The organism is Planctomycetota bacterium (assembly GCA_021414025.1).
In the GTDB taxonomy this organism is placed as follows: Bacteria; Planctomycetota; Phycisphaerae; order Phycisphaerales; family SM1A02; genus SYAC01.
Genome location: JAIOPG010000005.1, coordinates 112,053 through 169,233, shown reverse-complemented (window position 1 = coordinate 169,233; position 57,181 = coordinate 112,053). Strand labels below are relative to the sequence as shown.

Here is a 57,181-nt window from a genome sequence, read left to right as displayed (position 1 = left end):
GCCGCAATCAACGTTGATGCACTGACCCGTGATGGCTCCGGCGGCCGCAGAAGCCAGAAACACGCAGGTTGCGGCGACCTGGTCGGCGGTCGGCAGCACACCAAGTGCGGTCTGCGTGGCCGCGAAATTGGCGAGATAGGCCTTCATGTCCTGGCCGTTGGTCGGCGTATTGGGCTTGTCGAGGGCCTCCGCAAGTCCATCGGTGACGACATAGACCGGGCAGACCGCGTTGACGCGGATGCCGGCGGGGCCGAGCTCCTTCGCCAGCGACTGCGTGACGGCGTTCACTCCGAACTTGGTGGCGCAGTAGACCGAGTTGTTGCTGCTGCCGCGCTTGCCGGCCAGACTGGAAATGTTGATGATCGACGCGCCGCGCTTCAGGTGCGAAAGCGCGGCCTGCGATGCGAAGAGGACGCTCTTGAGGTTGGTGTCCACCATGTCCTGCCAGAAATTTTCATCGATCTCGGCCAGGGGCCGCCACGCGGAGAGTCCCGCATTGTTCACCAGCGTGTCGAGGCGGCCGGACCAGTCGATGGTGCGCTTGACCAGCTCCGCGAGCGATTTCGGCTTGCGCACATCGGTCTCGACGAATCGAGCGCGCTCGCCGAGTTTCTTGGCCAGGCCGGTGTCATTGCGGCCCGCGATGACGACGCGATGACCCGCCGCATGAAAGGCCGCCGAGATGTTGGCGCCCATTCCCTTGGATCCGCCGGTGACGATGACTGCGTGTTCGGACATTGGTTTGGATTGCTCAGGAGTTCGATGCGTGGAGAGTTTCCGTGTTTCAGTCGATCAAATCGTCATGGCGGAGAAGCCGCCGTCGACGGCGACCTCGCTTCCGGTGACGAAGCTCGCTTCATCGGAAAGCAGCCAGGCCACCGCACCGACCAGCTCGGAGGGTTTTCCGTAACGCGCCATCGGCGTGTGTCCAAGGATGGCCTTCTCGCGCGCGGGCGTGATGAAATTCTGCTTGGACCATTCGGTGGGAAAGAAGCCGGGGCGAAGGGCGTTCACGCGCACGCCCTGCGTGGCCCATTCGCGGGCGAGATTCTGGGTCAGGTTCTTGACGCCGGCCTTGGCCACGGAATAGGTGAAGGCCTTGGAGAGCGGCGGGCCCGCCGAAGCGGAGGAGATGGTCACGATCGAGCCCCGTCCCTGCTTGAGCATCTGCTGGCCGAAGACCTGGCAGCCCAGCATTGTGCCGGTGAGCTGCACGGCAAGAATCTTGTTCCACTCCTCCACGGTGATGTCCATGAAGGGAGTCGGCGCGTTGAACCCGGCGCCGAAGACCGTGCCATCCAGTCGCCCCCATTTGCCAAGGATGGTCTTGAGAGCGCTCTCGTATTGGTCCTTGTGGCAGACATCCAGTTGGATCGCCAGCGCCTCGCCATTCTGCTTGCGGATGGAATCGGCGACGCGCTCGGCGTTCTCAAGGTTCGTGTCCAGCAGCGCCACCTTCCAGCCCTTGGCGGAGAGGCCCTTGCCCATTTCCGAGACGAGAAAACCTCCGGCACCGGTGAGGGCGACGACGTTGTGCTCGCGGCTGGGGGAGAAGGTGGTGGGATGGCTCATGGTTCGATCTTACTTATCCGAGCTCTTTGATTTTCTTCGCCGGATTTCCGGCGTAGAGGCAGCCGGGGTCGACGTCGCCGATCACCACGCTGCCCGCGGCGATGATCGACCCGCGCCCCACCGTGACGCCCTTGAGAATAATGCAGTTCATTCCGATCCACACATCGGGCTCGATGACGATCGGCGCGGCCGCGCCGGGTGTGGTCCAGCGTTCCCGCGGCGGCCAGGCCTGGTGCCCGTCGTGATCGATGATCATGGTGTTGGGGCCAATCATGGTGTAGTCGCCGATGGTCACCTTGCTGCGGGCCGCGATGACATTCCCGTTCAAGCCCACATGCTCGCCGATCTCGATCCGGCCTTCGCCGATGATCGTCAGGTGGCAGGGGGTGAAGAGCGTGAAGACCGAGCGATTCCGCGCCGAGACCGCGTGAAAGTCCTTCCCGATGGTGATCGTGCCGGGACCCATCAGCAGGAATCGGATCTTGCCCCAGACGCGGTAGGGCTTTTGAATCTTGAGCCGGCCGCCGTAAAAAAGTTTGCTGACGGCCGTCGACCATTTGCCCCGCAGAAGCGACCATCGCTCGTAGAGATGGAATCGAATGTCCCCCTTCGCGATCACGGAGCCGAGCTTGGCGGGGGTGATGGCCATGGCTCTGCGCTACTGCTTGGTCGCCAATGCGCGCAGCCACCACGCGGGCTTCTGCGACTCGCGGTGGGCGCGGTAGGGGGCGAGAACGGCGCGTTCCAGGGGATCGGAAAGACATTCCAAGCCCGGTCGCATGCCTCCGAACGGCGCGACGATTCCCATGGCGATGATCCGGGAGCGAATCGCCATCGCCATCGCGGTGAGCCCGGAAGCCCCGCGCAGGCTGTCGATCTCCTGCCCGTGATAGCTCGTCTGGATGTCGGTGAAACTCAATTTGCCCAGCAGGTGCTTCATGGGTGCCTTGTCGAAAAATAGCAGGTGCGGCTCGTCCAGGGATTTGTGCTCCCAATCCCGGCAGGGCACTTCGATGAAGAGCACGCCGCCGCTGCGCAGGTTCCGGGTGGACTCCGAGAGGAACGCGACGGGATCGGAGACATGCTCCAGCACGTGGGACATGACGACCAGATCGACGGGCTTGCCGACGCCGGGGGCAGAGGCGCTCTCGAGGATGTGCACGCCGATCTTTTTCAGAGAGGCATGGCAGGAGCTGTCGGTTTCGACGGCCAGGTACTGAGTCGCGGGATGCTTCTCCATCCAGTCGCGCGCGAAGAAGCCGGGGCCGGGACCGAGTTCGAGCACGCGCGACACGGGCTTCGAGGACTTGGACACGTAGCGATCGAGATGCGCCGCGCGCAGCCGTGCGATCCCCGCGAAAAACGCGGTGGAGACGGGACTGTGCGGCTTGCCTCCATGCGCCGACGAAAAGTAGCTGGCGTTAAACTGCTCCAGCGCCTGCTCTCCGGGCATGGGAGTGGCGAAGACCATTTCGCAATCGAGGCAGCGGGCTCGCTTCAAGCCAAGGAAGGCGGGATGCACTCCGCGATAGTCGCCCTGCAACTCGGTGTTGGCGCTTCCGCAGACCGGGCAGGAGTCGCTCATGCCGTCGCCATCTTCTCGCCGCGGTAGCGCAGCACCTTCGCCGGCACTCCCGCGGCGATGGCATTGGAGGGAACATCCTTGGTGACCACCGCACCCGCGCCGATGATGGCGCCATCGCCGATGCTCGTCCCGCCGAGGATGACCGCGTTGGCCCCGATCCAGACGTCGTCGCCGATTCGGATGTCGGCGGGTTCATGGCCGCTCTCCTGGATCAGCTTGGTCGCGTCGTCGAAGCGGTGGTTCGCGGTCCGCATCACCACATTGGGACCGATGGCGCAGTGCTTGCCGATGACGATCGAGCCGCCGACCGAGGCGTTGATGTGGGCGTTGTTGTTGAACGCGGTGTGGTGGCCGACGCGAATCGATCCGCCCTCGGCGGTGAAGAAGGAATTTCGCGAGATCCAGACGGTGCCCTCAAAGCTCATGGTTTCGGGGGAGAGGAACTCGCACCCGGTGGCACAGGAGAATCTCCCGCTCGATCGAAAGCGCCGCCCGATCCAGAGTCGCCGCAGCGCCACGCCGGAGCGGCCGGGGAAGCAGGCAAAGGGCGCGTCGATCAGGGCGAGGAGTTCGCGTCCCAGGGAGCGCAGCAGCGAAGTGGTTGGTGTTCCGGATGGGTTCATGGGGCCGCGTCGGCGGATGTTGGTTCAGCGCATTTCATGGCCAGAAGCTCCCGCAACTCGTCCACGCCGGAGATGACGGGTATGCCCCGCGCCGACCGGTCATCCTTCTGAACGATGCGCGACGGATCATAGTAGTAGGAGGGCTTTCCCAGCGAGCGGGCGATCAGCGCGGTCGAGGTGAAGGGGATGGAGATGACCAGCGAGCTCGCCTCGATCAGGCGGAACGCCGAGGTCGCCGGATCGATTGAAATGAGATGGTCGGACGCCGCCAGCCGCTCACCCGCGGCCTCGTAGGAGCGGCTCACTGCGATTCGCGGATTCCGGGCCATCGAGCGCTTGCGCTTCCATGCCACGAGCCATCCACGCTGCCGGGCGGCTTCGTGCACGTCCAGCAGGAATCGGTTGCAGATTTCCGGCACGTAGTACTCCGTCTCGATCCCGAGCGTGACCATGAAGGAAGTGCGCCGAGGCTGAATGTCGAAGAGCGCGATGGTGTTGGGTGGAAGCTTCGGCACCTCGACCGCCGAGGCGCTAAACCAAATTGGTCCGACGATCTCGACGCTCGCTGCTTCGCCGACGGCGCGGCGGACGAAATTCGCCTGCTCCTGGTCCCACACCAGGTAGCGGCTCCAATTCATCGCCTGCCAGAGGTACTGAGTCGGCCGGTAGCCCTCGCGCGCCTTGAATTGATCGCAATTGGTGGAATAGAAGTAGAAGGTGACGCGCGAGCCCTTGCGCTCCGCCTCGTAGGTCCAGAGCGGACGGTGGGAGGCGGTCGAATTTGGAAAGAGATATTCGCGGGCGAGATCGGCGGAATTCTGAAGACGGACCCTGCACGCGCGGGCGCCGTCGTAGAGCATGAGCGCGTTCCACCAGCGGCCACGCAACAGATCCACGGCGGCGATGAGGACCGCGGCCGCGCCCCAGGCGAGGAAGCGAAGCCACTGGGCGAAACTTGAAAATGGTGGATCGCGGTCGATGGCCATGACCGCGACTTCACCCACATTGCATGTTGGCGCACCGGCAACGCTGTGACAGGCGCTCTCCAGATTCGGGGCACGGCCCGGCCAGTGCAGGTACCAAGTCACCAAGTCATGGCTTCGGCCATCGGCGCCGGGCTGGGGCAGCTCGCTTCGCGTGATGCCGTGGAAATAGATGAATCGACCGGGACGATTTCTCTTGCCTTGGAACAGCGATTTCACACCGGCGGCAAGACCGCGGGCAATCTGCGCTGCGCCATAGCCAATGGCCAGAATCAGATAGCCCTGCCACGCCACCGCGCAGCGAAACTTCGCCACCGAAAAGCCACTCCGCTGGAGCGAGTCGCGCCACTGCGGGGGAAGGGGATGGACCAGCGAAGCTCCCGGCTTGCCGAGGGAGCGAAGCAGATTGGCATTGAGATTGAACGACGCCAGCCGCAGCAGCAGGAATTGCCGCGTTGCGATTTCCGCGTTGGCGCTTCCCGCTCCAAAAATGATTTTCGAAACCTTCGAAACCGGAGTGTCCAGGACCAGATTCGTCAGGGCGATCTTGGCGTTCATGATGCGCGGAAGGTCGCCCGCCCTCTTGAGCGCGCGGTAGCCACGCATGACTTGCCGCAGGCGGCCTCGGCCGCTCATAGGCTTCGCACCATGGTCAGGGCGTTTCCAGCCGGATTGGGAATGTGCGGCGTGACGGCGATCTTGAATCCCGCCTTTTCATAGGCGCGGATCGCAGCGACATTATCCTTCTGCACGCCCAGCACGATCTGCCGGATCCCGCGGTGCAACCGAAGCCAGGCGGCGCTCGCCTCGAGCACCTCACCCGCGACGCCGCTTCCGCGAGAGCCCGCGTCGCCGATGAGCAATCCCATGATCGCGTACCCCTTTGCGGAGTCCACCGGCTCGTACTTGATGTTGCCGATGTGCAGGCCGGTGGTGCGATCGAAGATGCCCAGAAAAAGAACATCGTCGCGACCGCAGCGTTCGCGCACGAAATGGCGCAGCGTCTCGAGTGTGTTGGTGCCCGACGCGGCGGTGATGAAGCGGCGGGCGTTTTCGTCCGCCAGCCATTGCAGATAGCGATCGGTCGCGTCCGCCTCGGTCAGCGGGCGCAGCAGGAATCGCTGCGTCTCGATGGCGATGGGCTCGGCGGTCCGCGCCACGCTCTTCCGCGCCTCGCTCATTTGGAAATGAATTCCCAGCTCAGCGCCGTCCCGCGCTTCACGGGGCTCTTGACCTTCATGCCCAGCACTTGGTCCAGGTGCTTCGGCGGCAGGCCCAGTCCCGGCCGGATGGCCCGGACGTTGGCGCGCGTCAGCACATCGCCGGCCTTCAGGTCCTGCACCACATAGAGCGAGCGCCGATACTGAAGAGACTTCTTCTCAGCCTCGGTCGGACCGTAGCTCACCGTGCCCAGCGCCTGCCAGGCGCGATGGCTTTCCACCACCAGCTGCGTCATTTCCTCGGGCTCCATGGAGAAGGCGCTGTCCACGCCGCCGTCGGCGCGGCTGAGCGTGAAGTGCTTCTCGATGACCGTGGCGCCCAGGGCGACGCTGGCCACCGAGACGCCCACGCCCATCGTGTGATCGGAAATTCCGGCTTCGCAGGCGAACCTTTTCCGCAGATCCGGAATGGTCAGCATGTTGGTGTTTTCCGCCGTCGCCGGATAGGTGCTGGTGCATTTCAGCAGCACAAGATCCTTGCAGCCCGCCTGTCGCGCAGCGGTCACGGTCTCCTCCAGTTCCGTTTCGGAGGCCATGCCGGTCGAAATGATCACCGGCTTGCCGGTCGCGGAGACTCGGCGGATCAGTGGGATGTCGGTGTTCTCGAACGACGCGATCTTGTAGCAGGGGACATCGAGGCTCTCGAGAAAATCCACTGCCGTGTCGTCGAAGGGAGTGCTGAAGGCGATGATTCCCAATTTGTGTGCGTGATCGAAGATGGGCTTGTGCCACTCCCACGGCGTGAAGGCCTGGCCATAGAGCTTGTAGAGCGAAGTGCCCGACCAGAGACTCTTGGGATCGCTGATGTGGAACTCGCGCTCGTCCAGATCGATCGTCATCGTGTCCGGCGTGTAGGTCTGGATTTTGAGGGCGTGTGCCCCGGTCTTGGCCGCCGCCTCCACGATGGCAAGCGCGCGCTCCAGCGACTGGTTGTGGTTGCCGGACATCTCCGCGATGACGAAGGGCGGGTGCTGCGTTCCAATTTTGAGCTGTGTGCCGTGGGATTTCATGCGCAGGAGCCTTGCTTCCCGTTTCCCAGGACCGCCGCGTCCTGGACCCGGACGCCGGTGGTTCCGACGGGCGGATGATAAAACGAAACCTTCTCGCCGAGGGCTTCCTGCATCGACCAGAGGCCGTCGCGGAATCCCATCTTGTGCCGCAGCAGCAGCGTCGAGGAAAATCGCGGATTGATTTCGAAGATCCGCGGCCCTCGGTCGGTCAGGCGCAGCTGGGCGTTGATGCCGCCGGAAAGGTCCAGGGCTTCGGCGATCTGGACGCACTGCTTCGACACCTCGGGATTGTCGATGACCCGCGCCCAGCCTGTGAAGCCGCCGACCAGCGTGCGCAGCAACTGCAGCACGGCGGTGCGTCCATCCTTGGTGCGGTAGATGGCGCAGGTCACTTCCTGCTCGGCCGGCAGCAGGAGTTCCTGAACCACGGAGTTGGGATGGCGCTCCCGGTAGAAGGCGATCTCCGCAAAAGTCTTGCAGATGAAAACCGATTTGGATCCCGCGCTGCAGCGCGGCTTGAACACGCAGGGCAGCGGCACCGTGGCGTCGGCGTCGGCCGCAGCAAGGGTCCAGGGACCCGGGCATCCGATGGACGTGAGGAATTGCGCGGTCGACAACTTGTCGCATCCAACCAGAACGGATTTTGCGTTGGGCATGACCAGCGGAACATCCGCGACCGCGGCGAGTCCTTGCCTGGCGAGGAACACCAGCTCCGCTTCGGAGGTTGGAATGCAGTGATTCACTTTCTCTCTGCGCATGAGATCCGAAAGCCAAGCGAGATAGTTTGGATCCGCTACCGGCGGGGCTTTGTGGAGCGCGTCCACGGAGAGCTGCCCGCCGTGGCGCTCGTGAATGTCCATGCCCACCAGTCGAAACTGGGGATAGGCCTCGCGAAGAATTGTCGCCAGTCCCTGGGCGATGTCTCCGCCAATGGCTGTAATGAGCACGGTCGTCATCGTCGTTCCAGAACCTCCCAAAGATAGGAGAGTTGGGGATTGGCCGTCCGCGTCTCGCCAACCACGCTCGCGATGTCGTAGGGCTCCACAAAGTGCCGGACCTCGAGGGATTCGCTGTCCAGCAGCGCCCACGAAGCGCCGGGCCGGCGATTGCGCGGCTGGCCCACGGAGCCCGGATTGACGATGTGGCATCGGCCGATCTGTCTGTGGAGCGGATGGTGCGTGTGCCCCAGCACCACGACGTCGAAGTCCGGGCTGGCGCATCGCTCCAGAAGTTTCGGATCCGCATCCGGATAGATGTATTGATCGATGTCCCATGGCGAGCCATGGCAAATCTGGATGCGGCGACCGCCGATCTCGATTTCCAGGGGATGAGGCAGCGCGCAGAGTTGGTCGAGCTGCTGCGCGGAGAGCTGTTCCAGGGCGCGGCGCAGGCCAATGCCGAATTTCGAATCGACTCCGGCGAGGAAGACCGCGTCCGATCGCGCCTTGATCAGCATCTCCTCGTGGTTGCCGCGCACCATGTCGCGCTTCCACGGCTCAAGCATCGCCAGGACTTCCTTCGGCCGGCCGTAGTAGCCCACCAGATCTCCGGTGATCAGCAACCGTTCGGCTCCCAGCGTTTTCGCGGAGTCCAGCGCCGCCTGCAGGGCGAGGTGGTTGCCATGGATGTCCCCAAGCAACGCGACCTTCATGCTTCCTGCTCCATCGGATCGAGGCTCGCGGAGTTCATCGATCCCACGAGGCGCACCTAGCCGGCGTTCTTTGCGAAGGCGATGCAACTGCGGGATGTGGCGCCCGCCGCCAATCCCTCCGCCCAGCGGACATAATTCTCGACGCCGCGGCTGCGCACATGGTTGACGGTGCGGACCCGGCAAAGATGCGCTTCGGGGCCGCGGCTCTTGTCCAGGTCGTAGTTGGAATGCTTGTTGAGCAGATAGAGCTCGATCGGAAAATCGCCCAGCAGGCGGAGGGTCGCATAGCCGCGGGAGGCCAGCACTCCCGGGAGGCAGTCGAAATTGAAATAGGAGAGATGGTCCGGCGGGTGGATCCACGGACGGCCCGTGCAGCCCAGGGATTCCAGCATCGCCTGGAATTCCGAGCCGTCGTTGGGCACCACCACGCGTAGCAGTCCGTCGGCGCGCATCAGGGGGCGCACCGCATCGAGCAGTTGCAGCGGATCCAGCACGTGTTCAAGGATGTTTCCCAGGTTGACCAGGCCGAAGGTCCGTCCGGATTTTCGAAATTGCTCGATGACCTCAAGCGCGGGGCCGAAGGTCATCTCGCCCTTGAGCTCCGGGTTGTGATTGGAGATTCCCTCGGAGGAGTAGTCCGTTCCCGCGACGCTCCAGCCGAGCGATTTCATTCCTTTAAGGAAGAATCCCTCGCCGCATCCGATGTCAAAGACGCTGCGGGTTCCGCCCGGCCGCTCGATCCTGTAGAGATGGTCGGAGACCTCGCAGGCCACCTGGTGGAGCACCAGCTCCTCCTGCGAATACTTCCTTGAATAGGTTTTCACCGTCGGCGCCTGGAAATACTGGTCGCGGTAGTACTTCTCCAACTCCTCGCCGGACGGCAGGGGCGAGACTTGGAGAAATCCCAGGGGGTGCCGCGAAAGTTGGGGTGCTGCGGTTTTCATCGGTGCTGCGGCCAATGGTAATTCAATGTCGCGCCTTCGGGCGCGGAGCGGACGGGCGATGGGAGCGCCGCCGGGCCTATCGAAAGGCTTGTTCCACGATGCGATTGTCGCCGGGACTAGCGAAGGACCTGCTCCACGATTCGATCGCCGCCGCCCAGGTCGACGACCGGTTGCGGCGCAGCGCGGCCGTCTCGGATCTTGCCCAGGAGATCGGCGATCGCCTTCGCCACATCGCCGGTTTCACGGTCGAGCGAAACTGCGGTTGGAATCGAGAGCCCCGCGCACCACTTCCAAAAGAGCTCCTGGTCGCGGGCCTGATAGACCGGAATCGCTTTTCTGGTGCGGGCCCAGACCTCGTGCAGCGTCACGCTGGCGCCGCAGATCACCACTTCGGAGGCGTCGATCGCCGCAGCCATTTCCACCGCGCTCTTGTTGCGGGCGACGACGGGTTTCATGCCAAGGGTTTCGATCCGCGCCGTCAGATCCGCCAGCAGCGCGTCGCTGGCGGACACGCCCATCGCCAGAAGAACGACCGCACTCGAAGTGGGCGCGGAGCGCGGCTTCAGAAAAGGCGGGCGCAGCAGGATGTAGTCCGGCCCCGCGAAGATGCGATCCGGGTGCGGATGGGTGTAGAGGCTCTTGGTGGCATAGATGTTGGGATTGATCACGGCCCATGCCGCTGAGACATCGGCGCGGGCGGTGTCATCGACCAGCACCACGCGGATGCCTGACTCGGCAAGCGCCTTCACGAACCCCGGGACAAACCTCCCGCCATCCAGCACGACATGTGTGGCCGCGAGGCGCTTCGCGGCACCGGCCAGCTGGCGTGCCTCGGTTGCATCGCCGCCCACTTCCGACAGCGGCTCGGCGTGCAGCCCATCCTTGGAAAGTTCGCGCGACCACTCAAGGTCGCCGGCCAGCATGGTGGCCGGCAACTTCGCTCGCAGGCAGGCGTGTGCGAGCGCCTCGGCGCGGGAGCGGTGGCCGCGCCCACGACTGGGCCGGTCCTCGGCCCGGATCAGGATCATGAATCGCTCCGCGGCATCGTCAATTCAATTTGCGGAAGACGGGCTGCACGAGCGGGCCATGGATGTATTTCTCGAAGCCTTCCTTCAGGGCGCGGGCGATCACGGGCATCGCGTCAGCCAGGGCGTGCTCGACCAGCTTGAGCTCCGCGTCGCCGTGGCGGTAAGCGACGACCACCTGCGGCATCAGGATGTTGTGCTTGAGCATCTCCTGCATGAAAAGGGTGCGCAGCTTCATGCAGGGCTGGCCCTTCTCATCGAGCGTCACAAAGCCGGGCTTGCAGGCGGGGCCGCCCGCGTAGATCCGCTTGGACACGCCTGCGCTCTCGGCCGCGCGGTTGAAGACCTTCACGAAGCGCTCGCCCCAGTTCCAGAAGTGGGCGCACACATTGTTCTTCTCCATGAAGTCGACCGTGGCAAGAAACGCGGCCAGTCCGCTCATCTCCGCGCCATGCGTGGTGGAGAGCAGGAAGACGCGCTCGGTGCCCGCGAATTCGATCGAGCCCAGCTGCATGATGTCGCGGCGTCCGCCGACGCAGGCCACCGAAAAGCCGTTGGCCATTGCCTTGCCGAAAGTGGTGATGTCGGGCCGCACATCGAGCACATGCTGGGCTCCGCCCAGATGCCAGCGGAATCCGGTGATCATCTCGTCGAGCACCATGACCACGCCGTGCTTGTCGCAGAGCTCGCGCACCTCGTGAAGGAAATGCTTCTTGCCTGTGTCTCGCGCCGTGCAGGAGCTCTCCGTCCAGCATTCCTGCATCGGACCCACAAACGCCGGCTGTCCGACCACCTTGGGGCAGACCATGCTTGCCGGCTCCAGCACCACCGCGGCGATCTTGCCCTTGTGCTGTTCGAACAGCTTCTCCAGGCTCGCAATGTCGTTGTAGTTGAAGGTCAGCGTCTCCGAGATCGTGCTGCGGGTGATGCCGCGCGTGACCGGCGTCGAGCCGATGAACCAGTCGTCGTAGGAGAAGAAGGGATGCTGGCTGCAGCGGGCCACCAGTTCGCGGCCGGTGAAGGCGCGGGCCAGCTTCACCGCGGCGGTGACCGCGGTCGATCCATTCTTGGTGAACTTCACCATGTCGATCGAGGGCACGAGGTCGATCAAGCGCTCGGCGGCCTCCAACTCGATCATGCTCGGGCGGCTCAGGCCATTGCCAAGATTCATGCCCTTGGTCGCAGCGCTCACGATCGCCGGCTCGCCGTAGCCGATGTTGACCGCGCCCAGCGCCATCGCGAAATCCAGGTAGCGCCGTCCATCGGGTGTGTAGGCGTAGACGCCCTCGCCGCGGGCAAAGATCGCCGGAGCGTTGTCGGGAAATTGATCGTGTCCCCTGGAGTAGGTGTGGGCTCCGCCGGGAATCGCGCGAAGAAGTCGCGCCTGGTACTCGGCGTCGGAGGCGGGTCGCTTGGCATCCGCGGACTCGGCGTGGGGCTTTTTCATCTTGGTGGTCATGGCTTCCATTCTCGCTGATTTTGAATCATTCCCCAAAGGGGCTTGGGATCGACGTAGGGCTGCACCAGGGCCCGCAAATCGGCCCTTTTGTCGAGGAATGCGATGATGTCGGCGGGCATCACCAGCGGCATCTTGGCCGCGTGTTCCTTGGCGATCTCGCGGGCGATGATCAGGTCCTCGGGATAGTCCACGGTGATGCGCAAATCCGTCCGTTGCAGCGCCGCCGCCGGCGAGTAGACCGCGCTCTTGAACTCATCGGGATGGGTCCGCGGATAGTTCGAGCAGAACTCGGAGCGGTCGCGGCTGGCGCCCCTGGAGTGCGCCCGCTCCAGCGCCTCGAGCGTGTAGATCTCGAAATTCAATCCCTCGGGCAGCCGGTCGGTCACGGTGATGTCGTTGCCGTCGGCGACGTGGCGCTTCCAGAGATCGGGCAGCATGTCATAGGCGAACCAGGGGCACTCGGTGGTCACGCGGAAGACATCCGTGGCCTTGCCCATGCGCCCGCACTGCACCAGGCGGAAGAGCACGTCGACCGGATCGCCCAGAATGAAGCTCACCTTGTGCTCGTGGGCCACATCGATGAAGGCAAGGTTGGCCACGCCTTCCGAGATGCCCAGCACGATCTCGTCGATTTCCGGAAACTTCTTGATCGCCAGGATGATCTGGTCGAGGATGCACACCGTGTCGCTGATTTTTTGCAGGGGCTTGCCGTAGAGGCGGCTTCCCACATTGCGGCAGGCGAGCGCCGCCACGAGCCTTCGTTTCACTTCGCCGCTCCCGCCCGAATGGTCGCGGGAGTCATCGGCTGGTTTGCTCCCACATCGCGCAACACTTCGCGCCCGTAGGCCTCGTCCAGCGACGTCAAGGCGTCGTCCGCCGCGGTCCGCTTCAGGGCAAGATCGTTGGGCTTCAGCGCGGAGCCCGCGGGAATGTCGCGGCCCGCCACGACATGGCGGCGGATCATTTTGCGGTAGGCGCGCTCGGATTCCGACATGCCGAAGTCGTTCGCGTCGCTCGAGTGACCGAGAGCCTTGGCGCAGTCGCGGATCACCGCGACAAACTCGGCGAAGGCGTCGGGGTTGAGCGCCGACTCGTGGTCCTCGAGCTTCATGACTCCGGCCAGGGTGAGGTGCTTCTCGATGGTCGTCGCCCCCGCGCCGATCGCCGTGGCGGCCAGCGCGTAGCGCAGCGGGCACTCGGGATCGGCGTGGTCGGCGAATCCGACGCTGGCCTGTGGAAAGTCCTTCGCGAACAACTTCAGAACGCGTGCGATCCGCGAGATCTGGTTTGTGTCGTTGGGCGTGGGATAGCTCTGGAATCCCAGCAGCGCCACGACCTTTTTCCTGGCAAGAACCTGCATCGCGCGCTTGAGTTCGTCGGCGTGTGCCCCGCCCGCGCCGAGCAAAACGGTTCCGACGGAGCTTGCCGCGACCAATTCCAGCAGGCCCAGATTCGCGATGTCGGTGCCATGCAACTTGACGGCGGACACGCCGCAGCGCTCGGCCAACTTCAGGCTCTTGGGGCCGAAAATGTCCAGGTGCAGCTGGATGCCAAGTTCCTTGGCATACGCCGCGAGTTCCAGCCAGACCTTGTCGGGCATCTCCAGCGATCGGAACAACTCGTAGTGCTTGTAGTCGGGAGTCGCCAACTCGTCCGCATAGACCAATTGGTACTTCGCCGCGTCCGCGCCGGCCGCCGCGGCTGCTTTCAAAAGCATGCGCGTCTGCTCGGGACGGCCCTCAAACCCTTGGGCGAGTTCGGCGATGATCTGGACTTGCACGAGGCGCTCCTTTGCGAAACCGACAGATTAGCATGGGCCCGCGTCGGATCCGCGCCTACTCGGTTACGGTCGGAGCGTGGGGTTCGGGATGCCTGCGCTTCAGCTTGAGGCAGGGCCGCTCCACAAGCCGGTAGGAAAAGTACGCCGCGACGATCGAGGCTCCGATCAGCGCGAGAACATTGGTGGAAAGCCAGATCAGATGTGTCATGAGGTAGGCGTGCCACGCGTAGATGCCGTAGGAAAGCGTTCCCAGGAAGGCGAAGCCGAGATAGACGGGGTTCCGCGAGTGCTTCGGCCGCTGGCAGCAGGCGTGCGCGACGACGAAGAGAAAGATCGCCGCGTCGACCAGCAGGATGCCGCGCACCGACCAATACCAGCCCGACCTGCAGTGGTAAAGCCAGTTCGAATAGGCGATCGCCGCGGCGGCGCCGGCCAGCGCAAAGAAGAGCAGCTTCATGTTGGGCTTGCCTCCCGCGACCAGCCGACAGGCGATCATGCCCATGAAGAAATGGGAGAGATTCGCGAGGATGTTCCGCCCATCGAAGCTCCAGCCCCACTGATCGGCGGCGCACTGATTCCAATACACCATCACTCCGTACAGACACGCACAGGGAATGAGACATCGGCTCTTGCGACCGAGCAGCATCCATGCCAGCAGCGGCGCCAGCAGATAGAACTGCAGCTCGATGCCCAGCGTCCAGAAAACTCCATTCAAGATGTAGTTCTGATCGAACTGGATGGCCAGCAATTGGGCGGGCAGATCCCTCCAGCCGATCGGACTTGTTCCCGAGGTCAGCAGCAGCGTGATCCAACCCACCGCGCTGAGCAGAAGAAAGAGCGGATAGATCCGCAGGAATCGGTTGATGTAGAAGTCGCGCAGATCATGCAGCGTGTACTTGTAGCGCCGGTGGACGAATCCATAGGAGATCACGTAGCCGGAGATGCCGAAGAAGAGCCACACTGCGGTGCGGCCGGGGATGTTCACCACCGGGGGAAACTCGGCGTGATTGCCCTCGGCATGCCAGACGACCACGGAAAGCGCCGCCAGACCGCGAATGATGAGAAGAAGATCCATCGCTAGACCAGTGCGCTCCACGCCCTCGGGTCCATGAGCTGCACATCGTCGCACGTCGGCGGAGACCCGGTTGATGTTCGCGTTCCGCGCATCGCCTGCAGGCACTCCTCGAATTGGACCAGGCTTTCGACGCCGACCACCAGCCGATGGATCCGTTTCTCCGAGATGGCGAAGTCCAGGCAGGCCTCCAGCGCCGTGCGGCCCGACGCGCGAAGATGCTTGTGCCATTGGATCCAGAAGGCGCCCCAACGGTTGAACTTCTCCGGGCGGCTCGCTTCGTCCATCAGCAGCAGGCCCTGCAGAAAAATCGACCGGACGTGCACCTCGATGTTTTGCTCGGCGAGCTTGTCAAGCCACCCCGAAGTGCGCAGCCTCTGGTCGAGGACGTTGAAGGGGGCCTGCACGAGGTCCAGGTGAAAGCGCGCGGTCAGGGGCTCGAGCTCGCACGGCTCGTAGATCGAGACGCCAATCTTGTTCACGAAGCCATCCTTCTTGAGGGCGGTCAGCGTGTCGTACATTTTCTTCCCGTTCACCTCGAGCAGTTGCGAGGGTTTGTGCAGAAGCAGCCCCTCCAGTTTCGCAACGCCCAGCCGCTTCAAGGACTCCTCCACGCTCTGCATCATCCACGCCGAAAGGTCGGTGCACTCCACCGGAGCCGCGGGAAGCTTGGTGACCACCTTGAAATGCTTCACGCCGATCTCGCCCAGCCGCTGCTCGCTGTTGCCGTAGGCCATTGCCGTGTCGATCGTGTCCACGCCCGCCTCGGCGGCGCGGCGCAGGATCTCCCGCGCCTCCGCGGCGCTCACCTGACCAATTCGATTCGCGACTCCATAGGGAAGGCCGAACTGCGCGGTGCCGATCGCCAGTCTCAAGGCAGGAGCTCTCTCACCGCCTCCACGACCTGCTTCTGCTGCGCATTGGTCAAGTCGTAGAAAAGCGGAATGCTCAGCGCCGAGCGGTAGTACTCCTGCGACCTGGGATAGTCCGCGGGCTTCAAACCCATCCGCTGATAGAAGGGGTGGGCGGGCACGGGGATGTAGTGCACCTGCGTGCCGATGCCGCGGCTCTTGAGCGCCGCCATCACGCGCGGGCGCGTGGTGCCGGCCGCGGCAAAGTCCGCCCGCAGCACATAGAGATGGTGGCCGCTGAGTTCGCGGCCCGTCCGCTGCGCCGGAGCGCAGGTTTTCATCCCCGCGAAATCCCGGTCGTAAGCCGCGACCAGCTCGCGGCGCCGGGCCAGGAAGCGCTCGAGCTTCTTGAACTGCGACAAACCAAGTGCGCATTGGATGTCGGTGATGCGGTAGTGGAAGCCCAGCTCCTGCATCTCGTAGTACCAGAGGTTCGGCTCGCCCGCGGTCAGCGACTGGTCGGGCAGCTGCAGCGGATCGTTCGCCTTGTTGATGCCGTGGCTGCGCAGCCGCAGCAGCTTGCGGTAGGTCGGCTCATCGTTGGTGGTGATCATGCCGCCCTCGCCCGCCGCGATCGCCTTCACCGGATGGAAGGAAAACACCGTCATCAGCGAGTGGGAGCAGCAGCCGACGCGCTTGCCGCCGGGATAGGTCGCGCCCAGCGCGTGCGCGGCGTCCTCGATCACCACGGCACCGCCCGAATCCGCGGCCTTCTTGATCGCCGGCATGTCGCAGGGAAGTCCGGCGAAGTGGACTGGAATCACCGCGCGGACATTCGTGTGCTTCGAAACCGCTTCCTGCAGGGAGGCCGGGCACATGTTGACGGTGGCGGGATCGATGTCGGCGAAGGCGATCTGGCCGCCGCAATAGACGCCGGCGTTGGCGCTGGCGACGAAAGTGATCGGCGAGGTGATGAGCGTCTTGCCGGGTCCCACACCCGCGGCGAGCGCTGCAAGATGCAGCCCCGCGGTGGCGCTGGACATCGCCACGGCGTACTTGGCTCCGACAAAGTCCGCGATCGCCTTCTCAAAAGCGTCAACCATCGGGCCCTGGGTCAGCGCGCGGCCCCGAAGCACATCGACCACCGCCTGGATATCCGCCTCGTCCACGTGATGCCGGCCGTAGGGAATCACGCCTGCACCTGCGGATTTCGAAGTGGGTGGCTGGATTGCTGGCGAAGTAGGCATAGGTGCTCCTGAAGGTTTCCGAGCGGCCGTCCAATGGTTCGGCAGGCAAGTCGGTTTGACAAGCTCATGTCTTTGGGACGAGTGATCAGTCCTGGAATGTCGGCAATGGCAATCGGATGGATCAGACGCGGGTCGAAATCAAACGCCTCCGCCACCCTGATTCCAAAATGGTACTTCGAAACGCGCTCGTCGCCAACGACATGCACGATGCCCGACGCGCCGCCCTCGATCAGGTCGTGCACCGCGAGGGCCAGGGTCTCGATCAGGATCGGCGTGTAGTGCACGTCATGAAAGAGCCGGACCGGCTTCGCGGCCCGCAGCGCGTCGATGATGACATCGCTGAAAGAGCGGCGGTGGGCGGGGCCCCACCCGTAGAAGTTGGTGCGCACCACCAGCGCGCTCGGGTGCCGCCGCAGCACGCGCTGCTCGGCTTCGGCCTTGGTCTTTCCATAGACATTCAGCGGCGCCACGGGATGGCTCTCCTCGATCATCGCCTCGTCGCCGGCGAAGAGATGGTCGGTCGAGATGTGCGCCAGGGCGATGCCCAGCTTGGAGCAGGCCGCGGCGACATTCTCGGCCAGCACGACATTGGCGCGGTGCGCCTGATCCGGACTCGCCTCGCATTGCTCCACGTTGGTCATGCCCGCGGCGTGCACGACCAGGTCGGGCCCGATGCTTTCCAGCGTCGCGGCCAGCGCGTCAACCGATTCAAGATCCAGCGAGCGGCAGGCGGCTCCCGGCATGTCCACCCGGCGCGAATGCAGACCCAGCGTGACCGCGCAGCGATCTCGCATCGCCGCCGCCCAGTTCAATGCCAGGAGCCCCGAGCCGCCGGTGATGAGAATTTTCTTAGCCACAGCGCTGCTTTCGGCGGAAGCGCATCAGCGGCTAGACCGCATGTTCCTTCAGGCGGCTCGCCTCGATCCACTTCTGCAGCGTCGCCACCGGCATGAAGTCGGGATTGTTGTCCGAGGAGTAGATGAAGTCTTCCTTGACCTTCGTGCCACCCTTGATTCGCGCCGGATCACTGGAGCAGTCGTGAATGGCGGGCAGAATCTTGAAGTGGTCCTTGAACTCAAAGGTGTGCGGGGCGTCCTCGAACCCGATCATCTGCTCGTGGATCTTCTCGCCGGGGCGGATGCCAATGATCTTGTGCTTGGCCTGCGGCGCGACCGCCCGGGCGATGTCGGTGATGGTCATCGAGGGGATCTTCTTGACGTAGATCTCGCCGCCGCGCATGTCCTCGAAGGCGTGCCAGACCAGCTCCACGCCCTGCTCCAGCGTGATCATGAAGCGGGTCATGCGCGGGTCGGTGATCGGCAGCGTGCCGGTGTGGGCCAGCGACATGAAGAAGGGGATCACCGAGCCGCGCGAGCCCATGACGTTGCCGTAGCGCACCACCGAGAAGCGCGTGTCGTGCAGGCCGGCGTAGGAATTGCCCGCCACGAAGAGCTTGTCGGAGGCGAGCTTGGTGGCGCCGTAGAGGTTGATCGGGTTGCTGGCCTTGTCGGTGCTGAGGGCCACGATCCGCTTGATGCCGCGGTCGATGCAGACATCGATCATGTTCATGGCGCCGATGATGTTGGTCTTCACGCACTCGAAGGGGTTGTACTCGGCGGTCGGCACGATCTTGGTCGCGGCCGCGTGCACCACGTAGTCGATGCCGTCCAGGGCGCGGGCCAGGCGGTCCTTGTCGCGCACATCGCCGATGAAGAAGCGCACCCGCTTGTCGTCGCTGTACTTCATCGCCATGTCCCACTGCTTCATCTCGTCGCGGGAGAAAATCACCAGCCGCTTGGGGTTGTACTTGGCCAGAGTCATCGGCACGAAGGTGTTGCCGAAGGAGCCGGTGCCGCCGGTGATCAGAATGGAGGAGTTCTCGAGCATGGGGTGTCGTGGCCTGAAAGCCCCGCGAAGATTAGCGGTTCGGCGAGGCCTCGGTTTTCAGCGCGGGCCGGGTCAGGGCGCCGCCCTCAAGGCGGAAAAGGCGGTCGCAATGCTCGACCGTGCTCATGCGGTGGGCGACGATCAGGATGGTCTTGGTGCCGTGCAGCGCGGTGATCGCCTCCATCACGCCCTGTTCCGTCGGCGTGTCCAGCGCGCTGGTCGCCTCGTCCAGCACCAGCACGGCGGGATCGTGGTAGAGGGCGCGGGCGATGCCGATGCGCTGGCGCTGGCCGCCCGAGAGGCGCACGCCGCGCTCGCCCACGATCGTCTGCGCCATCTCCGGCAGCGCGGCGACGAACTCCTCCAGCTGCGCGGACTTCAGGGCGCGGGCCACCGCCGCGTCGTCGATCGTGTCATTGGGCAGGCCGAAGGCGACATTGCGCCGCAGCGTGTCGTCGGTGAGGTAGATCGACTGCGGCACGTAGCCGATCTGGTTCTGCCAGGCGCGCAGATTCTTCTGGATGTCTTCCGCGTCCAAGAGCACCTGGCCGGCTCCTGGCGTGAGTAGCCCCAGCACCACATCAACCAGCGTGCTCTTGCCCGAGCCGCTGGGGCCGACGAATCCCACAGTCTCGCCGCGCTGAATGGAAAGCGTGAGGCGGCTCAGCGATGGCGCGGGGGTGCCCGGATACGTGAAGGAGACGTCGCGCAATTGGATCTCCTTCCACGGCGCGGCGGAGCCTGCTGGAAGCAGCGGGGGAGCCGGCGCCGCCAGGGCCAACTCCGCGCAGAGCGTGTTGGTGGTGGGAAGTCCGTGGCGAATGGACTGCGTGTAGCTGAGCAGGCGGGTCATCGAGGGCATCAGCCGAAATGCCGCCGCGGTGAAAAGGCCCAGCGTCGGCGCGATGGTGCCGATGGACTTGCCCTGCGCGACCATGATGAGCACGATCGTCGCCAGCCCGACGATCGCCAGCATCTCGATCCAGAGGCGCGGGAGCTGGTTCAGCGTCTGCATGCGCTGGCCGATGTGCGCGGTGCGGTCGCTGTGGGTCTTGAACTGGCTGAGAAAGTCGGATTCGCGCCCGAGCAGCTTCACATCCTTGGCGCCGCCGAGTCCCTGCTGCAAATGCTGAAGGCGCTGCCGGTCATGCAGCTGGCGGGCGACTCCCCAGCTGGTCACCTTGAGCCGCGTCACCTTGTGAAAGACCAGCGCGGCGCCGCCCAGCGTGACCACCACCGCGACGGCGCCGACCGGCTCAGCCGCGACCAGCAGCGCGGCCAGTCCGATCAGCACAAGCAGTTCCGTGATGAGCCCCATGCCGGGAAGGATCGCGCCGAAAGTGAACTGGCTGACTTCCTGGGTGGCGTTCTGAATGAGCGTGGCGGAGTTGCGCTGCAGATGGAACATGTAGGGCTGGCGCAGATAGGTGGTGAAGAGGCGCTGGGAGATGCTCGCCTGCACGCCGAAAGCGAAGCGGCTCTGCTTCCACACCAGGAAGGCCAGGAACCCGGTCTTCACGATGTAGATCGCCACCAGCGAGAGCATGGCCCAGACGATCAGCGTCTTCTGTTCGGGATTGCCCAGAAAATCCAGCGCGGGCTGGAGGCGCGGATAGCTCTTGGTCAGGTTCTCGTCGGTGATGATCGCCATGACAGGGATGACCAGACCCACACCCAGCGTTTCCAGCACCATGCCGGCGAGCATCAGTCCCAGCAGGGCGACCGCGCTCTTGCGCTGTTGCGCAGAAAGCAGCGACCAGATCTTGGCGAGGGTGTTGTGCTTCATGCGTCTCAGAGTGCCGCGGTCACAGGACCGCAAAAAATCAGGCATCCGAATTTGAATGGTAACAAGGAGGGGTATTTTCCAAAGTCATGACCCGAAGGAAACGCCGCAAAAATCCATGGTTCCACGCGTCGGGGCGCTCTCACCCCTTGATGAACATGCTCGCGATCGCCCCGGTCATCCAGCAGGCCAGCGCGCCGGCGGTCATGGCGCGGAGTCCGAGCTGGGCGAAGTCGCCGCGTCGCTGCGGCGCCATGGCGCTGAGCCCGCCGATCTGGATCGCGATCGACGGCAGATTCGCGAAGCCGCACAGGGCGTAGGTGGTGATCTCCGCGGCGCGGAAGCCGATAGTGCCCTCGCGCAGTGATGTGCTCAGGTCGACATAGGCCACGAACTCCGTCGCGATCACCTGCTCGCCCATGAGCGAGCCGACCTTGCGGGCGTCCTCGGAGCCCACACCCATGCACCAGGCCAGCGGCGTGAAGACGTAGCCGAGAATGTTCTGGAAGGTCAGCACCGGAATGCCGTGGGCCGCCCGCCACGAGGCGATCGAGTCAATTTCACTCAGCGCTGTCAGCGGATAGTTCAGCAGGGCCAGCAGGGCCACGAATGCCACCAGCATCGCCGCCACATTCAGGGCCAGCTTCAGTCCGTCGGTCGCGCCCTCGGCGGCGGCGTCCATGACGTTGCAGGTGGTCCGCGGAATCGTGCGCAGCGAGTCGAGCGTCTCGTCGCGGGGAATCTCCGTCTCCGGCAGCATGATCTTGGCCATCACCAGGCCGGCCGGCGCCGACATCACGCTGGCAGTCATCAGGTGCTTGGCCATCACGATCCGCGCCGCGTTGTCCTCGCCGCCGAGCATCACGATGTAGGCGGCCATCACGCTGCCGGCGATGGTGGCGAAGCCCACCGTCATGACCGCCATGATCTGCGAGCGCGTCATGGTGGCGATGAATGGCTTCACCGTCAGCGGCGCTTCGGTCTGCCCCACGAAGATGTTTGCCGAGGCGGAGAGCGCCTCCACGCCGGTCACGTTGAGCGCGCGGCGGATGATCCACGCCAGCACCGCCACCAGCCGCTGCATCACGCCCAGGTGGTAGAGCACCGCCATCAGCGAGGCGAAGAAAATGATGATGGGCAGCACCTTCACCGCGAAGATGAATCCCCACGGGCCGCTGGCGTCGGCCGCCTTGCCGAAAATGAAGACTGTGCCCTGGTCGGCGAAGGAGATCACCTTGGTCACGCCGGCGGCGAAGTAGTCGAAGATGCGGACCACCGGGGGAAAGCTCAGGAAGAGATAGGCGATCACGAACTGGATTGCCACGCCGGAAAGCACCGTCCGCACGTTGATTCGGTTGCGGTTGGTGGAGAGGGCGTACGCGATCAGCAGCAGCACGCCAACGCCCAGAAGTCCGGTGAAATGCGGCATCGACGCGACAGAATACTGACTTGCCCCGTACCCTGAACGCCGATGAGTGGCACTCGCCATGAGCCCGAGTTGATCGATTGGCGCGACGCGCAGCGGCGCATCCTGGAGATGGCCTCCGCTTCCGCCAGCGACCGCGTGGTCATCGGCATCACCGGTCCGGTCGGCGCCGGCAAGAGCACGCTCGCCGGGATGCTCTCCGAGTGCGTCGTCAGCACAGATCACTATTTCCCCAATTACGACGAGACGCCCACGCATCTGCGCGACCTGCCGGAGTCATCCGATCTGCCGCGGCTGGCCAGCGATCTGGCGGCGCTGCGGCGCGGCGAGTCGGCGTCCATTCCAGTGTGGTCGTTCGTGTCGCATGCGCGGGAGGGATTCCGCCGCGTGGAGCCCGCGGGCACCATCGTCTGCGAGGGGCTGCACGCCCTGCATGAATTGCCGCGGCGGCACATCGACATCGCCATCTATGTGGATGCGCCCGCGGCCATCCGCTGGAGCCGCTGGGAGGCGCTGGAGCGCTCGGGCGTGCGGCAGCTTGGCGTGGAGGCGGCGCGGCAGTTCTTCCACGAGTTCGCCGAGCCGATCTACGAGCGCTTCCGCCACGGATACCGCTCCGCGGCGCACCTGGTCGTCGTCAACGATCAGCAGAAATAATTACGGGCACGCGCCGAAGTCCAGCAGCACCAGGCCGATATCGCCGCCGTCCACCTCGCCGGAGCCATCGAGGTCGGTGGAGCAGCCGGGGCATGGGCCGAAGTCGAGCAGGATCAATCCGATGTCGCCGCCATCAACCTCGCCGGAGCCATCAAGATCCATTGGACACGGCGATTCAACATATTGAACGGCAACCGTGTGCAAGCTTCCCGCAGCAAAGCTGGAGCATTTTCCAAGTTCAGCCGGCACGGTGCATTGCCCATTGTCATTCCTGCCCCAGGCAACCAGCGTTCCATCCTGCCGTTGTGCAACCGTGTGTGAAGTTCCTGCCGAAACGCTGACGCAGGCTCCAAGGGTCGCGGGGACCATGGACTGGCCGTAATTGAAGTTTGAACCGGTATTGGTGGTGCCTGCGCCCCAGCACGCAACCGTGCCATCCAGTTTGACCGCCACCGTGTGGAAATCGCCCGCCGCAATGGCGATGCAAGCTCCGAGCGTTGGCGGCACCGTGCATTGACCGGTGTTGTTTCGGCCCCATGCGACCACGGTTCCATCCTCCTGCAGCGCGACGGTGTGGTGATATCCCGCGGCGATTGCCTTGCACATACCAAGCGTCGCAGGCACGATGGATTGGCCGAAATCGTCATCCACTCCCGTGTTGGTGGTTCCCGCGCCCCAGCACGCGACGGAGCCGTCCATCTTGAGTGCAACGGTGTGGAGGTAGCCGGCGGCTATCTCTTTGCAGACTCCCAGTGTCACAGGGACCATGGACTGACCGCAATTGTTACTCGATGCAACATTGGTGGTTCCCGCGCCCCAGCAAACCACGGACCCATCATCCTGCCGAATCGCCGCGGAATGGAGACCACCCGCCGCCACTCGCGAATACGACTTGAGATCCGGAACCACGGACTGACCATACGCGGGGAATCCCGCATACGTTGGCAGAACTCCGCCGGCCCCAAAGCATCTCAGCGTGCCGTTCTGCTGCAACGCGACGGTGTGATACAGACCGCTGGCAACTTGGAGGCAGGGTCCAAAATTCGGCGGAGTCGCCTGGCCTTGGTACATCTGCGGAAAGTCGTAATTCCTACCCCAACCCGAGATCGAGCCATCGGACTTCAATGCAATGGCATCCTCAAAGCCACAGGCAATCGCTGCGCATGCGCCGGGTTGCGCGGCATTGAGCGAGGCGCTTGCCCTACCCCAGAAGACGACTGTGCCATCGACCCGAACTGCCGCGGAGGTGCAATCTCCAGCCGCGATTTGGATGCACGGTCCCAAGTCAGCCGGCACTATGGATTGACCAAAGTTAATGCCATCGCTCGGATTGTTCGTTGTGCCCCCGCCCCAGCACACGACCGTTCCATCCTCTTGAAGTGCAACGGTGTGGCACCAGCCGGCGGCAATTTCCTTGCAGGCGCCGAGAGTGGACGGAACGACGCATTGATTTGTGACCAAGTTGCTGCCCAGGTTGGCCTTGTTGATCCCCCAACACGCCACACTTCCATCTTCGCGGATCGCGACTGTGTGCTGTTGGCCACACGCGATCTTTTTGCATGGGCCAAGTCCAGGAGGTGGCGTGGCTTCGAGTTTGAGGGGAGAAACACCGCCCCAGCACACGACGGCGCCATCCAGTTGGATCGCCGCTGTTTGGTAACCGCCGCACGCGACTTGCTTGCAGGCGCCGAGACTTGCCGGCACGGTCGTCTTGGCAAAGGAGGTGCCGCCCCAGCACACGACCGTCCCATCCGACTTGATGGCGGCGGTGTGTTCGTAACCTGCGGAAATGTCAACGCACGCTCCAAGGCCGACGGGAACAATGGATTGGTTTCTTGTGTTGGAGTTGCCGGGGTCGCGATTTGATCCCCAGCACACAACCTGCCCATCCACGGTTAGCGCCGCCGAATGCACCATGCCGCACACAACCTTCGCGCACGACACGCCCGAGAGCGTCGACGCCGGCACCATGGATTGGCCGTAGTTGTTGTTCGATCCCGTGTTGGAAGTCCCGGCGCCCCAGGCGAAGACGGGTCCAGCAGTGTCAGCAGCCGCGGTGAAGTTCGCGGTCAGCAACGATACGGCGACCAAAAAAAGATTTGCGACACGAAGTCGAGGGAATCGAGTGATGTGGATCATGGTTTTTCTTGTGTATCTGTTTATGAATGCATGACAACCCGGTACTGGCAGCCATTGGAACCGAGTCATGAGCGACCAGGTGCCTAACTATCAGTGCAATGTCGCCCCAAGGTTGCAGCCTTTTCTGAAAGAACCACTTTTTATCTACCCAATCCCTCAGTTTTTTCAAAACAAGCGTGTTCGTCTGAATTGTGGCGCATCGAGCAAAGTCAGCTGTGTGACCCAGGCTTGAAGCACTGGGCGCACCTCGGCTCATAGTCGCCCACGCCACCCACGGCAATGCGCTCGTCACTGGCGACCAGACGCTGGCTGTGAATCGCCTCGCCGCCGCACAGGGTGCAGATGGCGGTGAGCCGCGTGGTCTCATCGGCCTTGGTCAGCAGACCCGGAAAGGGCTCGAAGACATCGCCTCGATGATCGAACTCAAGCCCCGACACGATCACGCGACGGCCCGATTCGACAAGCTTCACGCACACCTCGGTCAGCTCGGGTCCGAAGAAATGCGCCTCGTCGATGCCGATGACCATGGCGTTGCCGACGGCCACGGGAATTTCCGCGGCGCTGGGTGTCGCGACGGCGCAGACGCGCTCTCCCGCGTGCGTGACCAGCTCCTCCAATGCGTAGCGCGTGTCACGGACCGGCTTGATGGCCACGGTGAGCGGCTGCTCGGCCCGCGCCGCTGCAAGCCTGCGGATCAGCTCGGTGGTCTTGCCGGCGAACATCGGTCCGCAGATCAATTCAAGACGGCCTGGCGGTTTCTTGAGCTTCGACTTTGCCACGATGCGTCAATGCTAGTTGTTCGGAGTTGGGCCACGCCAGACCCGAATTCGGCCCCGGGAGCGTCAATGCGTCCAGAGTGCAAGCCGGCGCCGACTCGTGAAGCTCCGCGTCTCACCGGTGACGGGATCGCGAAATTCCACGCTGCGGGCGAGCAGTTGCAGGGGCCGGGAAAAATCTTCCTCCGCGCCTTCCGCGAGCTCGGGCAGGAACTCCGGATAGATCGCGTCATTCGCGATCGGGATTCCCATCGCCGCGCAATGCACGCGCAATTGGTGCTTGCGGCCGGTGACGGGGGAGAGGCGGTAGCACGCCAGCCTTTCTCGACTTGCGCCATCAGGAGTCGAAGCATCACGAGCCGCTTTGCCACAGTTGGCGACCCACTCGACACGCGTCTCCGAGTTCGCGGCGCCCTCGACTTCCTTCATGCGCATGAAGCAATCATCCTTGACCAGGCAGCTTCGATGCGTCAGCGGCAGGCGCAGCTCCGGGTTGATCGAGCCAACCGCCTCATAGTTCTTTCGCACCTCGCGCGTCGCGAAGAGCCGCTGATATTTGCCGCGGGACTCCGGCCGCACCGAGAAGACCACCACGCCGGCGGTGCCGCGGTCAATGCGGTGGATCGGCACCAGCGTGTCCAGGCCCAGCCTGCGCTTGAGCCGCACCAACAGCGTCTCTTGCAGGTAGCGACCCGACGGGATCACCGGCAGGAAGTGCGGCTTGTCGACGGCGACCAACTGGTCGTCCTGGAAAAGGATCTCCTCCTCAAACGGAATGCGTGTTTCCGCCTCAAGCGACCGGTAGTAGTAGATCCGCAGGTGCGGCTCGAAGACGCGATCCGCTGTCACCGCCGCGCCATGCTCGTCCACGACGAGCCCGTTCGAGATGCGGCGCAACCATTCCTCGGCGGCGATGTCGGGAAAATGCCGCATGAGAAAGTCCGCGATGGTCGCGCATGATTTTGATCGCCAATTCGAATCAACGCCGGATGGGTTCGAAAGGCGCAGATCGGGCGAACTCGGCAGGACCACACAACTTGCGCCAACCCCGTCGCGCGTCGGAAGGGGCGAAGTCATGGCCGCGCCGCGATCCTCAACCCCAGGTCCAGACCGTTTCCACCGCAACATCGGGGTGGAGCGAGGCATGCACCGGGCACCCGGCCGCGGCCAGCTTGAGCCGGTCCTGGTGGGTCGGCGAAATTCCGGCCGGCATGCGAATGGCCATCGCCAGCCGCGCGATGCGCCGGGGCGGCTTCGCGGTCATGTGCTTCTCGATCTCGATCTTCATGCCCTTGAGCTCGATGCCCAGAGTCTGCGCCTGGATGCCCATGATGGTGGCGTAGCAGGTGGCCAGCGCGGTGGCGGCCAGGTCGGTCGGGGAAAATGATTCGCCCTTGCCGTGGTTGTCCGTCGGCGCGTCGGTGATCAGCTCGGTCTTGGATGGCCCGTGCACCGAGCGCACGCGCAAGTCACCAAGATATTCGCAGGAGATTGTGACGGCCATGGAGCGGGCTCGCTTTCTGTGGACGATCTCGGTGGAAGTGGAAGCGTCGGCGTTGGCTCAGGGCGTCTCGGGCTCGGGCGCGGCCGGCTCGTCATTGGCCGCCGGCGCCGCGTCGTTCACCACGGGAACCGCACCGTTCGCGCCGACCTGTGCCTGCGTGTGATCCTCGATCGCCAGCAGGAGCAGTCCGAAGTCAGCCCCGTCGATCTGGCCGTCCAGATTGATGTCACCGATCATGTCCACGGTCACGAACGCGCTCATCATCGCGGTCAGATCGTCCTGGTTGACTTCGCCGTCAAGGTCCATGTCGCCCTTGTGGCGCTGACAGACATCCATGACGCCGTCCATGTCGTCGTCCAGCGAGATGCGGTCGGCCAGCTTTGCGGCCAGCACCGGATCGAGCTGCATCTGCTCAAGGGTCTCCGCGAAGAGTTCCTCGCATTCGGCCTGGTCCGCAGTCTGGATCACATTGGCCGTGCCTTCGCCATCGAAGGTCTGACCTTCGCCGCCGCTTGCCGTCTTCACAGCCTCGCCGCCCTCGCTCTTGGCACCCTCCGAAGAGGAGCCCGCGCCGGACCCGGTGAGAGACTGGCCTTGCGAACCGCCGCCGCCGCTTCCATTGTTGCCGGCGCCGCCGCCCGATCCGCCGGAGCCGCCGCCACCTCCGCCGTTGGACGAGCCCTGGGTGCAATACCCGGTGTCGCCATCGCTCTGCTCGGTGAGGCCCGTGCTGGTCACGCCGCGCACACGGTAGGTGTAGACGATGCCAGCGCCGGCTTGCTCATCGTTGAACACGGTCGAGGCGTTGCCGACCGAGGACCCGATCAGGATGCCGTCGCGATAGATCTTGTAGCTGGATGCGCCGACCAGTTTGGTCCAGGTCACGCGAACCTTGTTGGTGTAGGTGCCGTCACTCGCCGCCAAGCCGATCGGCTTGGAAAGCGTTCCGGGGAAACCGGTGTCGCCCGTGCTGGGCTCGCTCAGCCCCGTCGCCGAAGTCGCCACCACCGTGTACGTGTAGACCGTGCCCGCCAGCGCCGAGAAATCGGAGAAGGTCAGGACGGTGGCCGAAGGCGTCGAGCCGATGGCGTTGACCGTTCCGCTGCGGAAGATCTTGTAGCCGGTCGCGCCATCCACGCCGCTCCAGGTGACTACGACCTTGCCGGCGTAGGTTCCATCCGAGGCCACCACATTCTGCGGAGTTCGGATTCGGCGATAGCCGGTGTTCTTCACGCTCACCACGCTGGTGCCCGCGGCGTTGCCGGATTTCACCTGGTAGTAGTAGCTCTGGCCAAAGTGCGCGGTGGTGTCGCTGAAGGAGGTGTTGCCGTTGCCGACCACGGTTCCGATCGGAGCCGCGGTGCCGCTGCGGTAGACCTCGTAGAAGCTGGCGCCGGGCGAAGTGGACCAGGTCACCAGGACCTTGTCGGAGTAGGTGCCGTCACTGGCGTTGACTCCCAGCGGGGCCACCACGATCGGAGAACGGAAGCCCGTGTTTGGAGTGCTCCATGGGCTCGCCACATCCTCGAACAGAGCTCGGACGGTGTAGCTGTATTCCACCAGGACCGCCACGGAGGTGTCGGCGAAGGTGGTGGAGGAGTTGCCGGGCAGGATCACCAGCGGCGCGCCGTTGCGGAAGATCTGGTAGCTCGTCGCGCCGATCACCGGGTTCCACGAGAGCGCGACCTTGTAGGTGAAGAGGCCGTCGCTGGCGGCAAAGTTCGACGGCGCGGGCAGCATGTGGCCGCGCGATCCCTGGTCGGTTTCGCTGGTTTCGGAATTGCCGACCGGGCAGGTGGCGATGACGGCATACTTGTAGACCGTCGACCAGGCCGCGGTGAGATCGGTGAAGTTGTTGGTGGCGCTGGTTCCCAGCGGCGTCATGGCATCGTCGCCGATGCCGCGCAGGATCTGGTAGCCCGTGGCGCCTTCGACGGCGTTCCAGCCCAGAACGACGCGGTCGATGTAGGCCTCGTCGCTCGCGGCGAAATTCGCCGGCTTGGAGAGCTTCCGCCAACCGGTGTCGGTGGTGCTCGGAGCCGATTCAGCTCCGCCGCCGGAGATGGCGGTGACGCTGTAGATGTAGAGAACGCCCGGAATCGCCGTCGTGTCGGTGAAGGAATTGGTCGAGGACTCGCCGATCTCGCTGGTCACGACGATGTTCCAAGAGGAGAATCCGCCCGTGTCCGCCGGTCCGCCATCATGCACCGAGACCGTCCACACGCCTGCGGCGGCCTGACCCGCAAAAGCCGGTCCCATCAGATTGGTGGGTCGGTAGGTTCCGCCCGCGCTGGGCTGCTGGCAGAAGGTGATTGCCGCCGTGTCGTCCATCGTGTAGTCGCCGTCGAAGTGCTTCTCGTCGCCGCACATGTCCGCGAGCACGCAGCTCGTGGCGCCATGGGTGAGGATGAAGGTGGTGTCGCCCATCCAGGTGTGGGTGAGGTCGTTCATCGTGAAGACCACGCTCTTCACCGGGGCGCCTGCGGGGGCGCTCACCGAGATCGAACTCGAGTGCGTCTCGAAGTCAGAGATCGCCAGGCCCGGGCCCGAGGGCGGATCACCGGCCGGACGGCGCAGAATCTTGTAGTTGCTGGCGCCGCCGACCGCATTCCAGGTCAGAAGGACCTTGTCGGTGAAGGTTCCATCGGTCGCCGCGACGCCCGTCGGATTTGAGATGCTGATGTAGCCGGTGTCGGCAACGCTGGCGGGGGAGGTGCCGATCGGATTCACAGCCTTCACCTGGTAGGTGTAGACCGTGCCGGTCACAGCGGTCATGTCGTCGTAGGTCTTGGTGTTCGAGGTGCCGATCTGGGCGCTGGGCACGCCAGTGGATGAGCGCCAGATCTGGAAGCTCGTGAAGCCAAGCACCTGATCCCAGACCAGCCGCACGCGGTCGGAGAGGGTGCCGTCGGTCGCCGAGAGTCCGGTCGGAGCGCGCGGTGCGCCGAAGCCATGCTTCAGGAATGCGGGATTGATCACGAGGACCGAGTTGGGCGTGCCGTCGAAAAGATTGCCGTTGTTGTCGTCGAGGGTGAGGTAGTCGAGCTGGATGTCGCCGGAGATGTCGCTCTGTCCCGCGTGAAGCGGCACTTCGTTCAGGGCCAGGTTGGCGGTCTTGGCGATGTAGTTCAGGGGCGAGCCGTTGTCCTTGAAATTGCGGCTCACGTCCCACACGATGCCGGAGAGCAGCTGGCCGCAGGCATGGATCTCGCTGCCGCAGCTGCTGCAGGAGCCGGGGTTGTACTGGCAGGTGTTGTCGGCGTTGCGCAGCGGGTTGGAGCAGCTCTGGAATCCGACGCCCAGAAGGGGATCATCGGTCACCAGCACAGCCATGACGTCGCCGAAGCCCTCGCCGAAGGCGCCCTGTCCGCTGCCGCCGACCTGAACCAGGTGGTGGCCATACTCATGGTGCACCACGCCGGAGAAGGCGGTGTTGTTGCAGCCGCCGCCGCTCTTGAAGAAGTTCAGGCTGAAGCCGTCGTAGTAGGCGTTGCAGGCGTCGTTGATGTTGACGAAGAGCGGAAAGTCCGTCTGCGATCCGATCACCGGATAGCTGGGATTCACGCCCAGGGCGAAAGAGCGCACCTTGTTGGCGTGGATGTAGGCGTTGATCTGGGCGTTGGTGAGCTCGTTGCGGGGCTCCGGATTGAAGGTGAAGGAGAGGATGCTGCTCGAGCCGGAGGACTTGGAGGGAACCGTGATCGTGTCGCCGGACTGGTTCATCACCTGGAAGAACTGGCCTTCGGCGATCGAGGGCTGGATCACCCGGGTGCTGCCGTCGGAGGTCGTGTAGGTGTAGTTGCCGTTGATGTCGGTGAAGACGGAGGCGACGGTTGGCGGGCTGGTGGTTTTCGTGAAGGTGACCTTGGCGAAGGGAAGCGACTGCGAAGATTCAGGATCGCAGGCATCCGCCTTGTGGCTTGACGCGCTGGTGCCGTAGCCGCCAACGGAGCCCTTGAAGTCCACGTGGAGAATCTTGCTTTCCGCGTGGAGCACCGTTCCATCGGCCGCGTCCACCACATACTGCATCACCATCGGACTTGCGGGATCCTGGGCGGGATGGCCCGTGGCGACGAACTCCACGCCCAGGCGCGGCTGCTGGACATCGTCATCGATGCCGGCCCACACGACATAGCGCGGCGTGGTCAGAGTCGGCGGGGCGCTGAACTCGTTCCGGATGTGGCGCGTGAAGGCCTGCGGATTGAGCGTGGATTGATCGAGGTTTTTTCCGGCGATCTGCTGGGCGAAGTCGCCGATCGGTCGCAGGGTTCCGCCGGCAAGCACCACCGGAAAGTCCGCCTCGTTGCGGGTGAGCGCCCAGCCATAGGAGCGGAACACGGGCACGCCCGCGGCGGTCTGGGTGAAGTACACGCCGGTGAAATCGGTGTCGCTCTCCTCGGAGCCTGGAATCGCAAGCAGATGCGCCCCGTCCTCAAAGGGTCCGATGGGCTGGAGGTCGTTGGCGTCCACGCCCCACATGGCCGCCCACTGCTGGAAGAAGGCGGTGCCGCTGTTGGAGGGGGTGTCGCCGGTGGCCAGACGGAATCCGTAGGCGCGTCGAAGGCGGGGTCCAAGGTCAAAAAGTCCGCCCTCCGGATGCTGCGCCGCGAAGTTTGCCCGCGCGTTCTCCATGGCATTCAGGTTCACGCCGGGGGCGCCGATCGACACCACCGAGAACGAGGTCAATGCGGCAAGAAGACAGGCGAGCAACACTTTGAAGCGGGCGGATGTGGGCATATTTTGATCTCTGTGGAGGACAGCGAAAATCGTACCTTCGGGAGGGTCATTCTTCGCACGCCGCATGGCGATTTATCCACAATTTACGGGATTTTTATCTGGCGATCCGGCGGACCGGCGAGTTCTGGGCGGGTTGCAAACGCACTACCCTGATCTCATGGCCGCCATCGGAAAACGAAATCTGCTCGGCGTGGTGCGTGAAACCAACTCGGGCCTCTATCTGGACGGCGAGGAGCTGGGTGAAATCCTCCTTCCCGGTCGTTATGTGCCGCGCCATCTTGCCGCCGGGGAGAAGTTGGATGTTTTTATCTACCGCGACTCCGAGGATCGTCTGGTCGCCACCACCGAGAAGCCGCTGGCCGAGGTGGGCGAATTCGCCTGCCTGAAGGTGAAGGAGATCAACCCGCAGATCGGCGCCTTCCTGGAGTGGGGGCTTGCCAAGGATTTGCTGCTGCCCTTCAACGAGCAAGGCGGGCCGGTGCAGATCGGGCAGCGGATCGCCGTCGCGGTGTGTGTGGATCCGGAGACGGATCGAATCATGGCCAGCGCCCGACTCAACCGCCACCTGAGCCGGGATGAACCCGCATACGCGCCGAATCAGCCGGTGCGCATCCTGATCACCGGGGAGACGCCGCTGGGCTACAACGCGATCGTCGAGAATGCGCATCGAGGGCTGCTCTATTACAGCAATCTTCCGGCGCCACTGACGATTGGGCAGCGCATGTTCGCTTTCATACGGCTGGTGCGACCCGACGGGAAGATCGATCTCTCGATCGACGCCGCCGGCTACGAGCGCGTGGAGCCGCTGACCGAGCTGATCATCGAGGCGCTGCGGCATGCGGGCGGGCGGTTGAATTGCGACGACGACAGCTCGCCCGAGGAGATCCGCGAGCAGTTCGGGGTGAGCAAGAAGGCTTTCAAGCAGGCGCTGGGCAAGCTGTTCCGGGAACGGCGGATCGCCTTCGAGAAGCCCGGCATTCAATTGGTGGACGCGCCGGCGAGTTAGACGTCCAGCGGCTTGCCTTCGCGCGTGCCGTCGTACCACAAGGGAAGTTTCTCGCGATTCTGCAGTTTTTTGCGCTTGCCAAAGGCGAGTTTCGCGATGGTCCACATCAACTGGACTCCCCCCATGGAGCGCTGTTTGCGGGCGCTGCTGATGACCTCCACGGGCACCAGCACGAAGCGCCCGCGCTTCTGCAGGGCCAGGCTGAGCCAGTACTCCTCGCTGGCGAACCAGGTCTCGTCGAAGCCGCCGACCGCCTCGAAGTCAATGCGCCGCGCAAAGAAGAAGCATCCCGCCGCGAACTTGTTCATGTACCAGACGACTTTGAACACCGCGAAGAACGCCTCGGCGAGCAGCGTGCCGCGGCTGTCGAAGGCCACATGCGATCCGCCGCCGACGGCGCCTTCGTCCATCTCGATCAGCGCGTGACGCAACACCGTTTCGGGAACAAAAGTGTCCGCGTCGCAGAAGACCAGGTAGGGCGCCGAGCAGGCGCGGGCGCCGGCGTTGCGCACCGCGGCGATCTGCCGCTTCTCCACCCGCACCACGCAGGCGCCCGCGGCGCGGGCGATCTCCGCGGTGCGGTCGGTGCTGGCGTCGTCGACGACGATGATCTCGAAGGGGCGGCCGATGCCCTCGGCGGCGGCCCGCAGCTGCCCGAGCGTCTGCGGCAGCACCGCCTCCTCGTTCCACGCCGGCACGACGATCGAGTATTCAGGCGCGGGCTGCGTCATGGTTCGATCGTGTTTTGGACGCGCACTCGGTCTGTGATCGGGGGGCGGTCACTTGGCGAGCGCCGCGGTGATGGCGTCGCGAAGCTTCGTCTCTGTGTCCGTGTCCGTGCCGACTTCGGCGAGGGCGATCGTTCCATCCTTGTTGATGAGAATGAGCGTGGGAATGCCGGAAAGTCCGTAGGTTTTCGCCAGCTCGTCGCCCGCCAGCAGGCAGCCGTAGGTGTAGTTCTTGTCGGCCATGTACTTCTTGGCGGCACCCTCTTTTTTCTCCCAGGTGTTGACGCCGTAGACCGCAACGCCCTTGTCCTTGAACTCCACGCTGAGCTTCTGGATGGTGGGCATCACCGCCTTGCAGGGTCCGCACCAGGTTGCCCAGAAGTCGAGCAGGACGACCTTGCCCTTGAGTGAATCCAGTGTGACCTCACCGCCGGCCAGGCTGGTCAGCGTGAAGCCGGGAGCCTTGTCGCCCGCCTTGAAGGCGAGCGAAGGATCCTTCTGGGAGTCATCCTCTTTCGGTGGATCCTTTTTCACGAAGCCATCCGGAATCTTCGCGGCGAAGAGCGCCGCGTCCGGATTGGCGTTGACCTTCACGCCGGTGTAGGTGGTGGTCATGGTCGGCGCGGCCAGGGCGGCGTCGCCGGTCATGTTGGTGCTCTCCACGATCCGGCGCGGTGTGGAGTCACTGCGGGCGATCGCCGAAGTCTCGATGAAGCGATAAGTTTGCTGCGCGACCTCGCCCTCTTCGGTTTTGTCTTCGATTTTCATTTCGCGGACCACGCGCACGACATCGCAGGGAGTTCCATCCACGGTTTCCTCGGGTTCGAACGAGATGGAAACCAGTTTGGGGGCGTCCTCCTCCTCGCCATCGCTTTTCTTCTCAAAGATCCAGCGCGGGAAATGCTGCATCAGATCCTCGGAGACGGGCTCCATGTTCGAGCCCAGCTCCATGTAGGTCTTTGCGTCAAGGTCGACCACCGTCACCTTGGACTTGTCGCTGGTGATGACGCGGGTCGGCTTGCCATCCTTGAGCGACTCCAGGCGAAAGCTCGTCACCGGCGGGGCGTCGTCGCCCGAACCGAACACCACGACGAAGCGGGCGGGAGTGCCGAATCCGGCGGGAGCCGTCTCGCCCTTGGGAAGTTCCATCTTGACCTGGGTCACCGCATCGAAGGATTTGATCTTTTTGGCGTTGGCCACGGCGCCGTCGTAGATCGCCTTGGCCTTGGGGTCGATGGCGTCGTCGGACAGGGCCTTCTTTGGGCTGTTTTCAGCCGCGGATTGGGGTTTTGCCGCCGCGGGTGCAGCGTTCTGGGCGAAGGAAAAGGCGCACATCATCGCGGCCAATGAGGCGGAAATCACGGTGGGACGGGTTGGCTTCATGCCCTCCAGAATAGCACCAAGTCCCGGGAAATTAAATTTTGTCCTTGACAGAGGTAGTGTAGAGATTACAGTACCAAACGAATGGCACTACCGCTCCTCGACAAGATCGAAGGCGACCTGAGCAACGGCACGGCGTGGCTGGTGGTCTTGGCCGCCATCGCCCGCAGCGACGAGCCGATCCACGGATACGAGATCGCCCGCCAGCTTTCCGAGGAGGCCCCCGAGGGGCTGACCTTCAAGCAGGGAACGCTCTACCCCATGCTCCGCACAATGGAGGCGGAGGGGCTGATCGCGAGTACGCTTGTGCCGTCCAACGAGGGGCCCGCGCGCAAATGTTTCCGCCTGAGTGCCGACGGAAAGCGCACGCTCACCGCTTGGATTGGGTTCTGGAAAAACACCGACCGCTGGGTCAATCGAGTCATCTCAGGCACCGGCCTGACAGGAGGCACCAATGTTCGCTGACGCTGCAACGTACGGATCTTCGCCCAATGCCCGCTCCTCGGCCGAGGCAATTCGCAACTATCTGGCTGATCTCGAGCGGGCCTTGCAGGGGGCGGATCCGGCGCTGATCCACGACGCGCTCATCGACACCGAGACCCATCTGCGCCTGGCCCTGGCCGCAGGCAAGAGCGCAACCGCTGCGATCGAGGCCTTCGGCACGCCAAACGACATCGCGCTGGCCTATCTCTACGACCAGTCCTCCATCAAGCCGGCCCGGACCGTCGCCACCACCACCGGCGCGGCGCCGGCGACCAGCGGCGAGTTCATCGCGGCCGCGGCCCTGCAGATGGCGGCGCCCGAGGAGAGCGGATGGAAGCTGCGGAACATTCCGATCGTCGGCATCTACTTCGATCCCTACGCGTGGGGCTCAGTCGCCTTCCTCACCGTCGGATTCATCTTCGCGCTGATCGCCTTCGTCTGGGTCGTCGTGCTGGGGACGCTGTCGATTTCGCTGATTCCCACGCTGATCGGCATTCCGCTGCTGATCGCGCTGCTGGGCAGCGCGCGGGCCATCTCGCTCTTCATCGGGCAGGTCATCGAGGCCCTGGTGGGTGTGCGCATGCCGCGCCGCGCCTATCGGGTGGATCTGACCGGCGTCAACGGCCTCTGGCAGCGCATCTGGCTGTGGATCAAAGACATCCGGAGCTGGCTGACGGTGGTCTTCCTGGTGGGCAACTTCCCGGTGGCGCTCTTCTTCTTCTGCCTGCTGGTCGCGCTCTTCTCCGCCAGCATCTCCATGATCGTCGTCGGCGCATTCGAACTCGCCGGTCTGGGATCGATGGTGCGCATCGAAAGCGACTCGACCATCAACATCCTCGGCACCACCTACACGCCGGACGAGACCGGCCAGGTCCACATTCCTCCGCACATTCTGATTCTGAGTTCGCTGGTCGGCATGGTTTTGCTGACCGTCACCATGTGGCTCTCCAAGGGAGTCGCCCTGATCTACGCCCAGGTGGTCCGGGCGATCCAGGTGGTTCGCCCGCAGTCCCTTGCTCAACATTAAAGGAGCACGATGCTTTCCATTCACAACCTCGTCAAGATCTATCCCGGTCCCGTCAACGCGCTGCAGGGGGTGTCGCTGAACATCGGCGAAGGACTCTTCGGCCTGCTTGGACCCAACGGCGCGGGCAAGAGCACGCTGATGAACGCAGTCGCGGGGCTGCTCGAGCCCACCTCCGGATCGATCACGCTCGACGGCGCCGACATCGTGAAGGATCCGCGCATCGTGCGCCGCCAACTGGGCTACCTGCCGCAGGACTTCGGCTTCTTCCCCGACCTCACCGGTCTGCGCATGCTCGAGCTGATGCTCAAGCTCAAGGGCGTGGATGGTCCGGGCGGCCGCCGCAAGATCGCCGAGGCGCTGCTGGAGCGCGTCAATCTTTCCAAGGCCGCCAAGCGCAAGGTCGCCGGATATTCCGGCGGCATGCGGCAGCGACTGGGCCTGGCCCAGGCCATCGCGGGTGATCCGAGGCTGGTGATCGTGGATGAGCCCACCGCCGGACTTGATCCCGAGGAGCGCCATCGCTTCTACCGCCTGCTGGCGGAGCTGGCCAAGAAGCGCATCATTCTGTTGTCGACGCACATCGTGGAGGACGTCGCCACGCTCTGTCCGCGCATGGCCGTGATCCAGAATGGCCGCGTCGTGGCCGACACCGCGCCCAGCGCCGCGCGGGCCGCCATCGACGGGGACATCTATGAAGGGTTCATTCCCGACGACCAATTGGACGACTTCAAGCAGCAGCACACCGTGATCTCCGCCATTTTGAACGAGGGTTCCACCAATCGGGTCCGCGTGCACGCTTCGGCTGAAGCCGCGCCGCCCGCCGGTTTCACCGCGTCGCCGGCCACGCTTGAAGATGCCTATCTGGTGCTCATCCGCACGGCGCGCACCGCGGAGAACCGGATCGCCGCCAGCGCGGGAGCCGCGGCATGAGCGTGGCACAGCATCGACAGCCGCTGCTGCCTCCGGCGGTGACGCATCCTTCCATGACGGGGGCAGGCGGCGTGCGCCGCGCCCTGCTGATCGCGTGGATCGACATCCGCGCGGCATGGCGGCGCCCGATCTACATCATTTTCACGGCCATCCTGCTGCTGATGATCCTGGGCTTCGTGCTGGGCAATGTCCGCGTGCAGGCCGGCGACGTCACCGCCGGCGGCAAGCAGGCGTGGGTCAATTCCATGTTCAACGCCGCGTTCATCGATTCCGCGCTGCTGGGCATTTTTCTGCCCTTCTTCGCGGCCATCACCGCGGGCATGCCGCTGATCGCCGACGCCGACCGGCGCGTGGACCGCATGGTGCTGGCCACGGCGCTGAGCGCCCGCGCCTATGTGGCGGGCCGCTGGCTGGGCACGCTGGTTCCGGTCACGGTGTCCGTCGCGATCTATGTGATCGCCCAGATGCTGATGTTCAACTTGTGGCCGATCGACGATCCGGAGCGCAGCCGCGGCGCGTTCGCGATGTGGAACTTCATCTGGCCGGCATTGGTCTTCGGGGCACCGCTGCTCTTCGCCGTCTCGGGGTCGTCGATGCTGCTGGGCATCTGGACGCGCCAGGCGATCCTGGTCTTTCTGTTACCGATCGCCATTCTGCTGGGAGGCGCGCTCTTTCTGTGGGGCTGGAGCCCCGAGTGGCTGCCGCACTGGGCGAACGTGCTGCTGATGCAACTCGACCCCGCCGGCAACCGCTGGCTGGCCGAGACTTGGCTCAAGGCCGATCGCGGCGTGGATTACTACAACACGCAACCGCTGGCGCTGGATCCGATTTTCGCCGCGAGCCGAGTGGCGTGGATCGTGTTCGGCGGAGCCTGCGTGTGGTTCTCGGCTTCGATCGTGAGCAGGCGCATGCGCAACGTCACTCCGGCGGCCGTGGCTGCGGCGGCGGCGCGCGGCACCGTGGCGGACATCCGCGAAGCGGCGCAAGCCAGGGCACAAGCGGCCCAGGGCGCCGTGAAGGCCGTGATCGCCCAGCTCGGCGCTATGGGCATGACCATGCGGGCCCCGAGTTTCCTGGAGGGCACGATGGCCATCCTGCGCTATGAAACGCGCGCCCTGCTGCGCAGCCCGGGCATCTGGCTTTTCACGCCGCTCATCATTCTGCAGATCGTCGGCTCCAACGCGGTCAATGAAGTGTGGCTGGGCACGATTCGACTGGCCACCTCGGGCACGCTCGCGGCCGGCTCCTTCAACACCGTCACGCTGCTGCTGGTCTTCCTCACCCTCTTCTACACGGTGGAGTCGCTCTCGCGCGAGGATCGCCACAACACCGCGGGCATCATCCGCGCCAGCAGCGTGCCCACCATCGCCATGCTCGCCGGGAAGATCCTCGCCAACACCGTCATCGCCGCCATCATCACCGCCGGCGCTTTCGTCGGCTGCCTGATCGTGATCTTCATCCAGTGGATGTACACGGGCATCCTGGTGCCGATCGAGCTGGGCGTCTTCTTCATGCTCTGGGGCGTGGTGCTGATGCCCACGATCATCTTCTGGTGCGCGTTCATCGCGCTGGTCAACGGCATCGTGCGCAACCGCTACGCCACCTACGCCATCGGGCTGGGCGCGCTGGTGCTCACCGGCTGGCTGCAGGTGCGCGGCTACCTGAACTGGGCGACCAACTGGCACATGTGGGGCGTGATGGCTTGGAGCGACCTGGACCGGCTGGAGTTCCTGCGCCCCTCGATCGTCGGTAACCGGCTCTTCATTCTCTACACCGCGGCGCTCTGCAGCCTGGGGGCGATCGCCTTCCATCCGCGCCGCACGCGCGACCTGCAGCGGGCCATCGACATGCTTCGGCCTGCGAAGGTCGGCAAGATTCTGCTCAAGGCGTCGCCTCTGGTCATTGCGTGGCTGGTGCTGGGCGGCTGGGTCTGGACCGAGAGCCGCGCCGGATTCCAGGGTGCCGTCATGGAGCGCAAGGGGCGCGACTACTGGAAGCGCAACGAACTCACTTTCCGCGACGCGCCGCTGGTCAAGATCGATTCCGTCGACGCCGATGTCGCCATCTTCCCCGACGCGCGGCGATTGGAAGTGAAGGGCACCTACATCCTGTCCAACCAGCACGACAAGCCGGTGGTGCAGATTCCGCTGACCCCGGGGGCGCACTTCGAGCATCTGAAATGGACGCTCAACGACCAGCCGATCGAGCCGAAGGACAAGAAGATCGAGGCCGCGCTTCCCTTCGTCGAAAATCGCGCCGGCCTCTGGGTCTTCTCGCTGGAAAAGCCGCTGGCCAAGGGCGAGACCGCGAAGATCGGCTTCACCTGGGACGGCGTTTTCCCCAATGGCTGGACCAAGAACGGCGGCGGCGTCGGCGAATATGTCCTGCCCTCGGGTGTGGTGCTGACCAGCTTCTCGCCGAGCATGATGCCAAGCATCGGCTATGTCGAGGGCGTCGGCGTGGACGAGCGCAACGCGACCGATCCCAAGGAGCCGGAGCCCGACGCGTGGAAATTGCAGAAGGACCCATTGTTTGGATCGGGCTGGGGCAGCGATGTCACGATGCGCGTCACCGGCCCCGCGGCGTGGCAGCTCAACGCTGTCGGCGAGCCGATCGATGAGAAGATCGACGGCGACCGCAAGACCGTGACCTGGAAGACGGAGCACCCGGTGCGCTTCTTCAACATCTGCGGCGGCCCGCTGGAGAAACTGGCCGGCGAAGGCGTGGCGGTCTGGTACAACAAAAATCACCAGTGGAATGTGGAGGTGATGAAGGACACGCTGGAGAAGTGCCGCCACTATTTCTCGCTCTGGTTCGCCCCTTTCCCGCGCAAGGAGCTGCGCCTGACCGAGTTCCCCAGCCTCGCCTCCTACGCCCAGGGCTTCCCCGGCAACATCACCTTCAGCGAGTCGATCGGTTTTCTTTCCCGGCCCGGAACCGGCGACGAGGTGGACGCCGTGTTCTTTGTCACGGCTCACGAGACCGGTCACCAGTGGTGGGGCAACATGCTGATCCCGGGCAAGGGCCTGGGCGGCAACATCCTGAGCGAGGGCATGGCCAACTACAGCGCGTGGATGCTCACCCGCGAGTGCCGCGGCGAGGCGGCGGCGAAGCATGTGCTGCGCGAATGGGAGAACACCTATGTGGACCGGCGCAGCGCCGACAGCGAGAGGCCGCTGGTGAAGCTTTCGGGATCGCGGCCCGGCGACAGCAGCGTGACCTACGACAAGGGCGGCTGGGTTTTCGTCATGCTGATGGACCACATGGGCCGCGACGCGATGCTGGCCGGGCTCCAGGAATTCATTGCCAAGTATCAGAACGGGCCGGACTATCCGCTGCTGCAGCAATTTGTCGCGGTGATGCGCACGCACGCCAAGGACCAGACAGCGTTCGACGCCTTCACGAAGCAGTGGTTCGAGCAGGTGGTGCTGCCGGAATACAAGGTGCGCGACGCCAAGATCACCGGGCCCGAGGGCGAGCCGCCCATGTGGACCACGACCGCGATCATCGACAATGTCGGCACGGGCACGATGACCATCGATGTGGCGGCGGAGGGCAAGAAGCCGGCGGTGTCGCTGGCGGACGCGGCGGCTGCGCCCAAGGATGATGCAAAGAAAGCGGATGCGAAGCCTGCGGAGCCGCCCGCTCCGCGAGTGATGACGCAGGTCACGCTGGGGCCGGAGGGCACCGAGCAGTCGCATGCATGGATCGAAATCAAGACGCCGTTCGCGCCTGCGAAGCTGGTGGTGGATCCGGATGTGCGTGTGCTTCAGGTGCGCCGCAAGTTGGCGGAGTGGAAGCCTTGACGCGTTGATCGCATCGTCATTTCCTCCAAGTATCCTGCGATGATGCTGCCTCGCTGTGTTGCCGTTCTTCTTGTCACCGCCGCGATGGTCGGCTGGAGTTCCATGCTCGCGATGGCGCCCTGCTCCTCATTCGCGCTCAAGGGCAAGGACGAAGTGTTGCTCGCGAAGAACTTCGATTGGAATTTCGACGGGGGTTACCTGGTCAAGAACCCGATCGGTGTGAAGCGAAGTTCGCTCCCGCTCTTTGGCGGCGAACCTACGAGCTGGACTTCCATCTACGGAAGCCTCACCTTCACGCAGTACGGCGCCGGATTGCCCTACGGCGGAATCAACCAGCGCGGCCTGGCCATCGAAATGCTCTGGCTCGACGAAACCGTCTATCCCGCCACCGCGGCGCGCACGATCAGCGAGCTGGAATGGATCCAGTACCAGCTCGACACTCGCGCGAATGTGGCCGAGGTCGTCTCCCACCTGGACGAACTGTCGATCCGCCCGATCGCCGGGAAAATCCACTACATGTTGGCGGACGATTCAGGCGACCGGGCGCTGGTCGAGTTCATCGATGGCGTGCCGAAGGTGCAACGCGGCGGCCTTGGAGCGCTGGTCTGCACGAACGACACGCACCGGCTTTCCGAACTTGTGTTCGACAAGCTCCGCACCCTCAAGCTGAATGGAAACACTTCGTGGGTTCGCTACGCGCGGCTGCGGCTCGGAGTCGAGGCGCCCGACGCGACGCCCTCCGTCGAAAGCTCATTCGCGGAGCTGGAGAAGGTCGCGGAAAAGGGATCGACCTACCGCACGCAATGGTCGGCGGTCTACGAGGTCCGCAAGGGTCGCGTCCACATCAAGCCGGGCAACGACTCGCGTGTCTTCGCGTTCGATGTGAACGCACTGGACTATTCCACAAAAAGCGGAACGGCCTACCAGGATCTGTTTGGCAAGGATCTCAGCGTCGCAAAGTTCGAACCCCTGACCGCGGCCGCTCAACAGTCCTTGCTCAGCCGCAACCTTCCGAAGGTCGGCCTGAACAACCAGCTGGACGCCATCGCCGGCCACTTGCTCGATCCCTCCGCGTCCACAGTGCGCCCGCTCGATGACCGCGCGACATTGTTGGTTCGGGTACGGGTCAAGGCTCCCGGTGCCTTCGCGCGGATCGCGGTGTTTCAAAACCAGGGCGAGATCACCGACCAGAAGTCAAAATACGCCGGCTCGGCGCTGCTCGACACCGAGCAGCGCGACTTCGCGTTCTACAACCTTCCCGCGGGCAAGTACGCGGTCGGAGCCTTCCACGATCACAATCAGAATGGCCGCCCCGATCCGGGCGAACCGCTGGCCTTCTTTCATCCGGATTCGAAAGTCACCGGCTCCAACTTCGATGACTTGGCGTTCGAGTTGAAGGACTCGCCGAAGACGGTCGAGATTGTGCTCGAGTAATTCGCCGCGTGTCCGGCGGGGGAGCCGGATGCATTAGCGAGCGCCAGCGCGCCGGCTCAACACGCCCCTTCGCTACGATCCCGCCATGGAATCCGAAGTCGCCGGCTGGCTGAGCGTGATCTTCCGCTTCGTGCACGTGCTGGCTTCGATCATGTGGATCGGCAACTCGCTCCTCTTCACATGGATGGAGCTGAACCTGGTCGCCCCCAAGTCCGGCGAACCCAATCCCGACAAGGATCTGCTGGGCCACCTGGACATGCTCCACGGCGGCGGCGTCTTCCACCTGCAGAAGCGCGTCATGAATCCCGGCGCGATCCCCTCGCCGCTGCACTGGTTCAAGTGGCAGTCCTACACCACGTGGATCACCGGAACGCTGCTGCTGCTTTCGGTCTTCTACATCAACGGCGGCACGCCGCTTCTCGACGCGACCAAGTCCGACCTTTCGGGTTGGGCCGCCATCGGCCTGAGCGCCGGCGGCATCGTGGGCTGGTGGCTGGTTTACGACCTAATCTGGCGCAGCAAACTCAAGGAAGTTCCGGCGCTCGCCATCCTTCTTTCGTTCGCGCTGCTGATGTCGGCGACGGTGTTCTTCAATCAATACTTCAACGGCCGTGCGGTCTTCCTGCAGGTGGGCGTGATGCTGGGCTCGGCGATGACGGCCAACGTCTTCTTCCACATCATGCGCAACCAGCGGAAGTTCATGGAGGCGCTGCGGGCGGGGCAGCCGCACGACCTGAAGTACGGCAAGGCGGCGAAGACCCGCTCGATGCACAACCACTACATGACCTTCCCGGTTCTTTTCATGATGCTCAGCGCGCACTTTCCGCAGCTCATCAGCGCCGACTGGCTCTCGCCGATCCTGGGCGTGGTCATCGTGGCGCTGATGCTGGTGAAGTTCCTGATGAATTCACGCTACGTCTTCAGCGGCTGGCTGGTGGGAATCCTGGCGGTCTTCCTGATCGCGTGCGGGCTCATCAAGGTGCTGCTGATCATGCCCGCGAGCTCGTCGGATGCCGGATTGACCCCGGAGCAGAAGGGGGCCAAGCTGTTTGTCGCCCAGGGCTGTGCCGCCTGCCATCAGGCGGGCTCCGCGCAATTGGCGCCGAACCTGAACAAGATCTGCAACTCGACCGTGCTGCTGGCCGATGGCGGCCAAGTGGTGGCGGACGAGGCCTACCTGCGCGAATCCATCGAGCGGCCGCAGGCGAAAATCGTCCGCGGGTTTCCCCCGACCATGCCGCCGGTCTCGCTCACCAAGGAGCAGCTCGATTCCCTGATCGCCTATCTCAAGACGCGGTGATTCGACAGTGCGACCCGCCAAGCGTGGCGCGCCCGCGAATCAGGTTTTCGAATTCGCCTTGCCGCTGCGTGGAAAGGGCGCCAGATCCGGTTCCACGAACTCCGCCTTGGCCTGCCACGACATGATCCGGTCGCGCGAGTAAAAGAAGCGCAGCGCCTTGCGATTCAGCAAGTGCTCCTGGGCCTGCAGAAATTCCTCCGCGCCGGCCGCCGGGCCATATTCACGCAGAGTGAAGTCGACCAGCCGCATCCACGCCTGCGTCATGGTCTCGTGGTAGCCGCGATCCAGCGACTCCGGCGTCTTGGTCGCAGCGTTGTAGCGCTTGATGCTGGCGCGGATCTTGTCCAGCGCCTTCTCATAGGGAAGTTGGCACAGGTAGAGGTAGGCCACCTTGATGTGCGTGGGATGCTTCCACTGCTCGAAGGGCAGCGTGCACTCCTCAAACGATTTCAGGAATGCCTCGTCGGCCTGGGCTAGCACGGCCGCCAGCCGAGCACGCGAGCGGGAAGAAAGAGAATCGCCTTCACCAGGGCGAGCAGTGCGCCAATGCACACGCTCAGCAGGTAGAGAACCGGCGCGGCGACCAGCGCCAGCAGTGCCAGAGGCCAGCAGAGCACCAGCAGGATGCACCACAGCACGAAGAGGATGAGGAATCGCATGGTGAAATCTCCGAAAGAAAAACCCCGCCCAACGAAGGCGGGGTTCAGAATATCAGGGTGTTGTCGCGGATTGCGTCAGGTGATTTCAACGCCAGTGGCCCGGCCGATGCTCCCAGCCGCCCGGGCCGCCGCGCCCGGGACCAGCATGCCCGCCGCCAGGTCCGCCACCTCCAACGCCGATATGCCAGGAGCCGCTGCGACCCCACGAGCCGCCGATCCAAATGGAGTTCGGATGAGGGGGCCTGCACCAATAGCCTCTTCGCCAGGACCAGCGGTTGTTCCAGCACCATTCGCCACCGATCCAGACATAGCCCGGGCCGGGCGCGATCACCACGGTTTCCACGATCGGCGGCGGCGGCTGCTGGCTCACATACACAACCTGCTGCTCCTGTGGTGGCGGGGCGATTTGCGTCACTTGGACGTCGGATGAGGAGCTGCCGGATCCCACGGCGTTGATCATGCAGTCAAGCGTCCGGTTGCTCACTCCTGCGTCGCGCAGATCGATGATGTCCGCGGCGCTCAGGCTGTACGTCGAGCCCGAGGCACGCACCTGGCTGATGATGATGTCCTCGGAGATGCCGGCCTTCGCCAGCGACTTGACGTCGGCAACGCTTAGAGGGCGGCCCTGCGCTGCAGGTTGAATCGGTTGCGGCGCTGGCTGGCTGCCGGCCACCGCTCCCATGAGAATCCGGCTCGGCGGACTGTAGGTCGTGGATGCGCATCCGTTTGAAGCCAGGAACACCGACACCGCCGCCAGAGCCAACGCTTGAGTTTTCATTTTTGTCACCGCTTCGTGATCGAGCAACACTGAGATTTCATGTTCGACGCGAGTTCCATCGGCAAACGGACGCGAAGTGAATTAATTGCAAAGGCGAATGAACGAGGCGGAGCGGTCCGCAATAGAAGCCCGCCGTACGAGAGCGACTCAACCTTGTTCAAATGAAAAACCCCGGTCGATGACCGGGGTTTGATTCTTTGTGAAGTGTTTGCCGTCCGGAGTCGTCAGCGACGACGGCGGGAGGTCAGCAGACCACTGAGTCCGAGCAACGCGGCCGTTCCCGGAGCTGGAATCACGGTGTTGACTTCGAACGGAACGCTGTATTGATAGCCGCTGTTCCATGGGCCCGCAGCTCCGTTAAAGGAGACTTTGAGGGAGCCTTCCGTATAGCCCCCCAGGTAGGAGGCTGCAATGCCCTGCATGCCATCATCGGCGCTGGCCACGGAAAGGCTCCACATGTAGTTCTGGCCATCCAGGATCCAGATGGGATCGTCGCTGAAGTCGAAGATGGAGGGATTTGGATATCCCCCAAGTTGGCTGGGGTGAAGAGACCGGGCTGCCATCGCCACATCCGGATTGCCACCATCCGTGGTCCAGATGGTCAGAGTGATGTCCTGGAAACCGCTGCTGCCGATGTAGCCGATGGACACATTCTGAAGCAGGCCGGTGGCGTGCGACAGGAAGGTCTGGCCCCAGGCGGTGTTCGAGCTCGCACCCACGGTGAGTCCCACGCCAAAGTCTCCGCTCCAGGAGGCGGCGATGTCGGCATTGCTGGTGGAAGCCATTCCGGTCAGACCCATGAGGGCGACCGCGAGCGGCAACGAAGTGGCGACAGCCGAAACTTTTCCCAGTCCAAATGAATTTGACATTCTTGTTTTCCCTTAAATGAAATTTTCAGAACCTTTTCCCATCACCTGCTTGTGCCGATTGTTCCAGTTGAACGGAACCTTCAGCAATCGCACACTGCGCCGATAATCCTGGATGTCCAGAAAATGTTTCACCTTTTTTAAAATTCCCTGTAAATAATTTTGCTTTGCGAAAATTCCTCCCATCCTCCGAGAACAGAATTCTGAAAGACAAAACTTCTGTAACTTATTTCATTTCAAAGACTTGCGATGTTTTGGAGGGAGCGATCCCAGACCCCATTGGCCTCAGCCCAGGACTTCCCGCCTGTCGCCAAGGATGGTCTTCAGCTGCTCCCGCTTTTCGTCGAGCAACCCATCGGTCGCGGCCCGCACCACCTCAAGCAGATCGCTGGCTTCGCGAAGCCGGGCGATGGAGACGTAATCGGCGCCGGCCTGGAGCAGCGTGTCGACCTTGCTCAGGACATCGGCGGTGGAAATGATCTTTGCCTCGGGATTCAGCTCGCGCAGCACCTTCACCAGGCGCTCGTTGGTGATGCCCTTGAGGAAGGAATCGGGGACCGTGCAGATGAGCACCTCGGCGCGATCGACCCCCGCATGCAGGAGCGTCTCACGCTGGCTGATGTCGCCGTAGATCACCCGGATCTTGCGCTCCAGGAGGCCGGCACGGGCGACGGGGCTGAAATCCACAACGGTGGTGTCGCCGATCAGATCCGGCGCGTGCCGCTGCATCTCCTCCAGAAGCGAGCTGGCAGTGCGGAAGAAGCCCAGGAAAATGATGCGGGATTTTCCCTCGGGGTGTCCGCCCGGGGCGTGCGTGTCGTCGTGGGTAAAATCAAGATCGCGGAATCCCCGCGCCTTCAGCCAGGGAATCATGCGGCGGACGATGTTGTCCGAGTGCGACATGCCGAAGCTGGAAATTCCCGCCAGCAGCGCGAAGGCGAGACCCACCATGCCGGCGGTGGTCGGGTCCTTGAGATGTCCGGCCTGCGTGCCCAGCGCCAGGACCACCAGCGAAAACTCGCCGACTTGGCTGAGATTGATCGAAGTGATGAGGCTGGTCCGCAGTCCCTGCTTCATCAGGAAGAGCGGCGTGAAGGTGGTGAGGAAACGGGAGACCACCAGAAACACGCAGAAGACCACGGTCCAGAGGGCCAGCGCGAAGGAGGGCACGGGGATCTGCATGCCCAGACCCACAAAAAACAGCGTGACGAAGAAGTCGCGCAGCGTGGTGACCTTGGCGGTGACGTCGAGGGCGTAGGGGAAGGTGGAGAGTGCCACGCCGGCGATGAGGGCACCCATTTCGCGGGAGAGATCCAGGCGGGCGCCCAGCTCGCCCACCAGGAAGCACCAGGCCAGGGCGCCGACCTGCACCAGTTCCGGCGAGCGCGCGATGCGGTGGAACACCGCGGGCAGGACGAACTTGCTGATCGCCAGCGTGATGGTCACCAGCAGCACGACGCGGGCGAGCGACATCAGCAGGATTCCGGGCGCCAGATTCTCCAGGTTCGGCTGCATCGCCAGGAAGACGATCGCGGCGAGATCCTGCAGCACCAGCACGCCCAGCGTGATCCGCCCCGTGAGCGTGTCCAGCTCCTGCTTCTCGTAGAGCAGCTTCACGATGATCACGGTGCTGCTCAGCGCCGCGGCGATGGCCAGGTAGAGCGCGTCCCAGTTGCCGCCGCCCAGGCCGAAGCCGCAGGCCCAGAAAAATCCCACCCCCAGGGCGGCGCCGCCCAGGATCTGCACCAATGCGGTGATCGTGATCGAGCTGCCGGCGCTGATGATCTTCTTCAAGTCGATCTCGAGGCCGATCATGAAGAGCAGGAAGATCAGCCCGAGCTCCGAGATGGAGTGGATGTTCTCCGTCGACTGCACCATGCGGCTGCACGAGGGCCCGAGCACGAATCCGCCGACCAGGTAGGCCAGCAGCACGGGCTGGCGGAAGTGGTGCGCGAGCAGGCCGAGCAGCCAGGCCGCCACGATGCTGAAGGTGATGTCTTGGATGAGTTCGTGCAAGGGAGGCAGTCCGTGGCGCCAGCGGTCGAGTCAACTCGATAATGAAATGTATACACTCGCCCCCGAATGCGATCCCTGATCCAGGCCTACAAGAAATCCGATCCCTCCGCGCAGAGCTCCATCGAGATTCTGCTGCTCTACCCCGGCATCAAGGCGCTGGCGATCTACCGAATGGCGCACTTCCTCTTCGAGCTGAAAGTCCCGTTTTTCCCGCGGGCCCTGGCGGAATTCTCGCGCTGGCTCACCGGCATCGAGATTCATTCCGGGGCGAAAATCGGCCGGAACTTCATGATCGACCATGGCATGGGGGTGGTGATCGGCGAGACCGCCCAGATCGGCGACGATGTCATCCTCTACCACGGCGTCACGCTCGGCGGCGTCTCGCTGGTCCCGGGCAAGCGCCATCCCACCATCGGCAATCGCGTGGTGATCGGGGCCGGCGCCAAGGTGCTGGGCAATATCACCATCGGCGACGACTCGCGCATCGGCGCGAACTCCGTTGTGGTGGAGAGCGTGCCGCCCAACTCGACCATCGTCGGCCTCTACGGCAAGGCCCAGAAGCGCGTCACCCCCGTCCACGACATCCAGACCGACTATGTCATCTAGCACCCTCGTCGAAGGAAAAACCAGCATGAACGTCTTCAGCGACATCACCGCGACCATCGGCAACACTCCGCTCATCAAGATGCAGCGCATCGGCCAGAACCTGCCGGGCGAGCTGCTGCTGAAGCTGGAGTTCTTCAATCCGCTCGGGTCGGTCAAGGACCGCATCGGCCTGGCCATGATCGAGGCCGCCGAGAAGGGCGGCCAGCTCAAGAAGGGCAAGCGCGTGGTCGAGCCGACCAGCGGCAACACCGGCATCGCGCTGGCCTTTGTCTGCGCCGCCAAGGGCTACCCGCTCACGCTGGTCATGCCCGAGACGATGTCGCAGGAGCGGCGCACTTTGCTGCTGCTCTTCGGCGCCGAGGTGATCCTGACCCCCGGGCCGCTGGGCATGCGCGGCGCCGTGGCCAAGGCGCTGGAGATCCAGGAGCAGGACGAGAGCGTTTTTGTGCCGAGCCAGTTCGAGAACTCGGCCAATCCCGAGATCCACCGCAACACCACGGCGCTGGAGATCTGGCGCGACACCGGCGGCATGGTGGACATCGTGGTCACCGGCGTGGGCACCGGCGGCACGGCGACCGGCGTCGGCGAAGTGCTCAAGCAGCACAAGAAGACCGTCAAGATCATCGTGGTGGAGCCGGTGGAATCCGCGGTGATCTCCGGCGAGAAGCCGGGGCCGCACAAGATCCAGGGCATCGGCGCGGGTTTCATTCCCAAGAACCTCAACCGCGGCGTGATCGACGGCATCGAGAAGGTGAACAGCGACGAGGCGATCATCATGGCCCGGCGACTGATCAAGGAGGAGGGGATTCCGGTCGGGATTTCCTCCGGCGCCGCCGTGGCGGCGGGCATCCGCGTGGCGTCCAAACCCGAGAACCGGGGCAAGAAAATCGTGGTCGTGATTCCGAGCTACACCGAGCGCTATCTCTCCACGCTGCTGGCGGAGAAGGAGCGCGGCGAGGCGGCCGCCCTGAAGGTGAGCACGGTGGACGAGAAGTTTCTCGCCCGCGTCGGCAACTAGCGCTCCGTCTCCGCAAGCAATTCCCTCAAATAATCCTGCCAGATCAGGGGCAGCGTGTGCGTGCCGTGGCCGCGGGTCTGGTCGGTGATGGGCAGCAGGACGAAGCGGCCATGCTTGACCTTCTTGATCTCGCGCTCCATCAGGCCCAGTTCCGGCGGGTTGATCTGGTCGTCCGCGGAGTTAACCGCCAGCAGCGAGGCCTTGATCGTGTCCAGCTTTGGCACCGGGTTGTATTCGCGCGATGAGCCGAGCTGGTAGAGCAGATCATTGGCGTCGAGCTTGGCGACCGCGTCCTTCACCCGCTGCGCGTAGAAGGCATCCGCCGCGTCGCGCGTCGGGTATTGCTTCTGCCAGTAGAGTGGCGCGCTGCCCACGACAAGCAGGATATTTTCCGCCGCGATCAGGCCGTGCAGCGGCTGGGTCTTGTACTCGCCCCCGAGCCACTCGGGGTCGTCGCGGATCGCGTCCATCGCCATGCGCCGCCAGATGCGGTTGCGGCCCGCGATCTCCACGGGCAAGCTGGCCAGCGGCATCAGTGCGTCCATGAAGTCGGGATAGGTCTCGCCCCACACCCAGGTGTGCATGCCGCCCATCGAAGTGCCCATGACCAGGCGCAGGTGGTTCACGCCCAGCTTCTTGGTGAGCAGCTCGTATTGCGCGGCGACCATGTCGTCGTAGGTGTAGTGGGGGAAGCGCGCGTGCATTCCGTCGCTGGGCTTGCTCGAACCGCCGTGGCCGATGCCGTCGGCGAGAACGATGAAATACTTGTTCGCGTCGAGCGCGCCGCCGGGGCCGAAGAGCACATTGGCGAATTGCGGGCCGAGGAATTGGGTTCCCGCGCCGCCGGTGCCGTGGCCGATGAGCACGGCGTTGCGCACCTCGCCCTTGGCGTCGCGCTTGGGCTCGCCGATGGTGCGGTAGTGGATCCGCAGCTCCGGCAGCGTTTCGCCGCTGCGGAAATGGAAGTCCTTGATGAGGTAGTCGCCCTCGACCGGCGCGGGATAGTTCGGTGCAGCGGGGGTGTTTGGTGCCGGCCCGGCTTGGGCCGGCATCGTCGCTGGCGAAGCCGACGCGTTCTGGACTTGGGCGGGACGGGTTGGATCCGGCGCCGGAGGAGTCTTCGCCAGGTCCGGCTTGGCGCATGCGGAGAGGACAATGCAAAGCAGAAGTGCGAGTCGGCGCATGAAGAATCTCCCTATAGCGATTGACTGGTGGTGGTCGCGCAAGCGGCGCCGCGGCCGAAGACCAGGTATCCAAAACAGATCGCGAAGATCGCGTAGGCCATCGAAGCGAACAGGAGCGGCCCGGAGAAGCCAATCGCGTATTCATGCTTGAGCAGGGCGATCGCGCCCACAGTGAAGTGCACGAAATTGCCCAGCGTGAGCGGCCGGGAATAGATGCCGCCGACCACGAAGCCCTTGGCGGTCCAGTTCACCATTGCGAAACCGATGTAGAGCGCACCGAGAACCTGAACCAGAACGGGAAGCGGCTGGTCCGTCGGCCCATGCATGGCGCCGAGCAGTTCGACCGGGGCGAACGTCGCGGCCAATCCCGCTGCTCCAAGCGCGACGCTGCTCGCGACCATCAGGTATTTCGTGTTCATGAATTTTCCTTGTCCCGGCGGTCCACCGACATGATCTGGTCAAGCGACTTGCGATGGATGTCCGGCACCATGCAATCCTCCGCAGGGTATCCCAATGGAATGAGCAGGTAGGGTCGCTCGTGGGCCGGGCGCCCGAGGATCGAGGTCAGAAATTTCATCGGACTGGGCGTGTGGGTCAGCGCGACCAGACCCGCATGGTGCGCGGCGGCCAGCAGAAACCCCACGGCGATGCCGACAGACTCGTTGATGTAGTAGACCTGGTCGGAGTCGTTTTGCATCAGGTCGTCCTTGGCCAGCTTGAACACCGCGATCAGCCAAGGGGCGATCTCCAGGAAGGGCTTGTGCTCGTCGGTGCCGATGGCCCGCAGGTCGCGGATCCATTCAGGGTTGGCGCGGCGGGAATAGAACTCGCGCTCCTCCTCCTCGGCCGCAATGCGGATCTCCTTCTTGAGGGCGGGATCCTGCACGGCCACGAAGCGCCAGGGCTGCTTGTTGGCGCCGCTGGGCGCCGTGCCGGCGGCGCGGATGATGTTCTCGATCGCCTCGCGCGGGACGGGCTTGTCGGAGAACATCCGCACGCTGCGTCGCTGCTTCATGCGTTCATAGAAATCCCGCGACGCACTTGTCGCGTCGGGCTGCGGTGCGGCGGAGCGGTGGTGTATGAAGACGGGCTGCGACATGGCGGGCGGCGCCCGCATCGTACTAGTTCAGATTCGCCTCAAGGGCATGGACCGAAGTCGAGCAGCATCAATCCAACGTCGGCGGCGTCCACCACGGCATCGCCGTCGAGGTCTTCCGGGCATCCCGGACAGTTGCCGAAGGCGAGCAGCAGGAGCCCCATGTCGGCGCCATCCACATAGCCGTCCCCATTGAGATCGGAGCGACAGATGTACCCGCTGAAGACGAGATCATCGATGGCGAGACCAGCATCGTTGGCCACATCATTGGTGTCCTGCCAGCGAAAATAGAAAGTGTCGCCGGGGTTCCAGTTGATTCCGCTCAGGGTCATGTAAGTCGGCCCCAACTGGACCAATCCCACATTGGCGGTGGTGGTTCCGGAAGGCGACCCGCCAATGACGTCTCCGAAGGGATCGTTCGTCATCAGGGCGGAGGAGAGAAAGTTGCTGCTGGTGATGCCCGATGTGGAAAGGCCGTAGGCGAATTGGAGCGTGTTGACCACGCCAAGCACGGTGGCCGAGGAATTGCTCGAGGAGCGCCACTGCTGCGACTCGAAATTGATGGTGACCACATGCAGGATGGCCCCCGAGGTGTTGGTGATCGCGGCTCCGAACGCAGGCACGGTGGATCCGCTGGCGAGCGAGCCGAGCGAGCGATTGCCGGAGCTGGTCGCGCCGTAGGAAAAAATCGCGCCCGAGTTCGATGCACCGGAGTCAACCATCAGGTTGACCGGTGTGGTCAGTGTTCCGGCGATGCGAGCGGCTTGCCATGAAGTGCCCGCAGCGGAAATCGCGGTCAGGGCGCCTTGACTTGCCAATGGACCCGTTCCGCTGATGGCGGTCGCGGCGCCGCTTGACGGCAGGGAGTTGAAGTTCTGGCTGTAGGAGTACGCCTGCGCTGAGGCGATCGAAGCGAGAACCATCGGGAGGGCAAGGAGGAGGGTGATGGTGCGGTTCATGGGCGAGAGACCTTTCGAGTCAGCATGTGCGAACGCATTCACGACCGATGAACAGTGTAATGCAAGGCATCGATTGATTGAAATCAATCCCATTGAACGTCATTCACTCGGTGCGACCGGCGCAGGAAAAGCAAAGCGCGGCGCCGAAGTGGCGCCGCGCGGTTTGCACTGGTTCAAGAATGCGTCAGGGGCAGGCGCCGAAGTCCAGCAGCACCAGTCCGATGTCGCCGCCATCCACTTCGCCGGAGCCGTCGAGATCGGTGGAGCAGCCGGGGCATGGGCCGAAGTCCAGCAGCACCAGCCCAATGTCGCCGCCGTCGACTTCGCCGGAGAAGTCCAGATCCATCGGGCATGGGTTTCCGCCCGCATCCGCGGTGACCAGAAAATCATCGATCGCCAGGCCGGCGTCGTTGGCCGCATCGTTGGCGTCCTGCCAGCGCAGGTAGAGAACGTCGCCGGTGTTCCAAGTGATTCCGGTCAGGGTCACGGTGTTCGTACCCAGATCGACCAGTCCCACACTGGCCGTCTGCGATCCCGAATTCGGTCCGCTGACCACATTGCCTGTGGCTTCGTCGGTCATCAAAGCGGATGAGAGAAAATTGGCATTGGTCATGCCCGCAGGCGTGAAGCCGTAGGCGAACTTGAGCGTGTTCACCACGCCATGGTTCGATAGGGACGAATCGCTTGGCGACCGCCACTGCTGCGACTTGAAGGTGATGGTGGCCGTGGTCAGCGTGAATCCGGAGTGGTTGGTCAGCGCCACGCCGAATGCGGGAACCGTGGTGCCGCTGGCGATCGAGCCGAGCGATCGGTTGCTTGCAGCGGTGTTCCCGTAGGAATACACCGTACCGGTGTTCGCAGCACCCGTGTCGACGGTCAACTTCATGGCCGCGGTTCCGGTTCCGAGGATGCGAGCGGCTTGCCACGAGCAGTCGACCGCGGAGATCGCGGCCAAGGCGCCCTGGCTTCCCAATGGCGGAGTCGCCGTGCCGGTGATGTCGGCCGCGGCGCCGCTTGAAGGCAGCGCATCGAACGACTGGCCGTAGGTATAGGCCTGAGCCGAAGCAATCGAGGCGACGAAGAGCGGGAGGGCGAGAGCGAAGATTGCATTTGTGGTGCGGTGCATGGGTGTGGGCCTTGAAAATGGAAACAAGATCGTGCGCAGCAATATGACCTATAAGCCCGGTTTGACCAAGGAAAAATTCTCAAAAATTCAAAATGACCCGAGACGACGCCCCTTACAGTCGGAAAAGTCCGCCCCCGTGTTTGATTTTTGTCAGAATTGCAAATGCAAATTGCTTTCAGGGGCAGGGACCAAATTCGAGCAGAACCAGTCCAATGTCGCCGCCGTCGATTTCGCCGGAGCCGTCCAGGTCGGTGGAGCAGCCGGGGCAGGGGCCGAAGTCAAGCAGCACCAAACCGACGTCGCCACCGTCGACTTCTCCGGAGCCGTCCAGGTCCATCGGGCAGGGATTCTCGCCGACATCCGCAGTCACCAGCAGATCGTCGATCGCCAGTCCGGCGTCGTTGGCCGCGTCATTGGCGTCTTGCCAGCGCAGATAGAGAACGTCATCCGCATTCCAGGTGATGCCGGTCAAGGTCACCGTGTTCGTGCCCAGTTGGACCAGACCAATGTTTGCCGTTTGGGATCCGGAGTTTGCACCGCTGACCACATTTCCATTGGCATCCTCGGTCATCAAGGCGGAGGAGAGAAAATTGGCGTTGGTCATGCCGGATGGAGAGAAACCGTAGGCGAATTTAAGTGTGTTCACGACGCCAAAGTTGGCTAGGGATGAATCGCTTGGCGATCGCCATTGCTGTGCTTTGAAGGTGATGGTGACCGAGGACAGCGTCGAGCCGGTGGTGTTGGTCAAGGCGACTCCGAAGGCGGGGACGGTCGAGCCGCTGGCGATGCATCCAAGCGACCGGCTGAGCGGAGGCGGCGCGCCGTAGGAATACATGGCGCCTGCATTGTTCGAACCCGAATCCACGATCAGGTTGACCGGTGTGACGGGTTGCGTTCCGGCGATGCGGGCTGCCTGCCAGGACGAACCCGCTGCGGAAATCGAAGTCAAGGCTCCCTGACTGTTGAGCGCTCCGGTGCCGGTGATGGCGGTCGGGGTGCCGCTCGATGGCAGGGAGTCAAAGTTCTGGTTGTAGGTGTAGGCCTGCGCCGAGGCGATCGATGCGACAAGGAGTGGAAGGGCAAGTGCGAATGTGGTTTTGATGCTTCGGTTCATGATGGTCCGCCTTAAATGAAAATCAGGACTGGGATCCGAAGGATACCGCGCCTTACTTGGTTTCCCTACGCTTGGCCGCCGCCGCGTCAAGGGCGGAAAGCGCGTCCCCCACGCGGTTCATGTCGAGAGAAATGTCGCGCATGGCCGGAGGATTGATGTCATTGAGGTACTTGCGGACCCGCTGCGCGGCGGGTGCGTTCGTCGCCCGGGCGCGGACCGGGGTGTCACTCTCCCGCTCCTTGACTTTCTCCTCGCGCAGCTTCTCGCAGGCGGCGGCAAGTTCCTTCAAATTGTCGGGCGGGAAGAGGTCGTCCGTGCTCACAAGCGTGCCTTCGGGACCGGCGGCGGGGCAATTGGATCCGTAAAGGATCTCCACAGCGAAAAGCCAGGTCGGGGATTTCCTGGCGATCGCCTTGGTCAGGTCATCCTTGACATCGTCATTGCGCTCAAAGTCATAGCGCAGATCCTCCGTCAGCCGTGCCCGCACCTTTTTCTGCGCCGCGACGAACCCAAAAGCGTCGCTGCGCGGGATGGTGGCAATGAGCGCGTCGAGCTTGTTGCGCAACTCGTCGCTCACGCCGGTGCGGATCGAAAATCTCCAGATGGCGTCGGCGAGCTCCTCCGCGATGCTCTGGCTGGCGAGCGCGTGGGCGAAGGTGGGATCGCTGGCCAGCGCGTTGCAGGCGGCGATCGCCATGGCGATGAATGAGAGCGACTTCTCCGCGTTCCACCGGGGCAGCAGGCTTTGGGCCATGGCCATTCGCGCCGCGCCGCGCAATCCGCCGATCAGGGCCAGGTCCAGCGGCGTCCGCTCCTTGGCAACTTTCTCGAAAGAGACCACCTTCGACTCGCAGGCCATGGCGCGGCGCATGCACTCGAAGACCGTCGCGTCACAGGCGTCAAGCGTGCTCATGACCACGGGCTGCAGTGGTGAATTGTCGGGCACCGAGCTCAGTTGCTGCATCACCATCGCCGCTTGCTGCTCTTCGTTGAGGGAGCGGGCGGCGGCGGCGGCGCGGCTCCACCAGATCGCCGGAGTGGCCAGCGACGCGGGATTGGATTTCCCCGAGGCGATGCCCTGCAGCGCGGCCATCAAGGCGTCGATTCGATCCTGCGCTTCGAAACGAGATTTGATAATGCTTTCAATGGAAGGCATGACCAGTTCCAAAAGCACTTGCGAATTCCGCGGCAGCTTGTCTCGCGCATTCCATGCGGCCTCCCAGCGCTTGCGGGCAGACTCTTTGTCAGGCTCCTTCATTGCGGCGGCTGCCTCCTGGTAGATGCCGGCCAGCGGAAGAATGGCTTGATGGATCGCAGCGGCGTCAAGGTTCTTGAAGCGATCGTTGTTGGGGTCCTCGCCCAGGGCTTCGATCATTCTCTTGCCGTCGTAGTTGGAGCTCAGCAGAACCTTGTATTCCTCGTCGACGCTTTTGGAAAAGCCGAACGGGTCAGAACCGCGAAGCGGCGCCAGCTCATTGAGGAGTCGCTCGGCCTTCTCCGGAGTGAGCGAGCCTTCGTCGATGAGAAACTGGGCTTGGCCTGTCGTGAGCCCCCCCCCAATGGCGCTGGCGACCAGCGAAGAAATCAACACGGGTGATTGCGACACTTGCCGGGAGAGGTTGCTGACAGCGCCCATGCTGTCTGCAAAAGTGTCCCAGTCGCCGTCGGTCAGTGCGAGATAGGAGCGTGCTCGAAGCACGCGGGCCGCCTGCCGCATAGGGGACATTTCCGGCA

General features: G+C 63.7%; 51 protein-coding genes (2 of these 51 only partly in view). 10 read left to right on the top strand and 41 right to left on the bottom strand.

Translation table 11 applies throughout. The features are described from left to right. From K8R92_06950 to K8R92_06845, 22 genes are all read right to left on the bottom strand, one after another. Positions 1 to 738: the 5' portion of an SDR family oxidoreductase gene (locus tag K8R92_06950; GenBank protein MCE9619630.1), read on the bottom strand. The gene continues 15 nt to the left of window position 1, outside the view; 738 of the gene's 753 nt are visible here — the first part of the coding sequence; it begins with the start codon at positions 736 to 738; its stop codon lies beyond the left edge, outside the window. A 54-nt stretch (positions 739 to 792) separates the two neighbouring features. Next, positions 793 to 1,572, bottom strand: a complete 780-nt coding sequence (locus K8R92_06945) for an SDR family oxidoreductase (protein ID MCE9619629.1) — start codon at positions 1,570 to 1,572, stop codon at positions 793 to 795. Positions 1,573 to 1,585: 13 nt separating this feature from the next. Beyond that, positions 1,586 to 2,221: an acyltransferase gene (locus tag K8R92_06940; GenBank protein ID MCE9619628.1), complete on the bottom strand. Its 636-nt coding sequence runs from the start codon at positions 2,219 to 2,221 to the stop codon at positions 1,586 to 1,588. A 9-nt stretch (positions 2,222 to 2,230) separates the two neighbouring features. Continuing rightward, complete coding sequence (locus K8R92_06935; GenBank protein ID MCE9619627.1) at positions 2,231 to 3,157, bottom strand: class I SAM-dependent methyltransferase; 927 nt, start codon at positions 3,155 to 3,157, stop codon at positions 2,231 to 2,233. Then, positions 3,154 to 3,582, bottom strand: coding sequence for an acyltransferase (locus K8R92_06930; protein MCE9619626.1), 429 nt, complete (start codon positions 3,580 to 3,582; stop codon positions 3,154 to 3,156). Before K8R92_06930 ends, K8R92_06935 begins: the two co-directional genes overlap by 4 nt. A 194-nt stretch (positions 3,583 to 3,776) precedes the next feature. Next, on the bottom strand, positions 3,777 to 5,399 hold the full coding sequence (locus K8R92_06925; GenBank protein ID MCE9619625.1) for a polysaccharide biosynthesis PFTS motif protein: 1,623 nt from the start codon (positions 5,397 to 5,399) through the stop codon (positions 3,777 to 3,779). After that, positions 5,396 to 5,944, bottom strand: a complete 549-nt coding sequence (locus tag K8R92_06920; protein ID MCE9619624.1) for a GNAT family N-acetyltransferase — start codon at positions 5,942 to 5,944, stop codon at positions 5,396 to 5,398. The genes K8R92_06925 and K8R92_06920 overlap by 4 nt, the downstream gene beginning before the upstream one ends. After that, entirely contained in the window at positions 5,941 to 6,993 is a 1,053-nt protein-coding gene (gene pseI / locus K8R92_06915) for a pseudaminic acid synthase (protein MCE9619623.1), read from the bottom strand. Before pseI ends, K8R92_06920 begins: the two co-directional genes overlap by 4 nt. Next, positions 6,990 to 7,949 carry an ATP-grasp domain-containing protein gene (locus K8R92_06910; protein MCE9619622.1) on the bottom strand — a complete coding sequence of 320 codons (960 nt, stop codon included), beginning with the start codon at positions 7,947 to 7,949 and terminating at the stop codon, positions 6,990 to 6,992. Before K8R92_06910 ends, pseI begins: the two co-directional genes overlap by 4 nt. Further along, positions 7,946 to 8,644 (bottom strand): YfcE family phosphodiesterase, encoded by a 699-nt coding sequence (locus K8R92_06905; protein MCE9619621.1) that lies wholly within the window; start codon positions 8,642 to 8,644, stop codon positions 7,946 to 7,948. The genes K8R92_06910 and K8R92_06905 overlap by 4 nt, the downstream gene beginning before the upstream one ends. A gap of 56 nt (positions 8,645 to 8,700) precedes the next feature. Beyond that, positions 8,701 to 9,588 (bottom strand): class I SAM-dependent methyltransferase, encoded by an 888-nt coding sequence (locus K8R92_06900; protein ID MCE9619620.1) that lies wholly within the window; start codon positions 9,586 to 9,588, stop codon positions 8,701 to 8,703. A 116-nt stretch (positions 9,589 to 9,704) separates the two neighbouring features. Continuing rightward, entirely contained in the window at positions 9,705 to 10,616 is a 912-nt protein-coding gene (locus K8R92_06895) for a hypothetical protein (protein ID MCE9619619.1), read from the bottom strand. 19 nt (positions 10,617 to 10,635) lie between these two features. Beyond that, positions 10,636 to 12,060 (bottom strand): glutamate-1-semialdehyde 2,1-aminomutase, encoded by a 1,425-nt coding sequence (locus K8R92_06890; protein ID MCE9619618.1) that lies wholly within the window; start codon positions 12,058 to 12,060, stop codon positions 10,636 to 10,638. A gap of 8 nt (positions 12,061 to 12,068) precedes the next feature. Next, positions 12,069 to 12,839 carry an acylneuraminate cytidylyltransferase gene (locus K8R92_06885; GenBank protein MCE9619617.1) on the bottom strand — a complete coding sequence of 257 codons (771 nt, stop codon included), beginning with the start codon at positions 12,837 to 12,839 and terminating at the stop codon, positions 12,069 to 12,071. After that, on the bottom strand, positions 12,836 to 13,852 hold the full coding sequence (locus K8R92_06880) for an N-acetylneuraminate synthase family protein (GenBank protein MCE9619616.1): 1,017 nt from the start codon (positions 13,850 to 13,852) through the stop codon (positions 12,836 to 12,838). The genes K8R92_06885 and K8R92_06880 overlap by 4 nt, the downstream gene beginning before the upstream one ends. Before the next feature lie 55 nt (positions 13,853 to 13,907). Continuing rightward, positions 13,908 to 14,927: an acyltransferase gene (locus K8R92_06875; GenBank protein ID MCE9619615.1), complete on the bottom strand. Its 1,020-nt coding sequence runs from the start codon at positions 14,925 to 14,927 to the stop codon at positions 13,908 to 13,910. A 2-nt stretch (positions 14,928 to 14,929) separates the two neighbouring features. Continuing rightward, positions 14,930 to 15,799, bottom strand: coding sequence for an aldo/keto reductase (locus K8R92_06870; GenBank protein MCE9619614.1), 870 nt, complete (start codon positions 15,797 to 15,799; stop codon positions 14,930 to 14,932). Then, complete coding sequence (gene pseC, locus K8R92_06865) at positions 15,796 to 16,968, bottom strand: UDP-4-amino-4,6-dideoxy-N-acetyl-beta-L-altrosamine transaminase (protein ID MCE9619613.1); 1,173 nt, start codon at positions 16,966 to 16,968, stop codon at positions 15,796 to 15,798. Before pseC ends, K8R92_06870 begins: the two co-directional genes overlap by 4 nt. Further along, complete coding sequence (locus K8R92_06860) at positions 16,965 to 17,879, bottom strand: NAD(P)-dependent oxidoreductase (protein ID MCE9619612.1); 915 nt, start codon at positions 17,877 to 17,879, stop codon at positions 16,965 to 16,967. The genes pseC and K8R92_06860 overlap by 4 nt, the downstream gene beginning before the upstream one ends. A gap of 31 nt (positions 17,880 to 17,910) precedes the next feature. After that, positions 17,911 to 18,909, bottom strand: coding sequence for a UDP-N-acetylglucosamine 4,6-dehydratase (inverting) (gene pseB / locus K8R92_06855; GenBank protein MCE9619611.1), 999 nt, complete (start codon positions 18,907 to 18,909; stop codon positions 17,911 to 17,913). Positions 18,910 to 18,940: 31 nt separating this feature from the next. Next, complete coding sequence (locus K8R92_06850; protein MCE9619610.1) at positions 18,941 to 20,695, bottom strand: ABC transporter ATP-binding protein/permease; 1,755 nt, start codon at positions 20,693 to 20,695, stop codon at positions 18,941 to 18,943. Between the two features lie 139 nt (positions 20,696 to 20,834). Next, positions 20,835 to 22,121, bottom strand: coding sequence for a NupC/NupG family nucleoside CNT transporter (locus tag K8R92_06845; protein MCE9619609.1), 1,287 nt, complete (start codon positions 22,119 to 22,121; stop codon positions 20,835 to 20,837). A gap of 42 nt (positions 22,122 to 22,163) precedes the next feature. Here K8R92_06845 and K8R92_06840 point away from each other — a divergent pair, with 42 nt between their 5' ends. Beyond that, positions 22,164 to 22,775: an AAA family ATPase gene (locus K8R92_06840; GenBank protein ID MCE9619608.1), complete on the top strand. Its 612-nt coding sequence runs from the start codon at positions 22,164 to 22,166 to the stop codon at positions 22,773 to 22,775. On the opposite strand, the gene K8R92_06835 is transcribed toward K8R92_06840, so the two are convergent. The 5 genes from K8R92_06835 to K8R92_06815 form a co-directional block, all read right to left on the bottom strand. Then, positions 22,776 to 24,866, bottom strand: coding sequence for a hypothetical protein (locus K8R92_06835; protein MCE9619607.1), 2,091 nt, complete (start codon positions 24,864 to 24,866; stop codon positions 22,776 to 22,778). 257 nt (positions 24,867 to 25,123) lie between these two features. Next, the gene (locus tag K8R92_06830) at positions 25,124 to 25,693 is read right to left on the bottom strand and encodes a thymidine kinase (GenBank protein ID MCE9619606.1); all 570 of its coding nucleotides are present in this window, start codon (positions 25,691 to 25,693) and stop codon (positions 25,124 to 25,126) included. A 63-nt stretch (positions 25,694 to 25,756) separates the two neighbouring features. Beyond that, a complete protein-coding gene (locus K8R92_06825; protein MCE9619605.1) occupies positions 25,757 to 26,767 on the bottom strand; it encodes a pseudouridine synthase in 1,011 nt (336 codons plus the stop codon). Positions 26,768 to 26,783: 16 nt separating this feature from the next. Further along, positions 26,784 to 27,194, bottom strand: a complete 411-nt coding sequence (locus K8R92_06820; GenBank protein ID MCE9619604.1) for an OsmC family protein — start codon at positions 27,192 to 27,194, stop codon at positions 26,784 to 26,786. 57 nt (positions 27,195 to 27,251) lie between these two features. Then, entirely contained in the window at positions 27,252 to 31,931 is a 4,680-nt protein-coding gene (locus tag K8R92_06815; protein MCE9619603.1) for a hypothetical protein, read from the bottom strand. A gap of 157 nt (positions 31,932 to 32,088) precedes the next feature. On the opposite strand from K8R92_06815, the gene K8R92_06810 reads away from it, so the two are divergent. Next, the gene (locus K8R92_06810) at positions 32,089 to 32,937 is read left to right on the top strand and encodes a GntR family transcriptional regulator (GenBank protein ID MCE9619602.1); all 849 of its coding nucleotides are present in this window, start codon (positions 32,089 to 32,091) and stop codon (positions 32,935 to 32,937) included. Here K8R92_06810 and K8R92_06805 read toward each other — a convergent pair. Further along, a complete protein-coding gene (locus tag K8R92_06805) occupies positions 32,934 to 33,668 on the bottom strand; it encodes a glycosyltransferase (GenBank protein MCE9619601.1) in 735 nt (244 codons plus the stop codon). The genes K8R92_06810 and K8R92_06805 overlap by 4 nt on opposite strands. A gap of 48 nt (positions 33,669 to 33,716) precedes the next feature. Beyond that, positions 33,717 to 35,048, bottom strand: coding sequence for a redoxin family protein (locus K8R92_06800; protein ID MCE9619600.1), 1,332 nt, complete (start codon positions 35,046 to 35,048; stop codon positions 33,717 to 33,719). Between the two features lie 81 nt (positions 35,049 to 35,129). Between K8R92_06800 and K8R92_06795 the strand changes: the two genes are divergently transcribed. The 6 genes from K8R92_06795 (at position 35,130) to K8R92_06770 (ending at position 44,025) form a co-directional block, all read left to right on the top strand. Further along, positions 35,130 to 35,510 carry a PadR family transcriptional regulator gene (locus K8R92_06795; GenBank protein MCE9619599.1) on the top strand — a complete coding sequence of 127 codons (381 nt, stop codon included), beginning with the start codon at positions 35,130 to 35,132 and terminating at the stop codon, positions 35,508 to 35,510. Then, on the top strand, positions 35,500 to 36,555 hold the full coding sequence (locus K8R92_06790) for a sensor domain-containing protein (GenBank protein MCE9619598.1): 1,056 nt from the start codon (positions 35,500 to 35,502) through the stop codon (positions 36,553 to 36,555). Before K8R92_06795 ends, K8R92_06790 begins: the two co-directional genes overlap by 11 nt. 9 nt (positions 36,556 to 36,564) lie before the next feature. Beyond that, positions 36,565 to 37,485, top strand: a complete 921-nt coding sequence (locus K8R92_06785) for an ABC transporter ATP-binding protein (GenBank protein ID MCE9619597.1) — start codon at positions 36,565 to 36,567, stop codon at positions 37,483 to 37,485. Then, positions 37,482 to 41,291, top strand: a complete 3,810-nt coding sequence (locus K8R92_06780) for a hypothetical protein (GenBank protein ID MCE9619596.1) — start codon at positions 37,482 to 37,484, stop codon at positions 41,289 to 41,291. The genes K8R92_06785 and K8R92_06780 overlap by 4 nt, the downstream gene beginning before the upstream one ends. A gap of 39 nt (positions 41,292 to 41,330) precedes the next feature. Next, positions 41,331 to 42,725 carry a DUF2141 domain-containing protein gene (locus K8R92_06775; protein MCE9619595.1) on the top strand — a complete coding sequence of 465 codons (1,395 nt, stop codon included), beginning with the start codon at positions 41,331 to 41,333 and terminating at the stop codon, positions 42,723 to 42,725. An 85-nt stretch (positions 42,726 to 42,810) separates the two neighbouring features. After that, a complete protein-coding gene (locus tag K8R92_06770) occupies positions 42,811 to 44,025 on the top strand; it encodes a urate hydroxylase PuuD (protein ID MCE9619594.1) in 1,215 nt (404 codons plus the stop codon). 39 nt (positions 44,026 to 44,064) lie between these two features. On the opposite strand, the gene K8R92_06765 is transcribed toward K8R92_06770, so the two are convergent. The 5 genes from K8R92_06765 to K8R92_06745 all read right to left on the bottom strand — a co-directional run bounded on the left by K8R92_06765 (position 44,065) and on the right by K8R92_06745 (position 48,344). Further along, positions 44,065 to 44,505 (bottom strand): hypothetical protein, encoded by a 441-nt coding sequence (locus K8R92_06765; protein ID MCE9619593.1) that lies wholly within the window; start codon positions 44,503 to 44,505, stop codon positions 44,065 to 44,067. After that, on the bottom strand, positions 44,499 to 44,684 hold the full coding sequence (locus K8R92_06760; protein ID MCE9619592.1) for a hypothetical protein: 186 nt from the start codon (positions 44,682 to 44,684) through the stop codon (positions 44,499 to 44,501). Before K8R92_06760 ends, K8R92_06765 begins: the two co-directional genes overlap by 7 nt. A gap of 85 nt (positions 44,685 to 44,769) precedes the next feature. Next, entirely contained in the window at positions 44,770 to 45,462 is a 693-nt protein-coding gene (locus tag K8R92_06755) for a YXWGXW repeat-containing protein (protein ID MCE9619591.1), read from the bottom strand. Between the two features lie 224 nt (positions 45,463 to 45,686). Further along, entirely contained in the window at positions 45,687 to 46,331 is a 645-nt protein-coding gene (locus K8R92_06750) for a hypothetical protein (GenBank protein MCE9619590.1), read from the bottom strand. A gap of 282 nt (positions 46,332 to 46,613) precedes the next feature. Next, positions 46,614 to 48,344: a cation:proton antiporter gene (locus K8R92_06745; protein ID MCE9619589.1), complete on the bottom strand. Its 1,731-nt coding sequence runs from the start codon at positions 48,342 to 48,344 to the stop codon at positions 46,614 to 46,616. Between the two features lie 66 nt (positions 48,345 to 48,410). Between K8R92_06745 and cysE the strand changes: the two genes are divergently transcribed. Then, positions 48,411 to 48,950: a serine O-acetyltransferase gene (gene cysE, locus K8R92_06740; GenBank protein MCE9619588.1), complete on the top strand. Its 540-nt coding sequence runs from the start codon at positions 48,411 to 48,413 to the stop codon at positions 48,948 to 48,950. Positions 48,951 to 48,975: 25 nt separating this feature from the next. Then, positions 48,976 to 49,968 (top strand): cysteine synthase A, encoded by a 993-nt coding sequence (gene cysK / locus K8R92_06735; GenBank protein MCE9619587.1) that lies wholly within the window; start codon positions 48,976 to 48,978, stop codon positions 49,966 to 49,968. Here the strand turns inward: cysK and K8R92_06730 are convergent. The 7 genes from K8R92_06730 to K8R92_06700 form a co-directional block, all read right to left on the bottom strand. Next, positions 49,965 to 51,152, bottom strand: a complete 1,188-nt coding sequence (locus tag K8R92_06730) for an alpha/beta fold hydrolase (GenBank protein MCE9619586.1) — start codon at positions 51,150 to 51,152, stop codon at positions 49,965 to 49,967. The genes cysK and K8R92_06730 overlap by 4 nt on opposite strands. A gap of 11 nt (positions 51,153 to 51,163) precedes the next feature. After that, a complete protein-coding gene (locus K8R92_06725) occupies positions 51,164 to 51,571 on the bottom strand; it encodes a hypothetical protein (protein MCE9619585.1) in 408 nt (135 codons plus the stop codon). Next, a complete protein-coding gene (locus tag K8R92_06720) occupies positions 51,568 to 52,251 on the bottom strand; it encodes a nitroreductase family protein (protein MCE9619584.1) in 684 nt (227 codons plus the stop codon). Before K8R92_06720 ends, K8R92_06725 begins: the two co-directional genes overlap by 4 nt. Positions 52,252 to 52,289: 38 nt before the next feature. Continuing rightward, entirely contained in the window at positions 52,290 to 53,207 is a 918-nt protein-coding gene (locus K8R92_06715) for a hypothetical protein (GenBank protein MCE9619583.1), read from the bottom strand. 184 nt (positions 53,208 to 53,391) lie between these two features. Next, entirely contained in the window at positions 53,392 to 54,333 is a 942-nt protein-coding gene (locus K8R92_06710; protein ID MCE9619582.1) for a hypothetical protein, read from the bottom strand. A 175-nt stretch (positions 54,334 to 54,508) separates the two neighbouring features. Continuing rightward, complete coding sequence (locus K8R92_06705) at positions 54,509 to 55,447, bottom strand: hypothetical protein (GenBank protein ID MCE9619581.1); 939 nt, start codon at positions 55,445 to 55,447, stop codon at positions 54,509 to 54,511. A 52-nt stretch (positions 55,448 to 55,499) separates the two neighbouring features. Beyond that, on the bottom strand, positions 55,500 to 57,181 hold the 3' portion of the coding sequence (locus tag K8R92_06700; protein MCE9619580.1) for a hypothetical protein. The gene runs 328 nt beyond the window's last position; only the last 1,682 of its 2,010 coding nucleotides appear in the window; its start codon lies beyond the right edge, outside the window; it ends in the stop codon at positions 55,500 to 55,502.

Excerpts from the sequence above, each read along its gene's own strand:
- K8R92_06945 (MCE9619629.1), bottom strand. The coding sequence starts at position 1,572 with ATGAGCCATCCCACCACCTTCTCCCCCAGCCGCGAGCACAACGTCGTC.
- K8R92_06940 (MCE9619628.1), bottom strand. The coding sequence starts at position 2,221 with ATGGCCATCACCCCCGCCAAGCTCGGCTCCGTGATCGCGAAGGGGGAC.
- K8R92_06935 (MCE9619627.1), bottom strand. The coding sequence starts at position 3,157 with ATGAGCGACTCCTGCCCGGTCTGCGGAAGCGCCAACACCGAGTTGCAG.
- K8R92_06930 (MCE9619626.1), bottom strand. The coding sequence starts at position 3,582 with ATGAGCTTTGAGGGCACCGTCTGGATCTCGCGAAATTCCTTCTTCACC.
- K8R92_06925 (MCE9619625.1), bottom strand. The coding sequence starts at position 5,399 with ATGAGCGGCCGAGGCCGCCTGCGGCAAGTCATGCGTGGCTACCGCGCG.
- K8R92_06920 (MCE9619624.1), bottom strand. The coding sequence starts at position 5,944 with ATGAGCGAGGCGCGGAAGAGCGTGGCGCGGACCGCCGAGCCCATCGCC.
- pseI (MCE9619623.1), bottom strand. The coding sequence starts at position 6,993 with ATGAAATCCCACGGCACACAGCTCAAAATTGGAACGCAGCACCCGCCC.
- K8R92_06910 (MCE9619622.1), bottom strand. The coding sequence starts at position 7,949 with ATGACGACCGTGCTCATTACAGCCATTGGCGGAGACATCGCCCAGGGA.
- K8R92_06905 (MCE9619621.1), bottom strand. The coding sequence starts at position 8,644 with ATGAAGGTCGCGTTGCTTGGGGACATCCATGGCAACCACCTCGCCCTG.
- K8R92_06900 (MCE9619620.1), bottom strand. The coding sequence starts at position 9,588 with ATGAAAACCGCAGCACCCCAACTTTCGCGGCACCCCCTGGGATTTCTC.
- K8R92_06895 (MCE9619619.1), bottom strand. The coding sequence starts at position 10,616 with ATGATCCTGATCCGGGCCGAGGACCGGCCCAGTCGTGGGCGCGGCCAC.
- K8R92_06890 (MCE9619618.1), bottom strand. The coding sequence starts at position 12,060 with ATGAAAAAGCCCCACGCCGAGTCCGCGGATGCCAAGCGACCCGCCTCC.
- K8R92_06875 (MCE9619615.1), bottom strand. The coding sequence starts at position 14,927 with ATGGATCTTCTTCTCATCATTCGCGGTCTGGCGGCGCTTTCCGTGGTC.
- pseB (MCE9619611.1), bottom strand. The coding sequence starts at position 18,909 with ATGCTCGAGAACTCCTCCATTCTGATCACCGGCGGCACCGGCTCCTTC.
- K8R92_06850 (MCE9619610.1), bottom strand. The coding sequence starts at position 20,695 with ATGAAGCACAACACCCTCGCCAAGATCTGGTCGCTGCTTTCTGCGCAA.
- K8R92_06845 (MCE9619609.1), bottom strand. The coding sequence starts at position 22,121 with ATGCCGCATTTCACCGGACTTCTGGGCGTTGGCGTGCTGCTGCTGATC.
- K8R92_06840 (MCE9619608.1), top strand. The coding sequence starts at position 22,164 with ATGAGTGGCACTCGCCATGAGCCCGAGTTGATCGATTGGCGCGACGCG.
- K8R92_06825 (MCE9619605.1), bottom strand. The coding sequence starts at position 26,767 with ATGACTTCGCCCCTTCCGACGCGCGACGGGGTTGGCGCAAGTTGTGTG.
- K8R92_06820 (MCE9619604.1), bottom strand. The coding sequence starts at position 27,194 with ATGGCCGTCACAATCTCCTGCGAATATCTTGGTGACTTGCGCGTGCGC.
- K8R92_06815 (MCE9619603.1), bottom strand. The coding sequence starts at position 31,931 with ATGCCCACATCCGCCCGCTTCAAAGTGTTGCTCGCCTGTCTTCTTGCC.
- K8R92_06810 (MCE9619602.1), top strand. The coding sequence starts at position 32,089 with ATGGCCGCCATCGGAAAACGAAATCTGCTCGGCGTGGTGCGTGAAACC.
- K8R92_06805 (MCE9619601.1), bottom strand. The coding sequence starts at position 33,668 with ATGACGCAGCCCGCGCCTGAATACTCGATCGTCGTGCCGGCGTGGAAC.
- K8R92_06800 (MCE9619600.1), bottom strand. The coding sequence starts at position 35,048 with ATGAAGCCAACCCGTCCCACCGTGATTTCCGCCTCATTGGCCGCGATG.
- K8R92_06795 (MCE9619599.1), top strand. The coding sequence starts at position 35,130 with ATGGCACTACCGCTCCTCGACAAGATCGAAGGCGACCTGAGCAACGGC.
- K8R92_06790 (MCE9619598.1), top strand. The coding sequence starts at position 35,500 with ATGTTCGCTGACGCTGCAACGTACGGATCTTCGCCCAATGCCCGCTCC.
- K8R92_06785 (MCE9619597.1), top strand. The coding sequence starts at position 36,565 with ATGCTTTCCATTCACAACCTCGTCAAGATCTATCCCGGTCCCGTCAAC.
- K8R92_06780 (MCE9619596.1), top strand. The coding sequence starts at position 37,482 with ATGAGCGTGGCACAGCATCGACAGCCGCTGCTGCCTCCGGCGGTGACG.
- K8R92_06775 (MCE9619595.1), top strand. The coding sequence starts at position 41,331 with ATGATGCTGCCTCGCTGTGTTGCCGTTCTTCTTGTCACCGCCGCGATG.
- K8R92_06770 (MCE9619594.1), top strand. The coding sequence starts at position 42,811 with ATGGAATCCGAAGTCGCCGGCTGGCTGAGCGTGATCTTCCGCTTCGTG.
- K8R92_06760 (MCE9619592.1), bottom strand. The coding sequence starts at position 44,684 with ATGCGATTCCTCATCCTCTTCGTGCTGTGGTGCATCCTGCTGGTGCTC.
- K8R92_06755 (MCE9619591.1), bottom strand. The coding sequence starts at position 45,462 with ATGAAAACTCAAGCGTTGGCTCTGGCGGCGGTGTCGGTGTTCCTGGCT.
- K8R92_06750 (MCE9619590.1), bottom strand. The coding sequence starts at position 46,331 with ATGTCAAATTCATTTGGACTGGGAAAAGTTTCGGCTGTCGCCACTTCG.
- cysE (MCE9619588.1), top strand. The coding sequence starts at position 48,411 with ATGCGATCCCTGATCCAGGCCTACAAGAAATCCGATCCCTCCGCGCAG.
- cysK (MCE9619587.1), top strand. The coding sequence starts at position 48,976 with ATGAACGTCTTCAGCGACATCACCGCGACCATCGGCAACACTCCGCTC.
- K8R92_06730 (MCE9619586.1), bottom strand. The coding sequence starts at position 51,152 with ATGCGCCGACTCGCACTTCTGCTTTGCATTGTCCTCTCCGCATGCGCC.
- K8R92_06725 (MCE9619585.1), bottom strand. The coding sequence starts at position 51,571 with ATGAACACGAAATACCTGATGGTCGCGAGCAGCGTCGCGCTTGGAGCA.
- K8R92_06720 (MCE9619584.1), bottom strand. The coding sequence starts at position 52,251 with ATGTCGCAGCCCGTCTTCATACACCACCGCTCCGCCGCACCGCAGCCC.
- K8R92_06715 (MCE9619583.1), bottom strand. The coding sequence starts at position 53,207 with ATGAACCGCACCATCACCCTCCTCCTTGCCCTCCCGATGGTTCTCGCT.
- K8R92_06710 (MCE9619582.1), bottom strand. The coding sequence starts at position 54,333 with ATGCACCGCACCACAAATGCAATCTTCGCTCTCGCCCTCCCGCTCTTC.
- K8R92_06705 (MCE9619581.1), bottom strand. The coding sequence starts at position 55,447 with ATGAACCGAAGCATCAAAACCACATTCGCACTTGCCCTTCCACTCCTT.